Annotated in this window: 60 protein-coding genes, 1 tRNA gene and 1 riboswitch (2 of these 62 running past the window's edge); of the genes, 28 read left to right on the top strand and 33 right to left on the bottom strand. The window is 70.5% G+C overall.

The features are described from left to right. On the top strand, positions 1 to 192 hold the final stretch of the coding sequence (locus Q0Z83_RS14135) for an MFS transporter (protein ID WP_317794357.1). The gene continues 1,017 nt to the left of window position 1, outside the view; only the last 192 of its 1,209 coding nucleotides appear in the window; its start codon lies off the left edge, out of view; it ends in the stop codon at positions 190 to 192. Between the two features lie 20 nt (positions 193 to 212). On the opposite strand, the gene Q0Z83_RS14130 is transcribed toward Q0Z83_RS14135, so the two are convergent. Next, complete coding sequence (locus Q0Z83_RS14130) at positions 213 to 977, bottom strand: hypothetical protein (RefSeq protein ID WP_317794355.1); 765 nt, start codon at positions 975 to 977, stop codon at positions 213 to 215. A 166-nt stretch (positions 978 to 1,143) separates the two neighbouring features. Here Q0Z83_RS14130 and Q0Z83_RS14125 point away from each other — a divergent pair, with 166 nt between their 5' ends. Beyond that, positions 1,144 to 2,088 (top strand): DUF2332 domain-containing protein, encoded by a 945-nt coding sequence (locus tag Q0Z83_RS14125; protein ID WP_317797076.1) that lies wholly within the window; start codon positions 1,144 to 1,146, stop codon positions 2,086 to 2,088. Here Q0Z83_RS14125 and Q0Z83_RS14120 read toward each other — a convergent pair. Further along, on the bottom strand, positions 2,061 to 2,642 hold the full coding sequence (locus Q0Z83_RS14120) for a hypothetical protein (RefSeq protein WP_317794354.1): 582 nt from the start codon (positions 2,640 to 2,642) through the stop codon (positions 2,061 to 2,063). The genes Q0Z83_RS14125 and Q0Z83_RS14120 overlap by 28 nt on opposite strands. Positions 2,643 to 2,695: 53 nt before the next feature. Between Q0Z83_RS14120 and Q0Z83_RS14115 the strand changes: the two genes are divergently transcribed. The 3 genes from Q0Z83_RS14115 to Q0Z83_RS14105 all read left to right on the top strand — a co-directional run bounded on the left by Q0Z83_RS14115 (position 2,696) and on the right by Q0Z83_RS14105 (position 4,427). Next, positions 2,696 to 3,178, top strand: coding sequence for an NUDIX hydrolase (locus Q0Z83_RS14115; protein ID WP_317794353.1), 483 nt, complete (start codon positions 2,696 to 2,698; stop codon positions 3,176 to 3,178). After that, complete coding sequence (locus tag Q0Z83_RS14110) at positions 3,175 to 3,366, top strand: hypothetical protein (RefSeq protein WP_317794352.1); 192 nt, start codon at positions 3,175 to 3,177, stop codon at positions 3,364 to 3,366. The genes Q0Z83_RS14115 and Q0Z83_RS14110 overlap by 4 nt, the downstream gene beginning before the upstream one ends. A gap of 94 nt (positions 3,367 to 3,460) precedes the next feature. After that, a riboswitch (ZMP/ZTP riboswitch) is annotated at positions 3,461 to 3,537 on the top strand. A 23-nt stretch (positions 3,538 to 3,560) separates the two neighbouring features. Next, entirely contained in the window at positions 3,561 to 4,427 is an 867-nt protein-coding gene (locus Q0Z83_RS14105; protein ID WP_317794351.1) for a metallophosphoesterase family protein, read from the top strand. A gap of 57 nt (positions 4,428 to 4,484) precedes the next feature. Here Q0Z83_RS14105 and Q0Z83_RS14100 read toward each other — a convergent pair whose 3' ends face one another. Continuing rightward, positions 4,485 to 5,912, bottom strand: coding sequence for an MFS transporter (locus Q0Z83_RS14100; RefSeq protein ID WP_317794350.1), 1,428 nt, complete (start codon positions 5,910 to 5,912; stop codon positions 4,485 to 4,487). Positions 5,913 to 5,996: 84 nt separating this feature from the next. Here Q0Z83_RS14100 and Q0Z83_RS14095 point away from each other — a divergent pair, with 84 nt between their 5' ends. Then, on the top strand, positions 5,997 to 6,653 hold the full coding sequence (locus Q0Z83_RS14095) for a TetR family transcriptional regulator (protein WP_317794349.1): 657 nt from the start codon (positions 5,997 to 5,999) through the stop codon (positions 6,651 to 6,653). Continuing rightward, positions 6,650 to 7,459, top strand: a complete 810-nt coding sequence (locus Q0Z83_RS14090; protein WP_317794348.1) for a phosphotransferase enzyme family protein — start codon at positions 6,650 to 6,652, stop codon at positions 7,457 to 7,459. The genes Q0Z83_RS14095 and Q0Z83_RS14090 overlap by 4 nt, the downstream gene beginning before the upstream one ends. On the opposite strand, the gene Q0Z83_RS14085 is transcribed toward Q0Z83_RS14090, so the two are convergent. Further along, complete coding sequence (locus Q0Z83_RS14085) at positions 7,454 to 8,014, bottom strand: suppressor of fused domain protein (protein WP_317794347.1); 561 nt, start codon at positions 8,012 to 8,014, stop codon at positions 7,454 to 7,456. The genes Q0Z83_RS14090 and Q0Z83_RS14085 overlap by 6 nt on opposite strands. A gap of 115 nt (positions 8,015 to 8,129) precedes the next feature. Here Q0Z83_RS14085 and Q0Z83_RS14080 point away from each other — a divergent pair, with 115 nt between their 5' ends. Beyond that, complete coding sequence (locus Q0Z83_RS14080) at positions 8,130 to 9,290, top strand: M50 family metallopeptidase (RefSeq protein ID WP_317797075.1); 1,161 nt, start codon at positions 8,130 to 8,132, stop codon at positions 9,288 to 9,290. Here Q0Z83_RS14080 and yidC read toward each other — a convergent pair. The 3 genes from yidC to Q0Z83_RS14065 form a co-directional block, all read right to left on the bottom strand. Next, positions 9,274 to 10,056, bottom strand: coding sequence for a membrane protein insertase YidC (yidC, locus tag Q0Z83_RS14075; RefSeq protein WP_317794346.1), 783 nt, complete (start codon positions 10,054 to 10,056; stop codon positions 9,274 to 9,276). The genes Q0Z83_RS14080 and yidC overlap by 17 nt on opposite strands. Positions 10,057 to 10,126: 70 nt before the next feature. Continuing rightward, positions 10,127 to 10,408: a DUF6412 domain-containing protein gene (locus Q0Z83_RS14070; RefSeq protein ID WP_317794345.1), complete on the bottom strand. Its 282-nt coding sequence runs from the start codon at positions 10,406 to 10,408 to the stop codon at positions 10,127 to 10,129. A gap of 9 nt (positions 10,409 to 10,417) precedes the next feature. Continuing rightward, complete coding sequence (locus Q0Z83_RS14065; protein ID WP_317794344.1) at positions 10,418 to 10,726, bottom strand: TM2 domain-containing protein; 309 nt, start codon at positions 10,724 to 10,726, stop codon at positions 10,418 to 10,420. Positions 10,727 to 10,861: 135 nt separating this feature from the next. On the opposite strand from Q0Z83_RS14065, the gene Q0Z83_RS14060 reads away from it, so the two are divergent. Continuing rightward, entirely contained in the window at positions 10,862 to 11,947 is a 1,086-nt protein-coding gene (locus tag Q0Z83_RS14060) for a glycoside hydrolase family 19 protein (protein WP_317794343.1), read from the top strand. 143 nt (positions 11,948 to 12,090) lie between these two features. Here the strand turns inward: Q0Z83_RS14060 and Q0Z83_RS14055 are convergent, their stop codons facing one another. Next, positions 12,091 to 12,759, bottom strand: coding sequence for a GntR family transcriptional regulator (locus Q0Z83_RS14055; RefSeq protein WP_317794342.1), 669 nt, complete (start codon positions 12,757 to 12,759; stop codon positions 12,091 to 12,093). 83 nt (positions 12,760 to 12,842) lie between these two features. On the opposite strand from Q0Z83_RS14055, the gene Q0Z83_RS14050 reads away from it, so the two are divergent. The 5 genes from Q0Z83_RS14050 to Q0Z83_RS14030 are packed head-to-tail and all read left to right on the top strand — an operon-like array spanning position 12,843 to position 17,500. Then, positions 12,843 to 13,802 (top strand): aldo/keto reductase, encoded by a 960-nt coding sequence (locus Q0Z83_RS14050; protein WP_317794341.1) that lies wholly within the window; start codon positions 12,843 to 12,845, stop codon positions 13,800 to 13,802. Beyond that, positions 13,799 to 14,626, top strand: coding sequence for an amidohydrolase family protein (locus Q0Z83_RS14045; RefSeq protein WP_317794340.1), 828 nt, complete (start codon positions 13,799 to 13,801; stop codon positions 14,624 to 14,626). The genes Q0Z83_RS14050 and Q0Z83_RS14045 overlap by 4 nt, the downstream gene beginning before the upstream one ends. Then, on the top strand, positions 14,623 to 15,456 hold the full coding sequence (locus Q0Z83_RS14040) for a fumarylacetoacetate hydrolase family protein (protein WP_317794339.1): 834 nt from the start codon (positions 14,623 to 14,625) through the stop codon (positions 15,454 to 15,456). The genes Q0Z83_RS14045 and Q0Z83_RS14040 overlap by 4 nt, the downstream gene beginning before the upstream one ends. Further along, entirely contained in the window at positions 15,453 to 16,748 is a 1,296-nt protein-coding gene (locus tag Q0Z83_RS14035; protein WP_317794338.1) for an enolase C-terminal domain-like protein, read from the top strand. The genes Q0Z83_RS14040 and Q0Z83_RS14035 overlap by 4 nt, the downstream gene beginning before the upstream one ends. 2 nt (positions 16,749 to 16,750) lie before the next feature. After that, a complete protein-coding gene (locus Q0Z83_RS14030; protein ID WP_317794337.1) occupies positions 16,751 to 17,500 on the top strand; it encodes an SDR family NAD(P)-dependent oxidoreductase in 750 nt (249 codons plus the stop codon). On the opposite strand, the gene Q0Z83_RS14025 is transcribed toward Q0Z83_RS14030, so the two are convergent. The 3 genes from Q0Z83_RS14025 to Q0Z83_RS14015 form a co-directional block, all read right to left on the bottom strand. Beyond that, positions 17,497 to 18,489, bottom strand: a complete 993-nt coding sequence (locus tag Q0Z83_RS14025; RefSeq protein ID WP_317794336.1) for a glycerophosphodiester phosphodiesterase family protein — start codon at positions 18,487 to 18,489, stop codon at positions 17,497 to 17,499. The two genes, Q0Z83_RS14030 and Q0Z83_RS14025, sit on opposite strands and share 4 nt — an antisense overlap. 22 nt (positions 18,490 to 18,511) lie before the next feature. Further along, positions 18,512 to 20,989: a rifamycin-inactivating phosphotransferase gene (gene rph / locus Q0Z83_RS14020; RefSeq protein ID WP_317794335.1), complete on the bottom strand. Its 2,478-nt coding sequence runs from the start codon at positions 20,987 to 20,989 to the stop codon at positions 18,512 to 18,514. A 110-nt stretch (positions 20,990 to 21,099) separates the two neighbouring features. Beyond that, on the bottom strand, positions 21,100 to 21,711 hold the full coding sequence (locus tag Q0Z83_RS14015) for a PilZ domain-containing protein (RefSeq protein ID WP_317794334.1): 612 nt from the start codon (positions 21,709 to 21,711) through the stop codon (positions 21,100 to 21,102). A gap of 126 nt (positions 21,712 to 21,837) precedes the next feature. On the opposite strand from Q0Z83_RS14015, the gene Q0Z83_RS14010 reads away from it, so the two are divergent. Together Q0Z83_RS14010 and Q0Z83_RS14005 are read left to right on the top strand one after the other, a co-directional pair. Beyond that, positions 21,838 to 22,284 (top strand): AAA family ATPase, encoded by a 447-nt coding sequence (locus Q0Z83_RS14010; RefSeq protein WP_317794333.1) that lies wholly within the window; start codon positions 21,838 to 21,840, stop codon positions 22,282 to 22,284. An 8-nt stretch (positions 22,285 to 22,292) separates the two neighbouring features. Next, entirely contained in the window at positions 22,293 to 22,517 is a 225-nt protein-coding gene (locus Q0Z83_RS14005) for a hypothetical protein (RefSeq protein ID WP_317794332.1), read from the top strand. Here the strand turns inward: Q0Z83_RS14005 and Q0Z83_RS14000 are convergent. Next, entirely contained in the window at positions 22,489 to 24,060 is a 1,572-nt protein-coding gene (locus Q0Z83_RS14000; protein ID WP_317794331.1) for a GNAT family N-acetyltransferase, read from the bottom strand. The two genes, Q0Z83_RS14005 and Q0Z83_RS14000, sit on opposite strands and share 29 nt — an antisense overlap. 100 nt (positions 24,061 to 24,160) lie before the next feature. Between Q0Z83_RS14000 and Q0Z83_RS13995 the strand changes: the two genes are divergently transcribed. Beyond that, positions 24,161 to 24,538: a hypothetical protein gene (locus Q0Z83_RS13995; protein WP_317794330.1), complete on the top strand. Its 378-nt coding sequence runs from the start codon at positions 24,161 to 24,163 to the stop codon at positions 24,536 to 24,538. A 14-nt stretch (positions 24,539 to 24,552) separates the two neighbouring features. On the opposite strand, the gene Q0Z83_RS13990 is transcribed toward Q0Z83_RS13995, so the two are convergent. From Q0Z83_RS13990 to Q0Z83_RS13970, 5 genes are all read right to left on the bottom strand, one after another. Then, positions 24,553 to 24,969, bottom strand: coding sequence for a class I SAM-dependent methyltransferase (locus tag Q0Z83_RS13990; RefSeq protein WP_317794329.1), 417 nt, complete (start codon positions 24,967 to 24,969; stop codon positions 24,553 to 24,555). Between the two features lie 70 nt (positions 24,970 to 25,039). Further along, positions 25,040 to 25,861, bottom strand: coding sequence for a hypothetical protein (locus tag Q0Z83_RS13985; RefSeq protein ID WP_317794328.1), 822 nt, complete (start codon positions 25,859 to 25,861; stop codon positions 25,040 to 25,042). A 6-nt stretch (positions 25,862 to 25,867) separates the two neighbouring features. Further along, positions 25,868 to 26,587 carry an FKBP-type peptidyl-prolyl cis-trans isomerase gene (locus Q0Z83_RS13980; RefSeq protein ID WP_317794327.1) on the bottom strand — a complete coding sequence of 240 codons (720 nt, stop codon included), beginning with the start codon at positions 26,585 to 26,587 and terminating at the stop codon, positions 25,868 to 25,870. Between the two features lie 67 nt (positions 26,588 to 26,654). Continuing rightward, positions 26,655 to 27,272 (bottom strand): nucleotidyltransferase domain-containing protein, encoded by a 618-nt coding sequence (locus tag Q0Z83_RS13975; RefSeq protein WP_317794326.1) that lies wholly within the window; start codon positions 27,270 to 27,272, stop codon positions 26,655 to 26,657. Beyond that, positions 27,269 to 27,712: an SRPBCC family protein gene (locus Q0Z83_RS13970; RefSeq protein ID WP_317794325.1), complete on the bottom strand. Its 444-nt coding sequence runs from the start codon at positions 27,710 to 27,712 to the stop codon at positions 27,269 to 27,271. Before Q0Z83_RS13970 ends, Q0Z83_RS13975 begins: the two co-directional genes overlap by 4 nt. A gap of 179 nt (positions 27,713 to 27,891) precedes the next feature. On the opposite strand from Q0Z83_RS13970, the gene Q0Z83_RS13965 reads away from it, so the two are divergent. The 3 genes from Q0Z83_RS13965 to Q0Z83_RS13955 are packed head-to-tail and all read left to right on the top strand — an operon-like array spanning position 27,892 to position 31,449. After that, positions 27,892 to 28,077 (top strand): hypothetical protein, encoded by a 186-nt coding sequence (locus tag Q0Z83_RS13965; RefSeq protein WP_317794324.1) that lies wholly within the window; start codon positions 27,892 to 27,894, stop codon positions 28,075 to 28,077. Then, on the top strand, positions 28,044 to 30,782 hold the full coding sequence (locus tag Q0Z83_RS13960; RefSeq protein ID WP_317794323.1) for an ATP-binding protein: 2,739 nt from the start codon (positions 28,044 to 28,046) through the stop codon (positions 30,780 to 30,782). Before Q0Z83_RS13965 ends, Q0Z83_RS13960 begins: the two co-directional genes overlap by 34 nt. A 1-nt stretch (position 30,783) precedes the next feature. Next, a complete protein-coding gene (locus Q0Z83_RS13955; RefSeq protein WP_317794322.1) occupies positions 30,784 to 31,449 on the top strand; it encodes a hypothetical protein in 666 nt (221 codons plus the stop codon). Here the strand turns inward: Q0Z83_RS13955 and Q0Z83_RS13950 are convergent. The 3 genes from Q0Z83_RS13950 to Q0Z83_RS13940 form a co-directional block, all read right to left on the bottom strand. After that, positions 31,418 to 32,137, bottom strand: a complete 720-nt coding sequence (locus Q0Z83_RS13950; RefSeq protein ID WP_317794321.1) for a class I SAM-dependent methyltransferase — start codon at positions 32,135 to 32,137, stop codon at positions 31,418 to 31,420. The genes Q0Z83_RS13955 and Q0Z83_RS13950 overlap by 32 nt on opposite strands. Before the next feature lie 214 nt (positions 32,138 to 32,351). Then, positions 32,352 to 34,487, bottom strand: a complete 2,136-nt coding sequence (locus Q0Z83_RS13945) for a TerD family protein (RefSeq protein WP_317794320.1) — start codon at positions 34,485 to 34,487, stop codon at positions 32,352 to 32,354. A gap of 43 nt (positions 34,488 to 34,530) precedes the next feature. After that, positions 34,531 to 34,658: transfer RNA gene (locus tag Q0Z83_RS13940), tRNA-OTHER, on the bottom strand. 118 nt (positions 34,659 to 34,776) lie between these two features. Here Q0Z83_RS13940 and Q0Z83_RS13935 point away from each other — a divergent pair. Beyond that, complete coding sequence (locus Q0Z83_RS13935; RefSeq protein ID WP_317794319.1) at positions 34,777 to 35,376, top strand: DUF402 domain-containing protein; 600 nt, start codon at positions 34,777 to 34,779, stop codon at positions 35,374 to 35,376. A 7-nt stretch (positions 35,377 to 35,383) separates the two neighbouring features. Further along, positions 35,384 to 36,325: a hypothetical protein gene (locus Q0Z83_RS13930; RefSeq protein WP_317794318.1), complete on the top strand. Its 942-nt coding sequence runs from the start codon at positions 35,384 to 35,386 to the stop codon at positions 36,323 to 36,325. Here the strand turns inward: Q0Z83_RS13930 and Q0Z83_RS13925 are convergent. Continuing rightward, on the bottom strand, positions 36,307 to 36,834 hold the full coding sequence (locus tag Q0Z83_RS13925) for a GNAT family N-acetyltransferase (protein ID WP_317794317.1): 528 nt from the start codon (positions 36,832 to 36,834) through the stop codon (positions 36,307 to 36,309). The two genes, Q0Z83_RS13930 and Q0Z83_RS13925, sit on opposite strands and share 19 nt — an antisense overlap. Before the next feature lie 180 nt (positions 36,835 to 37,014). Here Q0Z83_RS13925 and Q0Z83_RS13920 point away from each other — a divergent pair, with 180 nt between their 5' ends. Both Q0Z83_RS13920 and Q0Z83_RS13915 read left to right on the top strand, forming a co-directional pair. Next, positions 37,015 to 37,362, top strand: a complete 348-nt coding sequence (locus Q0Z83_RS13920) for a CU044_2847 family protein (RefSeq protein WP_317794316.1) — start codon at positions 37,015 to 37,017, stop codon at positions 37,360 to 37,362. A gap of 56 nt (positions 37,363 to 37,418) precedes the next feature. Further along, a complete protein-coding gene (locus tag Q0Z83_RS13915; protein WP_317794315.1) occupies positions 37,419 to 41,492 on the top strand; it encodes an nSTAND1 domain-containing NTPase in 4,074 nt (1,357 codons plus the stop codon). A 61-nt stretch (positions 41,493 to 41,553) separates the two neighbouring features. Here Q0Z83_RS13915 and Q0Z83_RS13910 read toward each other — a convergent pair whose 3' ends face one another. The 8 genes from Q0Z83_RS13910 to Q0Z83_RS13875 are packed head-to-tail and all read right to left on the bottom strand — an operon-like array spanning position 41,554 to position 50,377. Continuing rightward, a complete protein-coding gene (locus tag Q0Z83_RS13910; RefSeq protein WP_317794314.1) occupies positions 41,554 to 42,285 on the bottom strand; it encodes a phosphotransferase enzyme family protein in 732 nt (243 codons plus the stop codon). 10 nt (positions 42,286 to 42,295) lie between these two features. After that, positions 42,296 to 43,255 (bottom strand): DUF1152 domain-containing protein, encoded by a 960-nt coding sequence (locus Q0Z83_RS13905; protein ID WP_317794313.1) that lies wholly within the window; start codon positions 43,253 to 43,255, stop codon positions 42,296 to 42,298. Beyond that, complete coding sequence (locus tag Q0Z83_RS13900) at positions 43,255 to 45,066, bottom strand: hypothetical protein (RefSeq protein ID WP_317794312.1); 1,812 nt, start codon at positions 45,064 to 45,066, stop codon at positions 43,255 to 43,257. The genes Q0Z83_RS13905 and Q0Z83_RS13900 overlap by 1 nt, the downstream gene beginning before the upstream one ends. Next, a complete protein-coding gene (locus Q0Z83_RS13895) occupies positions 45,051 to 45,806 on the bottom strand; it encodes an ABC transporter ATP-binding protein (RefSeq protein WP_317794311.1) in 756 nt (251 codons plus the stop codon). Before Q0Z83_RS13895 ends, Q0Z83_RS13900 begins: the two co-directional genes overlap by 16 nt. A 58-nt stretch (positions 45,807 to 45,864) precedes the next feature. Then, the gene (locus tag Q0Z83_RS13890) at positions 45,865 to 46,560 is read right to left on the bottom strand and encodes a VOC family protein (RefSeq protein WP_317794310.1); all 696 of its coding nucleotides are present in this window, start codon (positions 46,558 to 46,560) and stop codon (positions 45,865 to 45,867) included. A 3-nt stretch (positions 46,561 to 46,563) separates the two neighbouring features. Continuing rightward, positions 46,564 to 47,487, bottom strand: coding sequence for a phosphotransferase family protein (locus Q0Z83_RS13885; RefSeq protein ID WP_317794309.1), 924 nt, complete (start codon positions 47,485 to 47,487; stop codon positions 46,564 to 46,566). Positions 47,488 to 47,529: 42 nt separating this feature from the next. Continuing rightward, positions 47,530 to 49,566: a S9 family peptidase gene (locus Q0Z83_RS13880; RefSeq protein WP_317794308.1), complete on the bottom strand. Its 2,037-nt coding sequence runs from the start codon at positions 49,564 to 49,566 to the stop codon at positions 47,530 to 47,532. Further along, positions 49,502 to 50,377, bottom strand: coding sequence for a helix-turn-helix domain-containing protein (locus tag Q0Z83_RS13875; protein ID WP_317794307.1), 876 nt, complete (start codon positions 50,375 to 50,377; stop codon positions 49,502 to 49,504). The genes Q0Z83_RS13880 and Q0Z83_RS13875 overlap by 65 nt, the downstream gene beginning before the upstream one ends. An 88-nt stretch (positions 50,378 to 50,465) precedes the next feature. Between Q0Z83_RS13875 and Q0Z83_RS13870 the strand changes: the two genes are divergently transcribed. Beyond that, on the top strand, positions 50,466 to 51,449 hold the full coding sequence (locus Q0Z83_RS13870) for an NAD-dependent epimerase/dehydratase family protein (protein WP_317794306.1): 984 nt from the start codon (positions 50,466 to 50,468) through the stop codon (positions 51,447 to 51,449). A gap of 32 nt (positions 51,450 to 51,481) precedes the next feature. Beyond that, the gene (locus tag Q0Z83_RS13865; protein WP_317794305.1) at positions 51,482 to 51,688 is read left to right on the top strand and encodes a hypothetical protein; all 207 of its coding nucleotides are present in this window, start codon (positions 51,482 to 51,484) and stop codon (positions 51,686 to 51,688) included. On the opposite strand, the gene lepB is transcribed toward Q0Z83_RS13865, so the two are convergent. Then, positions 51,681 to 52,298 (bottom strand): signal peptidase I, encoded by a 618-nt coding sequence (gene lepB / locus Q0Z83_RS13860; protein ID WP_317797074.1) that lies wholly within the window; start codon positions 52,296 to 52,298, stop codon positions 51,681 to 51,683. The two genes, Q0Z83_RS13865 and lepB, sit on opposite strands and share 8 nt — an antisense overlap. Positions 52,299 to 52,305: 7 nt before the next feature. After that, positions 52,306 to 52,863: a hypothetical protein gene (locus Q0Z83_RS13855; RefSeq protein WP_317794304.1), complete on the bottom strand. Its 558-nt coding sequence runs from the start codon at positions 52,861 to 52,863 to the stop codon at positions 52,306 to 52,308. Positions 52,864 to 52,962: 99 nt separating this feature from the next. Between Q0Z83_RS13855 and Q0Z83_RS13850 the strand changes: the two genes are divergently transcribed. Continuing rightward, positions 52,963 to 53,316, top strand: coding sequence for a hypothetical protein (locus Q0Z83_RS13850; RefSeq protein WP_317794303.1), 354 nt, complete (start codon positions 52,963 to 52,965; stop codon positions 53,314 to 53,316). Positions 53,317 to 53,326: 10 nt separating this feature from the next. Beyond that, positions 53,327 to 53,854: a hypothetical protein gene (locus tag Q0Z83_RS13845; RefSeq protein ID WP_317794302.1), complete on the top strand. Its 528-nt coding sequence runs from the start codon at positions 53,327 to 53,329 to the stop codon at positions 53,852 to 53,854. A 59-nt stretch (positions 53,855 to 53,913) separates the two neighbouring features. Here the strand turns inward: Q0Z83_RS13845 and Q0Z83_RS13840 are convergent, their stop codons facing one another. Next, positions 53,914 to 54,516, bottom strand: a complete 603-nt coding sequence (locus Q0Z83_RS13840) for a hypothetical protein (RefSeq protein ID WP_317794301.1) — start codon at positions 54,514 to 54,516, stop codon at positions 53,914 to 53,916. Positions 54,517 to 54,543: 27 nt separating this feature from the next. Then, positions 54,544 to 54,861, bottom strand: the 3' end of a protein-coding gene (locus Q0Z83_RS13835) for an SDR family NAD(P)-dependent oxidoreductase (protein ID WP_317794300.1). 645 nt of this gene lie beyond the right edge of the window; only the last 318 of its 963 coding nucleotides appear in the window; its start codon lies beyond the right edge, outside the window — the gene reads right to left on this strand; its stop codon occupies positions 54,544 to 54,546.

Raw genomic sequence — 54,861 nt, 5'->3', positions numbered from 1 at the left:
CTGGCCGTCTACCAGTACTGTTTCGCCTTCGCGAGCATCCTGGCGCCGGCGTTCTTCACCACGCTGTACGCCCGCGGCCCGGCCGTGCCATGGCTGGCCCTGGCCGCGGTGACCGCCGTCGCGACCGTGGTCGTCCACACCCTGAACAGGCCCCTGACCGCCCGGGAGCAGATCACCCACCAGGCGGCCTAGAAGCCTCCGGCGACGAGCCGTCAGTCCTCGCGGCGGCCGAATTCGATGTTGTCGAGGTCGCCGTGGAACTGGTCGGTATCGATGTCACTCTGGGTGGCGCTGATCCGTTTTCCGCCGATCACCACGGCGCCGCTGGGCAGGATGTCCTGCAGCCTCCCGGTCCGCTGGGCGGGCGGCAGCAACTGTCGGCCGGTGACCGGATCGTGGACGCGGATCTGGAACAGCACCGGCGACAGGCGGATGCACATGACCCGGTACCAGCGGCCGACGTCGAGCTTCAGATCTGCCGGGAGCAGCACGAACTCGGAGCCGTCGGACCAGCGGCAGGACGGCGTGCCGGAGTCGACCTGCATCTTCCACTGGCTGACCCCGGCGCCGGCCGCCCCGAACTGGAAGACGTTCATGCCGGCGGCCGCCGACGGCGGTTCGGTGAGTCGGATGTCGGCGCTGATCACGAACCGGCCGTCACCCGGCGTGAGCGTCACGGTGTTCGCGGGCCGCACGATCCCCTGCGGGCACGGGACGACGACACAGCTGCCGCCGGGGAACCGCAGGAAGTGGTCGCCGTCCGGACCGGTCACCGACGAGACGGTGCCACCACCGCCGGTGAGGATGGCGCCGTGCAGACCCTTGCCGCTGCTGTCGGCCACATGCGTGGCATCGGCGAGGTCGCCCTGGTAGCGGAGTTCGATCTCACCGGGCGGCGGGACGGCCACCGCGGGCGTCGCCGCGGCGCCGACGACAACGGCCGAGACAAAACCGATGATGGTACGCGTAAACGTCATACCTGGTAGTGCAGCGGACGGTAGGGTCGTGACACCGCCGAATATGTGCGACTGCCTCCGGACGTACCCCGATCGGGCATCTCGCCGCGCGATCAATCTGTCGTCACGTTGGATGACGGGCGCGCACCACCGCCTCGGTTCCGCCGGGATCGGCTGTGCCAAGATCGTGGGAGTGACGACCGCTGAGACCTATGCCGAGTTCGCCGCCCGGGAGGCCCACGGGGTCTCCCCCATCTATGAGCGCCTGTCGCGGGCTGTCGCCGGTGACGCGACGATCCACGAGTTGCTGGAGACGGTTCCGGAGGCCAAGCGTCAGCCGAACCTGCTGTTCGGGGTGGTGCGGCTGCTCGGTGGACCGGTCGACGATCCGGCCGCCTTCCGTGACTTCACGGTGGCGCGCTGGGCGGAGATCGCACCGAACCTGCGTGGCCGGGCGACTCAGACGAACGAGCCGGGTCGATGTGCGGTGCTCCTGCCCGTACTGCTGAGGTTGCCGCAACCGCTCGCCCTGCTGGAGGTCGGCGCGTCGGCCGGGCTGGGGCTTTATCCCGATCGGTATTCCTACCGTTACGGTGACCGGCGGCTCGGGACCGGCGGTCCGGTCCTGGAGTGCGATCTGACCGGAGTCGAGGCGCCGGACCGGTTGCCGGAGGTGGTGTGGCGGGCCGGCCTGGATCTCAACCCGCTGCGGGTGACCGATTCCGATGATGTCGCGTGGCTGGACGCGTTGATCTGGCCGGAGCACGAGCATCGCCGGGCGCGATTGACGACGGCCGCTGCGATCGCCGCCGCCGATCCGCCGCACCTGATCCGTGGCGATCTGGTCGACGACCTGCCGGCCCTGGTGGCGCAGGCGCCGGCCGGGGCGACCCTGGTGATCTTCCATACGTCGGTGCTGTACCAGGTCCCGGACGATCGTCGGCAGGCGTTCGAGGAGCTGGTCCAGACACTGCCCGGGCACCGGATCTCGGTCGAGGCGCCGGGTGTGGTGCCGTTCGGGGATCTGCCGCCGGCCCCGGACGACACGCTGCACAATGTGGTCGCCCTGGACGGGGTGCCGCTGGCCTGGGCCCGCGGGCACGGTCAGGCGATGTCCTGGTTCGCGGGCTGACGGTGCCGGTCGATCCAGCGGCGCACCTCGGCGGCGGATTGCGCAACGGTTCGGCCGGTGGTGTCGATGACCGGAACCGACCAGCTGTCCGGAAGCGTCCAGCGCATCTGGTCCCATGCGCCGTTCATGATCGCTTCCGGTCGGTGCGAGGGGTCGGCGGCATGGCCGCGTTGCCATTGCGCCCAACCGATGAACCTCTCGGTGGCCCTGGCGTCCCACCGGCCGGGGTCACGTCGGGTGAGGCGCTGCCGTCGCACCTCGTCGTCGACGTCGAGCAGGCAGGCGGCGATGCCGTCCAGGGCCGGCGCGGACGGGCAGGCGAGCACCTCGCCGAGCGGCGACTGGCCGGTGAGCAGCATGTCGAGGCCGTCGTCCTGGTAGCGCAGCGCGCGCCGGATCCAAGCCTCCAGACTGCGTTGGCGCCACACGAGGTCCGCATCGGACGGCACGCCGATCTCGTCGAAGTCGTGCCACACCAGGCCGTCGATCGGTCCGCAGGCACGGACCGTGGTCGTCTTTCCCGAACAACTCGATCCGGAGATCGTCAACAGCATCGGAGACCTCCATGGAGCAGGTGAGCAGTCGCGTCGTCTATCAGAATCCGTGGATGACGGTACGGGAGGACGAGGTCCGTCGGCCGGACGGCAGTCCGGGGATCTACGGGGTGGTCGAGAAGCCGGATTTCGCGCTGGTGCTGCCCCGGTGGGAGCGCGGGTTCTGGTTGGTGGAGCAGTTCCGGTATCCGGTCGGGCGGCGGGCCTGGGAGTTTCCGCAGGGCAGTTGGGGTGCCGGGGCCGGAGGGGAGCAGGCCGCGCTGGCCCGGCGGGAACTCGCCGAGGAGACCGGGCTGCGGGCCGAGGCGATGGTCCATCTCGGACATCTCTTCGAGGCGTACGGGTACTGCACGCAGGGCTTCGACGTCTACCTGGCGACCGGGCTGGCCGAAGGGGAACCCGATCGGGAGGCGAGCGAGCAGGACATGATCCATCGGGCGTTCACCGACGACGAGGTGACCGCGATGATCCGGCGCGGGGAGATCGTCGACGCCCCCTCACTGGCCGCCCTCACCCTGTACCGTCTCGCCGGGTGAAAAAGGTAGAACGACGCGCCGACACCGCCCGCATCGCCGGCACCATGGCGATCGTCACCGGGCTGTTGATCACCCTGGTCGGCCTGGCCACCGACGCCACCCCCGCGAAGGGGTATTTCTTCGCCGGGATGCTCGTGGTGATCGGCTCCGGGTTACGGCTGGAGGCCGCGATCAGCCGCCGCCAGTGACCGGCGGCCGCAGCAGCCGGATCGCACGGCGCGCGAGCCGGTCGCGCGGGACCTCATCCGGACCGGGCGGACCAGACGGCGCGGCGGCGGTAGCCTGGTCGCACACGACTGGCGCGGGTGGGACACCACCGGGGAGTGACGTCAAGGGCATCGACCGCCTGGGTGCTCGTCCGACACCGGATGAGGAGCTGCCCATGGCCACCCACCGCATTCTGCATCTGTCCGACCCGCACGTGACCGGGTCCGGTTTCGACGAGGACGGGGTCGACGCGGCCGGGGCGCTCGACCGGATCCTGCATGACGCGCGGTTCGTGCCCGACCTCGACCTGGTGCTGGTCACCGGGGACATCGCCGACGACGGCTCGGCCGAGGGATGTGCCGCCGTGTTGCGGCGGGTCGGCGCGTTCGCCCGGGAGCGCGGGATCCCGCACGTCTACACGACGGGTAACCATGACGCCCGGGAGCCGTTCGCGAAAGTGTTCGGCAGTGCCCATCTCGGGCCGGACGGGGCGGATCTCGGGTCGCCGGGTCCGCAGCGGGCGGCCGTCAGTGCGGTGTCCGGGCTGCGGATCATCACGCTGGACAGTCTGGTCCCCGGTTCGGTGCACGGGTTCGTCGACGAGGAGCAGCTGGCCTGGCTGGGTGGGCTGTTGGAGCGACCGGCACCGGCCGGTTCGGTCGTGGCCCTGCACCATCCGCCGATCGTCACCGGCGCGTCGCCGTCGATGGCGCGGGTGAATCTGCAGAACGGCGAGCGGCTGGCCGAGGTGCTGGCCGGCAGTGATGTGCGGGCGGTGCTGTGCGGTCACTACCACTCGCAGTTGTCCGGGTTCCTGAGCGGGATCCCGGTGTGGGTGACCCCGGGTGTGGTCACCCGGATCGATCTGACCGCGCCGCCGCATCTGGTGCGCGGGGTGCTCGGCGCGGGCGCGACGGTCGTGGACCTGGGCGGGCCGTTCTCGCCGGTGTTCCACACGTTGCACGCGCGCGATCCGCGTGCGGGTGAGCAGGTCTACCTGGTCGACACCGGGTCGGGGCGGGACGTGAGCGCCGAGGAGTAGACCGCGGGCACCGCGGCGACCGCCGGTGATGGCCGGTGGTCGCCGCGGTGGCGGTGGTCAGGCGCGGGCACGGCGGGCGGCCCAGGTGACCAGGGCGGCGCAGACGGCGGTCAGGACCAGCGTCGCGGTGGTGACGGCGTTCTCGAAGGCGTGGGCGGAGGCCGTACCGCTGGTGAGGTCGGCGAGGGAGCCGGTGAGGGCGGCGGCCACGATGGTGCCGGTGACGGCCATGCCGATGCTGGCGGCGACCTCCTGGCTGGTGTCGCTGAGGGCGGCGCCGGTGGAGGTCTGGTCCTCGGGCAGGCCGCGCATGACGGTGACACCCGCGATGGTGGCGACGACGCGCATGCCGGCGGCGGTGAGCGCGAGGGCGACCGCGATCCAGGCGTAGTCGTAGCGGCCGAGGAGGGCGTAGACGAGCAGGCCGGTGATCACGGCGGCGGCGCCGATGCGGGCGGCGCGCTGGGTGCCCAGTCTGGTGACGATCTTCTCGACGAACGGGCCGATCGCGAGCATCACGATGACCTGCGGGAGGTTGCCGAGGGCGGCCTGGGCGGGGGTCCAGCCCCAGACGAGCTGCAGTTGCAGGGAGACGCTGAAGGCGATGACGGCCATGCCGAGGCCCATGGCCGCCTCGTAGGCGAGGCTGGCCGAGACGGCGGGCCGCTTGATCAGGGCGAAGTCGAACAGCGGGTGGGCGGTGCGGCGTTCGTGGACGACGAAGACGATCGCGGCGGTGAGGGCGCCGAGGCCGGCCAGCCACGGGGTGGCGTTGCTCCAGCCCTCTTCGACGGCGAGGGTGGCGGTCCACAGGGCCAGGACGATGGTGACGGTGCCGAGCAGGGCGCCGGGCAGGTCGAGCGGCGAGGTGTTGCGCTGGGCCGGGTCGTCGGCCGGGATGCCGCCGCGGATGCAGAGGATGGCGAGTACGGCGATCGGCACGTTCATGACGAGCAGCGTCTGCCAGGGCAGCACCTGCAGGACGAGACCGCCGACGGTGGGGCCGAGGGCGAGGCCGACGAGGCCGACGGTGGTGATCAGTGAGGTGGCCCGCATCAGCAGGTTCTCGGCGTCGAAGAGGCGGAAGCAGAGGGCCATGGTGCCGGGGGCGGTCATGGCGGCGGTGATGCCGATGACGGCGCGGACCGCGATCAGTTGGCCGGGCGTGTGCACGACCAGGACGGCGAGGTTGGCCAGGGCGAACAGGACGAGGCCGAGGAGCATCATCCGGCGGGTGCCGAACCGGTCGGCGATGGCGCCGAAGGCCATCATCAGGCCGCCGAACAGCAGGGAGTAGCCGGAGGTGATCCACTGCAGGTCGGTGGCGGAGGCGTGCAGTTCGCGGGCGATGGTCGGCAGGGCGACGTTGAGGACGGAGTTGTCGAGCATCTCGACGAGGAAGACGACGGACAGGCCGAGGATGGCCGGCCAGACGGCTCGCAGGGATCCGGCGGCGGCCGGCTTCTCCAGGGTGATCGCACTCATATGCGGACCTTTCTCGAATTTCACTGGAACGTCGTTCCAGAAACTAAGAGTGGAACGTCGTTCCAGGCGTGTCAAGATGGTCGTATGGCTACCAGGACCGCTCACGACGCCCTCTCCCGAGACCGCATCGTCGACACCGCGATCGAGATGCTCGACGCCGGCGGTGAGAGCGGACTGACCTTCCGTGCGCTCTCCACCAGGCTGAAGACGGGGGCGGGGGCGATCTACTGGCACGTGGCGAACAAGGACGAACTGCTCGCCGCGGCCACCGGTGCGGTCCTCGCCGACGTGCTCCGGGGTGACGAAGCCGACACCACCCCGCAGGACGCGATCCGGGCCATCGCGCTCGGCATGTTCGACGCGATCGACGGCCATCCGTGGATCGGCGGGCAGCTGGCCGGGCTGGCGTCCCGCTCGGCGTCGCTGCGGATCATCGAGCGGATCGGCCAGCAGGTGCAGGCCATGGGGATGCCCGCCGGTCAGCGGTTCTTCGCGGCGTCCGCGCTGTACAGCTTCATCCTCGGGGTGGCCGGGCAGAACGCGGCGAACGCCCGGGCCCGGGAGCACGGCACGAGCCGGGCCGAGACGCTCGGGGCCGAGGCGCAGCTGTGGGCGAACCTGGACGCGGCCGAGTTCCCGTTCCTACGCGGGGTCGCCGCCCAGCTCGGCGACCACGACGATCGTGAGCAGTTCCTGGCCGGCATCGACCTCATCCTGGCCGGCATCGGCATCGCCCGGTGACCCCGTTCGCCAGGTGGGGGCTGGTCGATCCGCGGGCGCTGACCGACCGGGTCAACGGCACCTGGGCCGCCGAACGCGACGGCCGACCGGTGATCGTCAAGTTCTTCACCGAGCAGGACTGGCGCTATCCGCTCCGGGTGGCCGCCGCGCTGCGGGCGCTGGGCTGGCCCACCCCCGAGCCGATCGAGGCGCCTCTGGTCGTACCGGAGGGGGCATGGGTGATGTTCGAAAGGCTGCCCGGGGTGCCGAGGGATCGGGGGCCGGACGAGCAGCGGGCCCGGGGGCGGTTGCTGGCCGAGCTCCATGCGGCCGCCGCGGAAACCGGCATCACCGATCAGCGCGGTGGCTTCGCGACGCCCGCCGAGGTGGTCGCGGATCCGGAGCTGGAGCACTGGCTGCGGACGTACGAGGCGGCGCGGCCCGAGGAGGGCGGCATTCTGCGGCGCTGCCGGGACGCGGCGGTGAGCTGGTTCGACGCGCATCCCGCGCCGGACGCGCCGCGCGGCGTCATCCACGGCGACTTCGCACCCTGGAACCTGCTGTACGACGACGGCCGGCTGACCGGGCTGATCGACTTCGAGGCGTCGCACCACACGTTCCAGGTGGCCGACTTCGTGCTGTCCTGGCGCGGCTACCAGGACGAGGTGCTGCGCGGCTACCAGGAGGTGCGGCCGCTGTCGGAGCTGGAGCGGGAGATGATCCGACCGGTCTACCGGGCGTGGATGTTCCTCGGTCTCAAGAAGCGGCCGGCCACCGGTCGGCCACCCGACCTGACCTGGCAGCTCACCCACATCGGGCGGTTATGACCAGAGGTCGCGCTGGGTGAGCAGGGCCTCGGCGAAGGCCAGCGGGGACATCAGGCGGCCGCGCTCGCGCTCGGCGTCGGTGATCGGGACGACGTTGAGGATGCGGACCGCTCCCTCGCTGGTGCGCACGTAGTCGAGCGCCTCCGGGGACAGCGGGCCGGACAGGAACACCGAACGGCGGCCCGGGAAGGCCGGGAACTCGTCACCCAGGCCGATCATGTGACCCCAGTCGAGCTGGTCGCCGGTGAGGAACGGGTGTACGGCGAGATTAGCCAGCCGTACCGCCACGGCATGCTCTTCGGCACGCTGCAACCGGCCGCGCCGGGCCAGGCGCAGCTCGGCCCGGCCTCCCCCACCGGGTCCCGGAGCCGACGGCATCGGCTGCGCGGCCATGCCGATGGTCGCGAAGGTGGTCAGATCCATCGACCGGTAGACGAATACGTCGAGGCGGGGCAGCGGACCATACGGGTCTTCGAAGAGGAAGCCCTCGTCCTCCTCACCGTCACGGTCACGGTAGGTGAGGAACACATCGCGGAGAATCGCGGGTGCAGGCATGTCGGTCTCCGCTCCAAGCTCAGGAACAAGTTACAGGTGGGCGGGCGCCCATGATCATCCCTTCGCTCCGGCGGGGCGATACTACGCGGCCGTTCCGGCGTACGATCGCCGCGTGCTGGCATACGTCATCGGTATCACGCTGTTCGTCGCCGGGTTGTGTCTGTCCCTCGCGCTGCACGAGGCGGGTCACCTGCTGTCGGCCCGTGCCTTCGGGATGCGGGTGCGACGGTTCTTCGTGGGCCGCGGCCCGACGGTGTTCTCGTTCCGGGTGAAACATGCGGACGGCGACACCGAGTACGGTCTGAAGGCCCTGCCGATCGGCGGATTCTGTGACATCGCGGGCATGACCACGCTCGACGATCTCACTCCGGACGAGCGCCCCCGCGCGATGTGGCGCCACCCGGCGTGGAAACGCACCGTGGTGATGGCGTCCGGCGCGTTCACCCACGTGCTGCTGGCCATGGCGATCCTCTACGGCATGGCGGTCAGCATGGGCCTGCCCAACCTGAACCCGGTCGCCGAGCCGATCGTCGCGGCCACCACCTGCCCGGCCGGCACGTGCCCGGCCGCCGACGCCGGCATCCGTCCGGGTGACCGGATCACCGCGGTCGGCGCGACCGCCACCCCACTCTGGCCGGACGTGATCACCGCCGTGCAGCGGGCGAAGGGCCCGACGGCGGTGACCGTGCTGCGCGACGGCCGGTCGCTGACGGTGACCGTGGCGGTGGCGCGGGTGACCCGGGACGGTGCCGAGGTCGGGATGATCGGGGCGACCGCGCGGACGCCCGCCGCCTACCTGACCTACGGCCCGGTGGACGCGGCCGGCGCCACCCTGGCGTTCACCGGTGACCTGTTCGGCCGTACCTTCGATCAGCTCGCGGCCTTCCCGCAGCGCCTGCCCGCGGTGGTCGCCGCGATCGGTGGCGCCGAGCGCAGCGCCGACACCCCGATCAGCATGGTCGGCGCGAGCCGGCTCGGCGGCGAGGCGGTAGAGCGCGGGCTGTGGGAGGTGTTCCTGCTGCTGCTGGCCAGCCTGAATCTGTTCATGGCGGTGTTCAACCTGCTGCCCCTGCTGCCACTGGACGGTGGGCACATCCTGGTGATCTGGTTCGAGCGGAGCCGGGACGCCGTGCGCCGGTGGCGGGGCCTGCCGGCGGCCGGGCCGATCGACTTCACCAGGCTCTACCCGGTCACGATGGCGCTGGTCCTGATCGGCGGTGCGGTCATGTTGCTGACCATCACCGCCGACGTGGTGAACCCTATCCGGCTGTCGTGACCACGGCCGCGGCCGCCGGATACCTCCGGTTGAGCCAGATCTGCTGGCCGAGGGCGAACAGGTTCTGCGTGGTCCAGTAGAGGATGACGCCGACCGGGAAGATCAGGCCGGAGACGAGCAGCGACAGCGGGATGCCGTAGAGCATGACCCGCTGGACGGTGCGCTGCTGCGGGTTCTCCGACCAGCCGGTCTTGAGGATCGACATCCGGCTGGTCAGGAACGTGGTGGTGACCATCAGCAGGATCAGGACTCCGGCGACGATCTGGACGGCGCCGCCGGACTGGAAGGTCGAGGCGATCGGCGCGCCGAACAGGTGGGCGCCCGAGGCGTCCAGGAACTGCGTCTCCGACCAGCCGTAGAGGGTGCGGGTGGCGACGTCCTCGATGGCCGGGTTGAGGTGGCGCAGCACGTGCAGCAGGCCGATGAAGATCGGGATCTGGATCAGCATGGGCAGGAACGCGCCGAACGGGCTGACCTTCTCCCGCTGATACAACTCGGTCAGCTCACGCTGCAGCGACTGCGGGTCGCCCTTGTGCTTGGCCTGCAGCTCCCGGAACCTCGGCTGCAGCCGCTGCAGGGCCTGCTGGGAGCGGACCTGGCGCAGGAACAGCGGGAACAGCGCGACCCGGACGGTCAGCACCAGGAAGACGATGCCGAGCACCCAGGCCCAGTCGGTGCTCAGGCCGTGCGGGTCGCCGAGCAGGGCGTCCCAGGTGGAATGCCAGAACAGCAGGACGGCGGAGATCATGGAATAGATGACGGACATGGTGGAACCCCCAGGGGCGGCTGTCGACAGGATGATCGGCAGCGGCCACCCGACGCGGGCAGCAGCGAGGTCAGGCGGCCGCGGGGGCCGCGGTCGGTCCTCGGGGGCGGGTGCGCCCGGATGCGTCCGGATCACGGTGGCGGGGCACGCCGGTGCGCACGGCGCGGGTGCGTAGAGCGCCCGCGGTGGCGTGGCCGTCGGCGGAGGGGGTGCGGCGGACCAGCAGGACCCGGGCCAGGACGGCGATCAGGACCACGCCGACCAGGGCGCTCGCGCCACTGGCCAGATCGGACGTGCCGGTGGCCTCGGCCAGCATGCCGACCAGGCGCCAGAGCGCGTCCCACCATTTCACCGGCACAACCTAACACCCGTTGTCGAGGATCCCGTATCTCGCCATGATCATCGCCCGGCGCTGACGGTTGACGGCGCGCACACGCCTACCCACGAAGAATACGTCGGCCAGCGTCCACACGCCGAGGCCGCCGAGTGTGAACAGCATCGCGACCGAGCGCCAGGTGTCGCCGAGATAGAAGCGGTGGCCGCCGATCAAACCGGTCAACCCCCAGAGGAGGTACGCCACCCGCGTCTCCTTACGGACCGAGGCGAACTCGTGCTCGGCCCGCAGCACACGCAGGCGCTCCCATTCCGGTAGCGGTGCGGCGACGGTCATCGGCGGATCTTAGCCCGTCATAATTTCTGAACTTTCTTAACAGATATCTTGACGGCGGGTCTCGGTATCTAGTCGAATCGATATACCTCTCATCCCTCTCGCACCATGCGTCCCCCGGCGCACGGAAGGTGAAGCATGCCCAGAAAACGGGTGTTATCCATCCTGGCCACGATCGGTGTCGCGGTGGCCGGTGCCGCCGCGGCGATCCTGCCGATGACCGCGTCCAACGCCGCCGAGGCCTGCGTCGCGGCGTACAACAACTCGGCCGTCTACACCGGCGGGCAACGGGCCTCCTACAACGCGCGCAACTGGACCGCCAAGTGGTGGACCCAGGGCGAGGCGCCCAGCACCGGCGGCTCCGGAGTGTGGGCCGACAACGGCGCCTGCGGTGGCGGCACCACCAACCCGCCCACCACCTGCAACTATCCCAACTGGGTGGCCGGGCAGTTCTATCCGGCCGGGTCGATCGTGCGCTACACCAACGGGCAGTACTACCGGGCCACCAACGAGAACCCGGGCTACGACCCGGTGATCAGCACCTGGTACTGGTCGCCGTACACCTGCACCGGCGGCGGCACCACGAACCCGCCGACCAACCCGGGCTCCTTCCCGGTGTCCGAGGCGCAGTTCAACCAGATGTTCCCGAACCGGATCGCGTTCTACTCGTACGCCGGCCTGATCGACGCCGTGAAGAAGTACCCGGCGTTCACCACCACCGGCAGCGACACCGTGAAGAAGCAGGAGGCGGCCGCCTTCCTCGCCAACATCAACCACGAGTCCGGCGGTCTGGTCTACGTCGAGGAGATCAACCAGGCGAACTGGCCGCTCTACTGCGACCGCAGCCAGCCCTACGGCTGCCCGGCCGGGCAGAGCGCCTACCACGGTCGCGGCCCGATCCAGCTGAGCTGGAACTTCAACTACAAGGCGGCCGGTGACGCGCTCGGCATCGACCTGCTCAACAACCCGGACCGGGTCAAGAACGAGTCGTCGGTGGCCTACCAGACGGCAGTCTGGTACTGGATGACCCAGCGCGGGCCGGGCACCATGACCCCGCACGACGCGATGGTCAACGGCCGCGGCTTCGGCGAGACGATCCGCAGCATCAACGGCTCCCTCGAATGCAACGGCGGCAACCCGGCGCAGGTGCAGAGCCGCGTCGACGCGTACAACCGCTTCACCTCGATCCTGGGCGTCGCCCCGGGCGGCAACCTGTACTGCTGATCCGATCGCACGAAGGGGCCGGCCGGATGGTCGGCCCCTTCGTCGTCACCGCCGTCCGGCACCACGATCGCGTCGTTGTCGCCGAAGGTGCGGGCGTACTCCCCGCCGATCGGTACACACTGTGCCGCGGACCGGGCGGGCGACTAGTCCTCGAAGGCGACCAGGTGGCGCTCGCGGGCCCGGGTGAGGTGCAGACGCATCGCCGCCTCGGCCCGGTCCGGGTCGGCGGCGTGGATGGCGGCGGCCAGGTCGCGGTGCTCGTCGTTGGTGATGGCGATCTGGCCGTACGGGAAGTAGCGGCGGTGCAGGTGCAGGTGGGAGTGCAGCCGGTTGATCGACTCACGCAGCAGTGGATTCGCCGCGTACCGGGCGACGAGGTCGTGCAGGCGGGCGTCGAGGGCGGTGAACGCGGCGTGCCAGTCGCCCTCCTCGCCGCCCTCGATCGTGCGGGCCGCCTCGGCCACCAGGCTCTCGCGCTCGGCGTCGGTGGCGCGCTCGGCGGCCCAGCGGGCGGCGGCGCACTCCAGCAGCAGGCGCATGTCGAACATGTCGTGGAACTCGGCGACGGTGAGCAGCGGGCTGACCGTGTAACCGGCGCGGGGCCGTTTGCGGACCAGGCCCTCGGACTCCAGGCGGGCCAGGGCCTCGCGGACCGGGGTGGGCGAGACGTCGAGCTCGCGGGCGAGCGCGTCGATGTTCACCCGGTCGCCGGGTTCGAGGATGTGCTCGAGCACCGCGGAGCGCAGGGTCTCGTAGACGTCGTCGCCGAGGGTGGGCCGGTGCAGGCGGGCCACCGCGAGGGGCCTGGTCATAACGGTGATCCCTTGACTTACGTCGATGCGGGCGAGTAGACCTCCACCAAGGATCCTATAGGATCTACGAAAGGGAGAGGGCCATGAACCCGCTGGAACGGGTCCGGCTCGGGCGTACACCGGCGCACGTCACCCGGCTCGGGCTGGGGATGGCCCCGCTCGGCGGTCTGTACTCGGCGGTCGGCACCGAGACCGCCCGGGCCACCGTGGAGCACGCCTGGCGGCTGGGGATCCGGTTCTTCGACACCGCCCCGCTGTACGGCAACGGCCTGTCCGAACGGCGGGCCGGGCCGGTGCTGGCCGGTAAACCGCGGGAGTCGTTCGCGCTGTCCACGAAGGTGGGCCGGGTGCTGCGGCCGGGCGGCTCGGACACCCAGGACATCTGGGCCGAACCGACCGGGGTCACGCCGGTCTTCGACTTCAGTGCGGCGGGGGTGCGCGGGTCGTACGCCGAAAGCCTGGATCGTCTCGGTCTCGACCGGGCCGACATCCTGCACCTGCACGATCCGGACGAGCACTACGACCAGACCGTCGGCGAGGCGCTGCCGGCTCTGGTGCGACTGCGGGAGCAGGGCCTGATCTCGGCGGTGTCGGCCGGGATGAACCAGGCCCGGATGCTCGCCGACCTGGTCCGCACCGGTCACCTGGACGCGGTGCTGCTCGCGGGCCGGTTCACCCTGCTGGACCAGTCCGGCGCCGACGAGCTGCTGCCGCTGTGCGCCGACCGCGGGGTGTCGGTGATCGCCGCGGGCGTGTTCAACTCGGGGCTGCTGGCCACACCGGGACCGGGCGCCACCTTCGACTACGCGCCCGCCGATCCGGGCCTGGTCGACCGGGCGCTGGCGATCCGCGCGGTGTGCCGGCGGCACGGTGTTCCGCTGCGCGCGGCCGCGATCCAGTTCCCGTTCACCCACCCGGCGGTGACGTGTGTGCTGGTCGGTGCGCGCAGCCCGGCCGAGGTCGAGGACGCGGTCGGGATGTCGTCGGTGGTGGTCCCGGACGAACTGTGGGCCGATCTGCGTTCGGAGGGACTGATCAGGTGATCATCGACGCGCACCAACATCTGTGGACCGCCGACTACGCGTGGTTGCGGGATCCGTCGCTGGCCCGGATCCGCCGCGACTACACGGTCGACGACCTGCGGGCGGTGATCGGCGCGGCCGGAGTGGACCGGACGGTCCTGGTCGAGGCGGGACGCTGTGCGGCGGCCGAGACCCGCGAGTTCCTGTCGACCGCGAACGACACACCGGAGATCGCCGGAGTGGTCGGCTGGGCGAGCCTGCTCGATCCCCTGCTGGCCGTGACGATCGACGCCTACCGGGCCGGTCCGGGCGGGCACCTGCTCGTCGGGATCCGCGACCAGGTCCAGGCCGAGGCCGACGACTTCCTCGACCGGCCGCGGGTCCGGGCCGGGCTGGCCGCCGTGGCCGACGCCGGGCTGGTCAACGAACTCGTGGTCCGTACCGCGCAGCTGCCGTCGGTGGCCCGGGCCGCCGCCGCGCTGCCGGAGTCCACGTTCGTCCTCGACCACCTCGGCAAACCCCCGATCGCCGCCGGTGGGCTGCACGGCTGGCGTTCGCTGCTCGTCCCGGTCGCGGCCCGGCCGAACGTGATCGCCAAACTGTCCGGCCTGGTCGCCGAGGCCGACTGGGCGACCTGGACCCCGGCCGACCTGAAGCCGTACGTCGACACCGCCGTCGACCTGTTCGGCACCGACCGCCTGATGTTCGGCTCGGACTGGCCGGTCCTCGAGGTGGCGGCCGGCTACACCGAGGTCAAGGAGGCGATGAGCGACCTGCTCGGCGGCCTCCCGGCGGACGTCTTCGGCGGCACCGCCAAAAGCACCTACCACTTGGAGCTCATGTGAGATACCTGCGAGTCGGACCCGCCGGCAGCGAACGGCCGGTCGCCGAGTCGGGCGGCCGGTACTTCGACCTGACCCCGGTGACCGCCGACATCACCGGCGCGTTCCTGGCCGCCGGTGGCGTCCGGTCCACGGCCGGCCTCCCCGAGACCGACATCGCCGGTGAGCGTCTCGGCCCGCCGATCGCCCGACCCGGTGTGGTGCTGTGCATCGGGCAGAACTACGCGGCGCATGCGGCCGAGTCCGGTGCCGCGCCACCGGCGCAGCCGATCATGTTCTACAAGGCGCCCGGCACGATCGTCGGCCCGCACGACGACGTGCTGATCCCGCGCCGGGCGGTCCGGGTGGACTGGGAGGTCGAGCTCGGTGTGGTGATCGGGCGGACCGCCCGCTATCTGGAGTCGCCGGCCGACGCGGCCGCGCACATCGCCGGGTACGTGGTGTCCAACGACCTGTCCGAGCGGGAGTTCCAGCTCGACCACTCCGGTGGGCAGTGGTCCAAGGGCAAGTCGTGTGAGACGTTCAACCCGCTCGGGCCGTGGCTGGTCACCCCGGACGAGGTCGGTGACCCGGGCCGACTGCGGCTGCGTAGCCGGGTCAACGGCGAACCGCGGCAGGACTCGACGACCGCCGACATGATCTTCGACGTCGCCTACCTGGTCTGGCACCTGTCGCAGTACACCGTCCTGGAGCCGGGCGACCTGATCAACACCGGCACGCCGGAGGGGGTGGCACTGTCCGGGCGGTTCCCCTACCTGGTCGCCGGTGACGTGGTCGAGGTGGAGATCGACGGGCTGGGCGGCCAGCGCAACACGGTCCGGGACGCGACGTGAAGATCATTTCCTTGGACACGTTCGACGTACGCTTCCCGACCTCGCTGGAACTCGACGGCTCGGACGCGATGAACCCGGACCCGGACTACTCGGCCGCGTACGTCGTGCTGCACACCGACTCCGGCCTCGAGGGGCACGGTTTCACGTTCACCATCGGCCGTGGCAACGAGGTCTGCCGGGCCGCCATCGAAGCGCTTGCGCCCCTGGTCGTGGGCCGGCCGGTGGACGACCTCGGCGAGTTCGCGCGGCGTCTCACCCACGACTCGCAGATCCGCTGGCTCGGCCCGGAGAAAGGGGTGGTGCACCTGGCCGCGGCCGCGCTGATCAACGCCGCCTGGGATCTGGCCGCCACGACCGCCGGCAAACCGGTCTGGCGCTACCTGGCCGACCTCGCCCCGGAGCAGATCGTCGACCTGGTCGACTGGCGGTACCTCACCGACGCGTTGGAACCGGCCGAGGCACTCGACCTGCTGCACGCGGCCCGGCCCGGCCGCGAGGAGCGGATCGCGCTGCTGACCGAACGGGGGTATCCGGCGTACACCACGTCACCGGGGTGGCTCGGCTACGCCGACGAGAAACTCGTCCGGCTGGCCCGGGAGGCGGTGGCCGCCGGGTACCGGCAGATCAAGCTCAAGGTGGGTCACGACCTGGACGACGACGTACGGCGGATGGCGCTGGCCAGGCGCACGGTCGGCGACGACATCCGGATCGCGGTCGACGCCAACCAACGGTGGGACGTGCCGGTCGCGGTGCGGTGGATGACCGCGCTGGCGCCCTACGACCCGTGGTGGATCGAGGAGCCGACCAGCCCGGACGACATCCTCGGGCACGCCGCCGTCCGTACCGCGCTGCGTCCGGCCGGGATCCGGGTGGCGACCGGCGAGCACGTCCAGAACCGGGTGATCTTCAAGCAGCTGCTGCAGGCCGACGCGGTCGACATCGTGCAGATCGACGCGTGCCGGGTGGCGGGGGTCAACGAGAACCTGGCGATCCTGCTGCTGGCCGCGAAGTTCGGTCGGCCGGTCTGCCCGCACGCCGGTGGGGTCGGACTGTGTGAGCTGGTCCAGCATCTGTCGATGTTCGACTTCGTGGCGGTGTCCGGCAGTCTGCAGGACCGGGTCATCGAATACGTCGACCACCTGCACGAGCACTTCGTCGACCCGGTCGTCGTCCGCGACGGCGCCTACCGACTGCCGTCGGCGCCGGGCTTCTCGGCGCGGATGCGGCCGGAGACCCTGCACCGGTTCTCGTTTCCGGACGGACCGGTCTGGTCGTCCACCACGGAAGGTTGAAGATGACGTCTTTCAGTTCTCTGGTAGCGGTCGTCACCGGCGGGGGTTCCGGCATCGGGGCCGCGGTCACCGCCGGGTTCCGGGCCCGGGGCGCCCGGGTCGGTGTGCTCGACCTGCAGCCCGGCGAGGCGGCCGACGGGCTGCTGCCGGTGGTCGCCGACGTCGGTGACCGCGGTTCGCTGGAGGCCGCGATGGCGGCCGTGGCCGGGACCTTCGGCGGTATCGACATCCTGGTCAACAGTGCCGGGATCAGCTCGGTCGGGTCGGTCGAGGGCAACGACGACGCCGAGTGGGCGCGGGTCCTCGACATCAACGTGACCGGGATCGCCCGGGCCTCGGCGGCCGCGCTGCCCTACCTGCGCCGGAGCGGGCACGGTGCCATCGTGAACCTGTCGTCGATCGCGGCGACCGCCGGTCTGGTGCAGCGGGCGCTCTACTCGGCGTCGAAGGGCGCGGTGCACGGGCTGACCCTGGCGATGGCCGCCGACCTGGTCGGCGAGGGCATCCGGGTGAACTGTGTCGCTCCGGGCACCGTCGACACGCCGTGGGTGGCGCGGCTACTGGCCCGCACCGCCGACCCCGAGGGCGAACGGGCGCGACTGGCGGCCCGGCAGCCGACCGGGCGGCTGGTGTCGGCCGAGGAGGTGGCGGGTGCGATCGCCTACCTGGCGTCGCCCGAGTCCGGGGCCACCACCGGGATGTCACTCGCGGTCGACGGCGGCATGTCGGGGCTGCGGCTGCCCGCCCGTTAACGATCGGTGAGCGGGGCGATCACGTCGACCCGGTTGGTCCACAGCCAGCCGGACCAGCCGGGGGGTACGGCGTCCAGGTCCTCCGGCTGGTCGAAGCCCTCCGACCAGTCGCCCTCGCCGCCGACCAGGATCACCCGGGTGTCGGCGTCGCGCATCCGGTCGGCGAACAGGTGGGGCCAGCCCCACAGATATCGGCCGTAGCGCTGCGGCAGGTGCAGCTCGGTGTGGTGGCAGTCGTCCGGCACGTGGCCGGTCCAGCCGGTCGCCAGGTAGTCGATCAGGCAGTCCTTCATGATCGCCTTCGACGTGGTCCGGATCTGCGGCAGCCGGTCCCGGACGGCTTGGACCGAGTGGTCGCCGCCGTACACGCTGATCGTCTTCAGCCGCTCGGCGGGCAGGGTGGCCAGGTACGCGGCGAGTGCCGTGCCGTCGGCCGGGTCGTCGTCCTTCAGGTCGACGAGCAGTTCCCGGTCGGGGAACGCGGCCACCACCTCGGGCGCGGTCGGGAGCAGGCCCACCGCTTTGCCGCGCAGTGGCCAGGTGGCGCCGTTGTCGGCGGTGTAGCCGTAGCCGAGGTCGAGTTCGCGCAGCTCGGCGAGGGTGTGGTCGGCGACCCGGCCGGTGCCGTCGGTACGGCATTCGAGCGTCGGGTCGTGGAACACCGCCAGCTGCCCGTCCGCGGTGAGCTGCACGTCGAACTCCAGCATGTCGGCGCCCGCATCGAACGCGGCCCGCATCGACGCGAGGGTGTTCTCGACGTAGCCGTGTTCGGGCGGATGGATCCGGGTCGCGGTGCAGGTGTCGTTCTGCACCCCGTCGAGCGGGAACGTCTGGGCGATCCCCCGGTGCGCGAGCAGCTCCGGACGGCCCTCCCCGGTGCCCCACAGCACCGAGGAGTTGCCCGTCCACAGACCCGCGGCCACCAGCACGATCACGGCCGGGGCGATCCACAGTCGACGACGGCGGCGGCGTGGTTCGGGCTCAGACATCCGGACAGCATGCCATTGCCGGTCAAATCAACTCGACGAAGCCGTTCGTCCCGTGCACCCGGATCTGCTGTCCGTCTTCGATCAGCGTGGTGGCGTTCTCGACGCCGACCACGGCGGGCAGGCCGTACTCGCGGGCGATCACCGCGCCGTGGGTCATCTGGCCGCCGACCTCGGTGACCAGGCCGGCGATCGTCACGAACGCGGGCGTCCAACTCGGATCGGTGTAGGCGGTGACCAGGATGTCGCCCGGTTCCAGGTCGGCGTCGGCGACGTCCAGGACGACCCGGGCCCGGCCCTGCACGGTACCGGCCGAGACCGGCAGACCGGCCAGCGCGCCGTCCGGGAGATCACCGCGGCGGTACGCCCCGTGCACCGCCTCACCGTCGGAGGTCAGCACCCGCGGCGCGGTCAGCGTCTCATGGAACGCGAACGCCTCCCGCCGCTCCCGGATCAGCCGCTCGTCGGCCCGCCGAGTGTGCACCACGTCCCGGAACTCCTCCAGGGTGAGGAAGAAGACGTCCTCCGGGTCGCCGATCACCCCGGCGGCGGCCAGCCGGCCCGCCTCGGCCAGCAACGCCCGCTTGTAGATGAGGTAGCGGCTGACCAGGTAGTACTTCGGGTATTCGCGGTAGCCGATGAAGGTCCGCAGCCGATCGATCTGCTGTTTCGTCTCGGTCGCCTTCGCCTCGCCGTCCGGCAGCTCCCGCAGCCGGGCCAGCACCTCCGCCTCCTTCTGCTCGGCCTCGCGGCGGCCCTGCTCGAAACGGCGGGCGGCGGCACCCGGCTCGGCGTTGCGAATGTTGCTGAGCAGCATCGGCACGATCGCCGACGGCTGCTCGCCCCACCGCGGGCGGGTGATGTCGATCTCGCCGACGCACCGCATCCCGTACACCTCGAGGAACCCGTCGATCGCCGCCCGAGCCTCCCGGCCTCCGATCACCTCCGGCAGGCGGTCCAAGCCGCCGTCTTCGGAGAGCAGATCAACGACTCGGGGGTACGGCCGGAGCACGTCCGCCACGTCCAGCAGCGCCATCCCCATCTCGGAGGTGACGTTGTCCGGTGCCGAGCGGGTCAGTACGTCGGCGACGTTCTTCTCGCCCAGCCACTGTTCCAGGTGCTCGTTGAGCCACCAGGTGGCCTGCATGCCCGCCATGATCGCCGGCATGTTGCGCGGGTCGAACAGCATCTGCCGGATCTCCTGGACGTCGGCCAGCACGAAGTCCAGCAACTCCGGGCCGGTCTTCGTGGCGATGTCCCGGCGGACCTCCTCGATCATGCGTTTGCGGTCGTCGATCAGCCCGGCCACGATCGCCGGGTCGGTGTCGATCGGCTGCGAGGTGGGCGGGCCGGGGACCGGCGGGTGACCGGTGTCCTCGGCGAGCGCGATGAAACCGCTGTCCACCACGCTGTGCAGGGCGTCGCCCATCAGCGGGTCGGACTGGGACATCATCGCCAGCAGGCTTGGGGTGACCCGGCCGGTGACATCGACGAACAGGCGGCCGCCGGCGTCGCGCATCTGACCCGGGGACGTCAGTTTCCACACCGACAGGCCCAGCGGTTTCATCGCCTCGGTCATCATCTGCTGGTGGCCCACCGAAACGTACGCGCGTGGGGTGTCGTCGGTGCTTTCCGGAACGGGGAAGAGCGTGGTGATCGGACGGCTCTGGACGATCGCGAAACCGTCGTCGTCCAGGCACCATTCGATATCCTGCGGACGGCCGAAATGTGCCTCTATCTGACGCCCGAGCCGGGACAGCCGTACAATCTCCGGGTCTTGGAGAACCGGGACGTCCTGCTGTCCTTCGCTGATCGTCTGCCGTTCGGTCCCGCCGGCCTCCGAGGGTTTGATCTGGAGCCGCTTCGCGGCGATCGTCCGTTCGACGACCGCATCGTCACGGACCTTGTAGACGTCCGCGTTGACCAGGCCGGAGACCAGTGCCTCGCCGAGACCGAAACCCGCGTCGATCGAGGTGACCCGACGGTTTCCGGTGACCGGATCGGCGGTGAACATGATTCCCGACGCCTTCGGGAAGACCATTCGCTGCACGACGACGGCCATCCGCACGGACCGGTGGTCGATGCCGTTATGCAGCCGGTAGGCGACCGCCCGGTCGGAGAAGAGCGAGGCCCAACAGCGCCGCACGTGGCCGAGGACCTCGTCGCGGGGCACGTTGAGGTAGGTGTCGTGCTGGCCGGCGAACGAGGTCGCCGCCGAATCCTCCGCGGTCGCGCTCGACCGCACCGCATACCGGGCGTCCTCCAGTGCAGCGGTGATCGCCGCCGCCAGATCCTCCGGAATGGGCATCGTCTCGATGATTTCCCGAGCGGTTTCCGGGTCCTTCTCGAATGCCGGCGCGACCCGGTCGAATGCCGCGGTCGTCACCACGAATCCCGGCGGCACCCGGAGGCCGTCGATGGCGGAGAGCTGCCCCAGATGTGCGCCTTTACCGCCGACCAGTTCCCGGTCGGTCTCGTTCAGATTCACGACGTAGCGGAACACCGCTGACCGTCCTCTCACCTTGCGGGCAGAAACGACCCGATTCTGCGCGCACCCCGGGGTCTTGCGGCAAGAGCCCACCTCCGATATAGCTTAGAAGTGGAAGGGGCCGGTCACGGCCCGTCCAGGAAGGCGTTGAGCTGCGCCCGTGTCTGAGGTTTCACCTCCACGAAGAGCAGCCGCACGTCACCCAACTCGTCACCGCCACCACCGACCTGGCACGTCACGTCGACCGACCCGGCCGGCAGCAGGACCTCCAGGTGGACCTGCGCGCCGCGGGTCAGGTCCTCGGACAGCCGGATCAGCGCGTCGTCGCCGACGTCGTCCAGATCGACGACCACGTGGGCCCCACCGACCGACAGGTTCATCGTGCGGCCCGGGAACAGGTGCCCCGACGGCAGCACGACCACGACCGGCACCTCGACCGGGATCCGCTCGTTGCGGCGCCGCTCGATGCCGCTGGTGATCTCGTCGACCCGCAGGTACACACCGGGCATGCTGTTCGCGGGCGGCGCCACCACCGTCCCGGTGATGCTGAACCCTTTGCCGTTCTGCGTCCACAGCACGTTGACGTCGACGCCGACCATCGCGAACACGGTGAGCCCCAGCCGCAGCGTGCCGTCGACTTCCCGGTTGACCCGGCAGGTGCGCGCCTCCCCACCACCGATCGACACGGTGACGCTCGGGACAGCCCACGGCTGCGGAATCTCGGTAGTGCTGCCCATGTTCGTCGGCTCTCTCGTGCTGGACGGCCGGTTCCTCCCACCGGGAACGGTAACGGCACAGCGGGGTCACGCACTCCGGATCACCGACGGCAGCCGCTTCAGTGTCGCCTTTCATAGGATGCGGCGATGGCGCGAATCCTGGTGACGGGCATGTCCGGGGCGGGCAAGACGACGGTCCTCGACGAATTGCGGCGTCGGGGCCACCTGACCGTGGACACCGACTACGACGGCTGGGAGTCACCCGACGGCACGTGGGACGAGCCCCGGATGACCGCCCTGCTGACCACCCACGAAACCGTGATCGTCTCCGGCACCGTGGCGAACCAGGGCCGGTTCTATCACCGCTTCCACCACGTCGTGCTGCTGAGCGCCCCGCTGGAGGTCCTGCTGCGCCGGGTCGTCGACAGGCCGAACCCCTACGGCCGGACACCCGACCAGCGGGCCGAGATCGCCGAGAACCTGCGCACCGTCGAGCCCCTGCTGCGGCGGGGCGCCACGCTGGAGTTGGACGGGCGCCGCCCGGTCACCGACCTGGCCGACACCATCGCGGCCCTCGCCGTCGGCGTGGTGTGATTCCGGTCATGATCCGTTCGTCCCTTGCCGGTCTCTTCGCGGTCGCACAGCGGCGGGCGGCCGTCACGGCGCTCAGCCTCGTCTTCCTGGGCACCACGCTCGCCGCGCTGACCGGCTTGGCGATCGAGCAGACGAGCAGCGTGGATCCGTCGCCGTTCGTCGTCGTCATCGGGGCCGCCACCGGCGTGGGCACCGTGATGTTTCTCAGGAGAGCCGCTCACCAGGGACGATGACCGGTCCGGATCCGGTGGTGAGATAGGCCCGGAGACGGTCACGCCCGTGCGGCAGCCCGTAGTCGGAGATGAGCAGCCTCACGTTGGTGAAGTCCACGCCGTCGTAGAGCCAGGCGCCGGGTGTGTCCACCAGCGCCCGGACCACCCGCCGCCGGCGCTCGGTGAGTTCGGGGAAGGCGGTTCCGGCCGCGATCGGCCCGCCCGGAAACGCCTGCCGCAGCAGCACCCCGATGGTGGTCAGCGCCGGCTCGGCACTGACGTGCGCGAGGCGGACCAAGGCCGGTTCGAGTACGTCCTCGACGATCGATTCCAGGGACAGCAACGCCAGCCCCGCGACGTCGCCGTTCAGGTAGCCGATGGTCGGTTCGGTCGGATGGTCTCCGGTCGCCCAGCGCAGCAGTTCCGCCCGGCCGCCGTCATCGTGCAGGTGGGCCAGGGCGACCGCCGCCGCCCAGCGCATCAGGGGCCGCTCGTCGGTCAGCGCCCGCTCGGCGATCGGCACGCCCTCCGCAAGACCGAGCAGTCCCAGCGCGACGAGAGCGGTCGGGGTGTTCAGCCGGGCCAGAACGGGCACCGACTCCGGCCGCCCCGGATACCAGCCGAGCAGATAGGCGGCGGAGTCCGCGAGTTCCGGTTCGGCGGTCAACGTGTCGAGCAACGGCAGCCCGCTCGCCACCGCGTGGTAGGCACCGGCCTCATCGGGGCCGAGCTCATCACGCCGCACACCGCCGGGCAGCCACGCCGCGTCGGCACCCACCGCGATCAGCCCGAGCAGATACAGGAGCAGATCCCGATCCGGTACGGCCGGATCGGCGACCAGTTCCAGCAAGGCCGGCACGGCGGCAGCACTGGCCGAGTATCGGTTCCCCTGATGGGTGATGCTCGCGTACAACTCCCCGAACGCCACCCGCCGTTCCTCCTCATCGGCCGACCGCAACGCCGTCAGATGCCCGGGGGTGTCCTCGGCCGACCCGTACGCATGTCGCAACGTCGCCCAGTCGACCATCGGGCCATCATGCCGGAGCCGGCCGGCCCGGGGTCGCCCCGGTGTCGTCAGCGCAATGCTCATGTCGAAATTCCGCAGCCGCTGCCCACGGACCTCGACCACCCGGGCGGCGTCGACGACGAACCCGAAGCGCTCGAAAGCGGGCCGGGCGGTCAGGCTGGCGTGCACCCGCAGCCGCCGGTGCCCGGCCGCGGTCGCCTCCCGCAGAACACGGTCGACCAGCGCGCGAGCCACCCCACGGCCACCGGCGTCGGGGTGGACGAAGAGCATGTCCAACAGCCCGTCATCGGTGAAGTCGCTGAATCCCACGACGACCCCGTCAAGACAGGCGACATAGGTGTACGAGGCCGCGCGCCGCCCCCGCCACCGAACCTCGTCGAAGTCGGCCGGGGCCCAGGCCTGAACCTGCTCGGGTGTGTAATCCCGGCTGGCCGTGCCATGAACGGCCGCATGAAACACCCGCCGCGTCGCCCCGGCGTCAGCCTGCTCGTAGCGGCGGATCACCAACTCCCCGAACGGCGGAACATCGCTGGACATGACCAGATTCTGAACCATCGCAGCTGTTGAACCATCGCAGCGCATACGCCGGCGCGGAACCGCGGCCGGGCGGCAGCGCGTGGGTCGTACTGTGCGGCCTGTGATTTCGGAGGAGATATTCTCGCGTCTGGTCGAGGCGCAGGCCGCTTCGGACGATCCGGGAGCGGCGCAGGCCCGGACGCTCGGGCTGCTCGCCGTCTTCAATTCGCTGTGGGAGTTCTACCTGCTGGCTCCGAACGGGGACGTCTTCGTCGACCGGGACGACGGTGCTCCCCTGGCCGCCACCTCGGCCGAGCGCGACCTCGCGTACGTCCAAGCCGCTCGTCGTTTCCCGGAGCTGCGTCATCTGATGCCGGAGCGTCGGCCGGGCACCCGCACCTGCCCGCAGTGTGGTGGTTCCGGAGTGGTCGTCCTGGCCGACGGTCGCACCGTGTTCTGCGGCCCGCCCTGCAACTCCCGAGGCTGGACAGACCGGTAGGAGCCCGGACGCCGCTATCGGCGATGGGCCAGCAGCTGCACCGCGGTGGCCCGGCTGCCGTTCATCGTCGGCACCTCGAGTCGGCGTTCGGCTGTCAGGTCGAAGTCGGCCAGCAGACCGCGGAGGTGCTCGCGGTCGTGGTGTCGGCAGACGGCGCCGTCCGTGGTGGTGAAGACGCCGTACGGCGTACCGGCCGGGGATCGGTGGTATCGGTCTTTGTGGTGGTCGTCGGTTTGCAGCATCAGGTCGCTGACGTAGAGGACACCGCCGGGGGCCAGGAGTCGATGCAGTTCGGCGGTCAGTTCGCGTTGGGCCGTGTCGGACGGGACGCAGGTGAGCACGGCGAAGAGCATGATCAGCTCGAAACTCGCCGGCGGGTGGTTCAGCGCGGGTGGTGCGTGAAGGTCTTCGACGCTCCGGTGGTCTCCCAATAGCGGTCCATGCGCGTGCACTCTAACGAGCAGGTAAAAGGGGCCGACGCCGCTCGATCTTCGAGCGACCTCACCGATCTGACCAGGCCAGCTCGCGGGCGTACTCGTCGGCCGGGGCGATGTCCTCGACCGCGCTGCGGGCGGACTGGTGCTCCCCTCGGGACCGGAGGAGCCGGATCAGCTGGTAGAGGGCGGTCGCATCGCTGGCGGCGGCGCGGGTTCGCAGGTCGTCGGCGCGGCCCAGGTCGTGTAGGTGACGGTCGAGACGGCGGCGGGCCCGGTGGTCGGTCTCGGCGATCTCGGCGAGTTCCTCGAATCGTCCGGCCTTGGCCAGTGCGTCCCAGCCGCCGAGCCGGGCGGTGTACACCGCGTCCGGTGGCTGGTCGGCGCCGATGGACGTGAACAGGTCGTAGGCGGTGGTGTAGTCACCGCGGTCCATCGCCCGCTCGGCGGCTCCCAGCGTGGAGTACGGCGGTTCGCGCCGGAAATGCGATTCGTAGGTCTCGGTCATGACGAGGACCGCGGCCCGGCCGGTCCCGGCGGTGGGGGCCTGATCGACGAGCGCCTGCACACCGTCGGCGGCGACGAGTTCGAACAGGTCGTGCCAGGTCAGGTGGCCGACGGCATCGGCTGATTCCCTGGTCATCAGCAGCACCGCGTCCACGTCGGCGAGTGGCCAGGTATGCACACCGGCCGGTGCCCGCTGTTCCAGGCCGTCGCGCGTGTAGACGATCGCGGTGCCGTCGCCGGAGTCTCGTACCTCGACGATGTCGTCGGTCCAGCGGCAGGTCAGCAGGGCCGCCGAGGACGCGTCGTCGAGGATGGTCGCGGACTTGTCGAGCAGGGCGATGCGATCCGGGTCTCCGGACCGCATCGCCGTGGTGACCCGCACCGGCGGTCAGGCCGCCGACAGGACGTCGACGATGAAGCGCAGGGCGCCACCCGGGCGGCCTTCACCGGGATTCTCGCCATACGCCTGGTCGGCCGGGATGTCGAGCTGGACCCGACTGCCGACCTTGACGCCGACCAGGCCCTTGTCCCAGCCCTGGATGACGTTGCCGGCGCCGAGCTGGAAGCTGAACGCCTCCTTGCGCTCCCAGGAGGCGTCGAACTCCTTGCCGTCGGCGAAGGTGACGCCGACGTAGTTGACCTGGATGGTCTGGCCCGCCTGGGCGGCGGCGCCGGTGCCCTCGATCAGGGTGGTCGTCTTGAGCTCCTTGACCGTGCCGGTGCCGGCCTTCGCCTCGGGTTTCCGGCTCAGGGCCGGGTCGGCGCCCGCGGGGACCGGCGGGAACGCGACGGCCGTCGGGGTGGCGGCGGCGCCCGGGTCGAGGGCGGCGGCGCTGGTGGACTCGGTGGTCGGGGTGGTGCCGGTGGGCGTGTTGCCGATCCACAGGGCGAACCCGACGACGACGGCGATCACGGCCAGCGCGGCACCGACGACCGACAGGGTCTGTCGGCGCTTCTGCATCGCCCGGGCGCGTGCCTTGTTGGCCTTGGCCTCGGCGCGTTTCTCCGCCTTGGTCTTGAGCGGCGGTCCGGCGGCGCCACGTCGGGACGGAGCGGCAACGGCACGTTTGGCGGCCGCGCTGTCGCGGCTCACTGCGGATTCGGGCACGCGCCGACGATACGACACTCAGCTGAGAGTTGTTCACAGCCGGTACCCGAGTTCCCACGGAAAGATGTCACAGGTGGGCGAGCCAGCGGTGGCCCGGATGGACTCGGGAGATGAGTCCGGCCAGGGTGGCACGCTGCTGCGGGGTCATGAGCGGGACGGTTCCGTCAAAGTCGGCCTGGTCCTTCGGGCGCGGGTTCTTGGCCTTGAAGAGCAGGACCAGCTCCGGTACGAGGTACGGCAGCCCGTCCTCGGTGTGGCGGATGATCTGGTCGTACCGCGATCGGATGGTCTCGTCTCGTCGGCAGATCCAGGTGTCGCCCTGGTGTGGCTCGCGGAACACGTCGAGGAGGTAGTCGCCGGTGGCCGGGTCGCGTAGCCAGGTCTGGTGGGTGGCCGCGATCTGCTCGGGTGTGGCGTTCTCGCCGACGCATCCGCTGCCGACCGCGTCGAAGACGTATCCCGGGAAACGGTCGCGGATCTCCGGGAAGCGTGCGGCGGGGATGCCGATCTCGATGTCGCCGTGCGGGCGGGTCTGTTCGCCGCGGAACAGGTCCAGCGCCCAACCGGCCGCCACATACCAGGGTGTCGTCACCCCGGCCAGGCGCTCGGCGACCTGGTGAGGGCTCCAGCAGGACGCCCATCGGGCGCCGAGGCCGTCGAGCTCGGCCGGTGACAGCTTCTTCACTCGAGGAACCTCGCGCAACCGTTCAGGGCGTCGACCCACGTGCGGGCGATCAGCCGGGGCATCGGGCCGTGGTGGATCAGGAACAGCAGGGGTCGCTGCAGGGGGCGGGCTCCGGTCGTCGTCCACTCGGCGTGCACGTGGCTGCCGCCGTCGCCGGCCGGGGTGATGCGGACCAGGCCGGTTCCGCCGCCGCCGTAGCTGCTCTGCTCGACCGTCCAGCGGATCTCGGTCGGGTCGGACCAGTCGTAGCGGGCGACGACCCAGAACGGGGAGCCGGACGTGCTCTCGCGGGCGACCGCCCAGGTGTCGCCGAGTTCGCGTAGTTCGTACCGCCGCGGGTCGAGGGTCTTGTGCCAGATCAGGGTGCGCCGGCCGGTGAAGTCGGTGAACGCCTGCCGGGCCTGCTCGGGTGTGGCTGTCGTGTCGATGTCGAAGCGCACCGTCTTATCCGAGCACAGGCCCGCCGGGGTGTCCAGGTAAGTACCACCTAGGTATGCCTAGGCGGCTTGGACGCCCTCTCTAAACCCTTCTGAGCTGGGAAGATAGGTAACGCCGCCGCATGTGCCGGACCTCCTTACCGACGACGATTGATGCATCGACGGAGAACGAGGAGATGGCGATGTTCGCGAACCCGGAACTCATGCTCAACCTGGCGCACGACCGCAACCGCGAGATGATCGCGGAGGCCGATCGGGAGCGGCTGCTGTCCAGTGCCCGGCTGCTGCGCCGTGGGCGTAAGGCACGCGGTCGGCTCGCCGGTACGCTGTCGCCGTGCGAACCAACCGCGGTGGTGCCAGCCCGGTGATGATCGGGCGGGCCAGCGAGCTGCGTCGGCTGACGCAGCTCGCGAAATCCCGGGAGCCGGCGGTGGCGATCATCGCCGGTGAGCCGGGGATCGGGAAGACCCGGCTGGTGCAGGAGCTGCTGGATGTCGTCGCGGCGGAGACGATCGTGCTGGTCGGGCAGGCCGAGCCGGGGTCACTGGCCCGGCCCTACGAGGTGTTGCTCGACGCGATCGACGGTCGCCCGGCGGTTGACGACGCTCGGCTGGCGGCGCTGTCCGACGCGGAGCGCAGTCCGGTGGAGAGGCTGCATACGGGGCTGGCGATCCTGTCCGACCTGATCGGAGACTCCCCCGCCGTGATCGTGTTCGAGGATCTGCACTGGGCCGACTCGGAGAGCGCCGCGCTGTTCGAGCGGATCGCCGACCAGCACGGGCCACGACTACTGATCGGGACGTATCGGCCGGACGAGGTGACTCGCCGGCAGCCGGTGGCGGGGCTGCTGGCCCAGCTCGAGCGACGGCATGCCGTCACCCACGTCCGGCTGGATCGGTTGTCGCGGGCTCAGACGGCGGCGCTGCTGGCGGCGGCCACCGGGAGTCCCGCGCCGGTTCGTGCCGCGACGGCGCTGCACCAGCGCACCGGCGGTAATCCGTTCTTCCTCGAGGAGCTGCTGCGGGCCCTGCCGGGGCACGACCTGGAGGCGCTCGTCGATCAGCCGCTGCCGTGGAGTCTCGCCGATGTGCTGCGGCGTCAGGTGGAGGATCTGGATCCGGTCAGCCACCGGATCGTGGAGGCGGCCACGGTGCTCGGTCACCGGATCCTGTTCGATCTGCTCGCCGACGTGACCGGCACGGGTGAGGACGAGCTGATCACCGTGCTGCGCAACCTGGTGACGCGGGGTGTGCTGGTGGAGTCGGGTGAGGACGAGTTCGCGTTCCGGCACGCGCTGGTGCGGGAGGCGATCGCCGGGCAGATGCTGGGCCGGCAGCGGCGGCGGCTGCACGAGGCGGCGCTCGACGTCCTGCTGCGGGGTGGCGGTTCGGATCCGGCGATGGTGGCGCACCACGCGCGCGGTGCGGGCCGGTATGAGGACATGATCGCGGCGGCGCGGCACGGCGCCGGGCTGTACCTGTCGATCGGCTCGGCGTATCAGGCGTTGCAACTGGCCGAGATGGGTCTGGACGAGGTGCCCGACGACCCGGAGTTGCTCGGTGCGGCGGCGCGGGCGGCGTGGCTGGCGGGTCTGCTCGACGACGCGTTGCGGCACGGGCGTCGTTGGCGGGAGCAGGCGCACGATCCGTCGGATCAGGCGGAGGCGCTGTATCTGCTGGTCCGGCTGGCGTGGGAGTCGCGGGAGGCGGCCGAGGTGCGGGCGTTGACCGCCGACATCGAAAACCTGATCGCGCAGTTGCCGCCGGGTGCCGGGCAGGCGCGGGCGATGACGGCGATCGCCCAGTCGGCGTATCTGTATGACGAGACCGAGACGGCGTTGCTGTGGGCGGACCGGGCGCTGGCGCTGGCCGACGAGTTCGACCTGCCGAGTGTGCGGCTGACCGCTCTGCTGGAGAAGGGTTCGGCGATGTCGGAATGGCCGCAGACGGCCGCCGACGGCAGCAAGATCCTGTCCACGCTGGTGCACGAGGCGGAGCAGGCCGGTGAGTGGGTGATCGCCGCGCGGGCGCTGAACGTGCTGGTCCAGGGTGAGCCGCCGACGTCGTCGACGGAGCATGCCGAGATCCTGGAGCGGATGCGGGTCAACGCGGAGCGGGCCGGGTTCGAGTCGCTGTCGGTCGCTGCCTACTTCCAGGGGCGGGCCCGGTTGGCGCTGCGGGCCGGTGACCTCGGTGCGGCGATCGCGGCGTTGCAGGAGGGCCGGGCCCAGGACCGTAGCCTGCGTCGTCGTGGCCGGTGGGCCGACTTCCACGGGGTGTTCCTGGCCGGGTTGTCGCTGGAGTCCGGCGACCTGGATCTGGTGGAGGAGTTGATCGCCGATCTGGCCGCGTTGCCGAACAATCCGCCGACCGTGATTCCGGGCCTGACGTTTCATCTGGCGTGTCGCCGGCATGACCGGCCAGGGGCCGAGGCCGCGCTCGCCGAGCTGGTCACCGCGTTGGAGGGGCAGGTGTGGCGCAGCGGCGAGCAGGCGCACGACCTGATCTCGGCGGCGCTGGAGCTGGGGCTGCCCGCCGACGATCTGGACCGGATGGCGGCGACCCTGCTGGATTCGGAAGTGTGGGACGCGCACCGGATGCTGGTGGAAGCGCAGGTCACCGAGGCACACGGGTGGCACGCCCAGGCGCTGGCCGGTTATCTGTCGATCACCGAGGCGAACCCGTTGGGGCCGGCGGTCCGTGGGACGGTGCGGGTGAGCGCCGCCCGGTGTCTGCTCGCGGCGGACAAGCGGGCCGAGGCGCAGGAGCAGGTCGAGGCGGCGGTTCCGTTGCTGGCGGGGTGGGGTGGCTGGCGGGTCGCGCAACTCGAACGGGTTCGGGCTCAGCTCGGCATGGCTCCGGCCGACGCACCAGCGGCGGTCACCGGTCCGGCCGCGCTCACGCCCCGGGAGCGGGAGGTGGCGGTGCTGATCAGTGACGGGTTGACCAACACCGAGCTGGCGCAGCGGCTGTACATCTCCCCCAAGACGGCGGCGGTACATGTGTCGAACATTCTTCGCAAGCTGGGGGTGTCCTCGCGTACCGAGGTGGGCGAGTTGGTGGGGCGGCGCTGAGATGGCATGGGATCAGGACCTGGCGGCGGCGTTCACGATCATGCTGGGGCGGCCGGTCGACGACTTCGACGCCGGCCGTGAGTACGTGCTGTATTACCTGAACAGTCTCTCGCCCGATCTCGCGCTCAGCCCGGACTGGGAGTTCGACCAGGACCGGTCGGTGTTCGAGATCGAGTTCCTGGAGGAGTCGGCGCTGGCCGAGGCGCTCGGGGCGCGGCCCGACTCCAACAAGGTCGCTGATGCGGTCCGGACCGTCTCCGGGCGGGAGTTGGCCGGGCACGGGTTCACCCGGGCCGCCCTGGCCGGCGACGACGTGTCGGTGACCGTCGCCCACCGGGTCGTCACCGGTGGCAGCCTGCACGACGCGTTGCTCACCGCGATCCGCGGCCGTCGTGGGCCGGACGGGCTGCGACCCGCCCCGGCCGAGCGGCTGGAGGCGATCTTCCCCGTTCCGGAGAGTCCACCGCCGGCCGAGTTCGACACGATCGAGGATCCGCGGCTGCGCGAGCACCTCTGGTCGCCCTACTTGGACCGGCCGTGGGATCCGGGTGGCAAGCCGCTGAGCCGCGACTTCCTGCCCGGTGAGCCGGTCGGGGTGTGGGACCTCGCCTACTTCGGGGAGATCTCGCTGGTCGTCACCGCAGTCGAGCCCGGGTGCAGCGGGTGACGTAGGGGAGGTCGAACTCGTCGCCGAGGCCGTGGCTGTCGGCCAGGGCGAGGACCCCGTCCAGCAGCGCCTGACGATCGGTTTCCGACAGCAGGATGACGTAGCTGCGGGAGGTGACCATGTCGAGCAGTTCGGTCCGGTTCAGGGTGTGCCGCCAGCGGAATTCGGTGTGTTCGGGTTCGCTGAACGGGCCGCCGATCGGCGGGGCGGTGTCGATCTCCTGCCGGGTGTGCCGGTGCAGGACGTCGTCGAGGGCGGCCACCCACGGTTCGGTGTGGTCGCGGATGTTCCAGATCAGCGCCAGTGTGCCGCCCGGTCGGAGCACCCGGGCCATCTCCGGGACGGCCCGTGCCGGGTCGACCCAGTGCCAGGCCTGTGCACACACGACGGCGTCGACGGACGCGTCGGGAAGCGGGACGTTCTCCCCCGTACCCTCGAAGATCGAAGCCTGACCGGCGGAGACCGCGAGTTGATCACGCATTTCCGGCGACGGCTCGACGGCGTCGACGTGGAACCCGGCGGCCAGCAGGGCGCGGGTCAGTTTTCCGGTGCCGGCACCGAGGTCCAGCACCCGGCGGGCCTGCGACGGCACCGCCCACGCGACCGCTTCGGCCGGGTAGGGCGGGCGCCCGCGCTCGTAGGCCGCGGCCGCGCTGCCGAACGACGCCGCATGCAGATCAGAAGACATGAAAATCCCCCATTCGGTACACCGTGGACCGCCCTGCAACCTACACGTGCGGCGGAGGGACACGAACAGGGTCGTGGCCGGCGGCTCGCAGGAGCCGCCGGCCACGGGCCGAGGAGAGCGCGGGCACTGTGCGCCAGAGCCTCCGCAGAGCGGAGGTTCCCGAATTGAACGGAAATAGAAGGAAGCGCCCGCATGACCTCGGTGGTCGATTACCTCATCCGGGGATCAGCTCACCGAGCCGGTCCAGCGTGTAGATCTCCGATCCGTCCGGCAGCCCGTCCGGCGCCTCGATGCCGAGGTAGGTGACCGGCTCGTCCGGGAGCACCCCGTCCCAGAGGGTGACCCCGGCCGGCGTCGGCCACCTGTCGACCAGGTAGGACACCGTCAGGTACTGCCGTTCCAGCAGGGCGCGGACCCGGTGCGCGGTGGTGAAGGCGTTGCCCTCGACCCGGTTGAACGCCGGGTGGCCCTGCAGGTAGAGGTGCAGCCACACCGCCTGCCAGCCGGTCTCGCCACGGGCGAACACCATCGGCAGCGCGACCCGGCCCCGGCCACGCATCTGCGAGCGGGCCCGAACCGTCCGTGGATCGAACGGCGCGCCCTTCTGCTTCCTGGTTCGCGTCTGGTAGCCGAACATCGACTCGGCGACCTTCTCGAACGACTCGCCGGAGAAGATGTTGACCTGCGGCACCACGTACGGGGCGTCGACGGTCAGTGGAACGTCGATGAACTCGGTCGCACCGTCCTTCGCACTGGTGATGTCACCGGAGTGGACCATGCCGTTGCCCCGCAGGTTCGTCCACGACACCTGGCCGGCGCTGTGGAACTCGTCGTCGAGCAGGAGCATCGACAGGTCGTAGTCGGTGTGCCGTTCGGTCTGTCGCCAGTACATGAAGAACCGCAGCAGTTCACCGGAGACCGGCGCCCGCGAGCCGCGTGGCAGCACCGCGAAGCCGTCCTCGGACGCCTTGCCGGACAGCGGCAGGGCGACGTCGAGCACGTCCGGGTCGATGAGCAGTGGACGGTCCCACACCGGCAGCCGGCTGCTGATCGCGTCGTCGAGCAGCGCCGACAGCTCGCCGACCAGGTCGGCCGGCAGAGGTGCACGGGTGTCCGGGCCGACCCAGGCACGCTGGGACCGGTTCACGTACATCCGGGCGATGTCCGGGGTCAGCCGGTTGGCGACGTGCTCGCGCAGCGACAGCAGGACCCGTCCCGACGCCGAGCCGAGCGCGCCGGTGACCAGGTCGACGATGGTCGACTGTTCGGGCGCTGATGCCGTGCGCAGCAGCCGGTCGGCCGAGCGCAGCAGCAGTCCCGGAGCGGCGGACAGGACGCGGGCCGCCTTCGCGACGTCGCCGGCGTGGATCGCCGTCTCGGCCCGGCCGGCCAGGGTCGGCACTTTCCGCTCGCCGCGGGCGACCGTGAACACCTGCTGGGCCTGCGGCCACTGGGCGTACTCGTGGGGGTGCAGCCGTTCGCCGAGCCGCTTCCATCGTTCCGCATAGCGGGCGACGTCGGCGAGCTTGGCCGGGTTGGCGCTGATGACCGTGTCGAGGGCGGCGAGCAGCACCCGCCGTTCCGGGCGTCGGAACGCACGGAACCGGGTCGGCTCGGCGAGCGACACGTCGCCGCCGGAGACCTGGCAGGCCAGGCGCAGCACGTCGGTGACGGTGTCGACAGCGACCAGCGGTCGACCGAGGACGATCCGGATGCCGTTGAGGACGGCCCGGTTCTCCCGCACCGGGATGATGTCCGGCTGCGGGCCGTCGGCGCAGGTGAGGGCGAGTTCGCTGAGGATCGCGAGGTCGGCCGCACCGAGCGGCGTGACGCTGCCGGCCATCTGCAGGTAGAGCCGCTGCGCCTCGCGTTCGGCGGTGTCGCCCAGGTGCAGCACGGTCAGCCGGTCACCGGCCGACGCGATCAGTTCGTCGTGGACGGCCAGCATGTCGGCGTAGGTGTGCTGGTAGGAGCCGTACCCCGGAAGGTCGAGGAGGTTGACCCATTCGGGCCGGACGGTGTCGCCGCCGCCGATCAGGGCGGCGGCCTGCATCCGCTCCAACCAGAACGCGATGGTGTCCGGTACGCCGTCCGGGAACGCGATGAAGTAGGTGTTGTGCCGAACGTGGTCGCCGACCAGTTCCCGAACCGCGGACACGACGGTCGCGGCGAGGTCCATGGCCGGTGCCGGTGCGAGCCCGCCGATGTGGTCGAGCAGCGCCCGGGAGGCCGCGAACCCGACGTCGAGCAGGGCGGCGTCGAGCTGCCGCGCCACGGCCGTACCGTCGCCGCCGTCCCCGTTGCTCGCGGGCACGCGCAGCGTCTTCTGAATGATCGTCTTCTCGTGCACGTGAGTCCTCCGTCCCCCGCCGGCGGTGTTTTCCGCTTCGAAGTGGGCCGCCGGGGACTCGAACCCCGAACCCTTCGATTCCATTGGAGAAGGAAGCACACCCATGCCCGCGTGAGGCGGAGGGCGGACGTGCTACCAGCCGAATGCTCTAGCCAGTTGAGCTAGCGACCCGCCGCGAATCTTGCCAGGCCTCCGCGCGGCGGGCCATCGAGTTATGGACGATCCGCCGGAGCCGGACACCGACCGCGGCCGTCCCGCCGGGCTGGCGTGTCCGGGATACGGTGCCCGAATGCGATACGTTCCGGGACAGACCATCACTCGCCGTTACCTTCGCGGCGAGTGGCTGATGTGGGCGCAGGCCATGCGGGTGATCCGCGACGACGAGGACGGGCTGCTGCTGTGGCAGCCCGTCGGCGGTGACTTCGCCAAACTCGTCGACGCCGACGGCACCACCGCCCACGAGGTGTCGCCGGACGCGATGGCCGCGCCGGAGTTGGTCGACGTCGGCTGGCTGTACTACGACGTGCTGATCCTGATGCCGCCGGGTGCCGCCCACTCGGTGTGGTGGTTCTTTCAGGACGGCGTGTTCCACGGTTGGTATGTGAACCTGGAGTCGCCGTATGTGCGAGACGGCGACGCCGTCGAGACCACCGATCACGTGCTCGACGTGGTGGCCGACGCGCAGCGGGAGTGGCGGTGGAAGGACGAGGACGAGTTCGCGGGCCGGATCGGTCACCCGCTCTACTTCGACGCCGACGAGGCCGTGACGATCCGCACCGAGGGCGAACGCCTGATCAAGCTGATCGAGGCGGCCGAGTTCCCGTTCGACGACACCTACACCGGGTTCCGCGCCGATCCCTCGTGGCCGGTTCCCCGATTCCCGAAGTGAGATGCTCATGGAGCAGACCCTCGGTGTCCTCGCCCACCGCGGTGGGCTGATCGCGGAGCATCCGCAGCTCACGGTCGGGGTGCTGCGGGCGGTCTCCCGGCCCGGCGGTCTGGAACTCGAACTGATGGCCCGGCGGCCGCTGGACCGGCGTGGCCCGACCGAACGGCAGGCCGACATCCGGGCGGGACGGACCGGTCCGGCACCCGCGCCACGAAACCTGCTTCCACCGTACGACGAAGGCCTTGATCTGCGGGTCGGCCGGCTCGACGAGGCCGGTCACGCCCATTGGGTGTACCCGCGTAGTACGTCGTCGTTCAGCGGTGACCATGCCGGCGGCACGCACGGCCCGACCCTGCAGACGTTGATCCTGCTGCCGCCGGTGTTCGACAGGTTGTCGCTGGTGCTGGCGTGGCCGGAGATCGGTTTCCCGGAGACCGTGGTCGACCTGCCGCTGCCGTCCCGGGCGACGGTGCACCGGGACACCGTCTCGATCTGGGACGCGCCGGTGCACACCAGCCGCCCGCCGGAGACGCTGCGTCACCGGGCCGGAGTTCTCCCGGCCACCGAGCCGGAGGCGGAGACCGGCCGGATCATCGCCGGGCCCCGGGTGCTGGCGCGCTGCGAGGACGCCGTCGTCGTGCTGAACCGGCTCACCGAGACCGGCGACATGCTGTCGTTCGAGCTGGGCTGCCTCGCCACCGTCGGTATCCCGCACGACATGAGCACCATCGGCGGGGCCGCGGTGGCGGTCGTCCGGGACGACGAGGCGGTGTGGGCCGAGCCGCACACGGCGAGCGCCGGCGGCGGCGACGATTCCTTCGTGTCGGCGGCCGAGTACGCGGTGGCCCGCCCGACCGGCGACGTCCTGCACCTGCTGATCTCCTGGCCGGCCGCGGGCCTGCCGGACGCCGTCGCGGCCGTGCCGTTGAGCTACAACGCGATCCAGTAGCGGCGGCGAGGACCGGCCGGGGTGTCGCGGACGTCCTCCAACACGCCACCACACTTCTCGATCACCCGGGCCGACGCGGTGTTGTCCACATCGCAGGTGATGAGGACGGACTCCAGCTCCCGTTTCCGGGCGGCGACCAGGATCTCACCGAGCGCCCAGCCCGCGATGCCTCGCCCGCGCGCCGACGGGCGCACGCTGTAGCCGATGTGCCCGGCCGCGAGCAGCAGGAAGTCGGTGAGCGCATATCTCAGCGAGATGCTCCCGAGAACCGTGCCGTCCTGATCGACGACCCATCGGTAGGCGGCGTGCACGAGCCCGGGCAGCGGTGGCAGGCTCTCGTCACCCTCGCGGTGCAGCCGGCTCACCCAGGTGGCGAAGCCCTCCGCGGAGTCGACGTCGTCACCGCCGCGCAGTCCACTGCCGGGCTGGTGCACCCCGCGGCCCCACTCGTCACGGGACGCGAGCCACTGCGCATGCAGGTCGGTGGTCGGTTCGATCAACGTGAGCACGCCCAAGGATCCCGGCTCCGACGGGATCCCTGCAACCTCGAGTGACATCACGGCGCCGCCGACGGCTACCCAAGGTCGATCGTTTCGTAACCGGACTCGGAATCACTCGTTATGGCGTGCGCGTGATTGTCGGCTCGATGTCGCCAGTCTCCGGGCATGGGGATACGAAATGGAGTTCTGATGGCCGCTCTGGTGAAGGTCGGTTTGGGTGACGGCGGTCAGCTTCTGCTGGAGGCGGCCGACAGCGGTTCCGGTCCGGTGAAAGTGGGGCGAGCCGCGGATGCGATCGAGGAACTGAAAGAGAGCCTGCGGACGGTCTTGCAACCGGTTGCTCAGGCGTCCAGGGATGTCCTGGCGGAGATGCGTGCCGCCGGGCCCGATGAAGTGAAGGTCGAATTCGCGGTGAAGTTGACGGTCGGGGCAGGCGCGATCGTCGCCAAGAGTGAGGCGGGGTGCCACTTCAAGGTCACTCTGGGTTGGGCGCGAGGTGGCATCTGCTCGCCGGACGCGGGCGGTGACATGCCTTGATCCTGGCCGGTGGACTTGCTCACGAGCCTGGGGTGGACGAGCGTGGCCGTGGGATCGTGGCACTGCTCGACGCTGCCGGAACTACCTGTGGCGTGGGGTTTCTCGTCGCGAACGGCGTTGCCGTCACGTGCGCTCATGTCGTGGCGGCGGCCGGCGCCGAACCGGGCGGTCAGGTGTGCCTGGCGTTTCCTCGGCTGCCGGGATCTCCCCGAACGGTCGCCTGGATCGACCCGGGCGCGTGGCGGCGGGAGGAGGACGTCGCGCTCCTCCGGCTGTCCGATGTACCCGCGGGTGTCACCTCGCTTTCGCTGGGATCGGCATCGGAGTCTCGTGGGCATCGAGTGTCGGCGTTCGGGGTGCCGGACGGCGGGCTACGTGGTCGTTTCGGCTACGCACGGGCCGGTGATGTGCTGATCGACGCGGACCTCGGGCCCTTGCTTCAGCTTGCCGAGGCCAACGATGTGACCGCGGGATTCAGTGGTTCGCCGGTCATCGACGAGGTGACCGGTCTGGTCGTCGGCATGGTCACCGAGATCGATCGGGCTGATCAGTATCAGCGTGGAACGGGCGTGGCTTACGCGACGGCGGCCGAGACTCTGCGACAGCTCGACGAGGCACTGGAACTGCGGGCGGTGTGCCCGTATCGGGGTCTGGCCCCGTTCGGAATCGAGCACAAGGCATGGTTTCACGGCCGTGATACCGCTGTGCAGCGGGTCGTCAGCTCCCTCACCCAACGCGCGGTGTTGCTACTCGGGCCCTCGGGCTCCGGTAAGTCCTCCCTCGTCAATGCCGGAGTGCTGGCCGAGGTTTCCGCCGGACGGGCGGCCGCCGGTTCGGACGCCTGGTCGGTGATCTCCGTACGCCCGGGTCAAGGATTGCTCGGCGAACTCGACCAGGCCGGGCTGCCCGGTGCGTCGACCCTCGGCCTCGCGGGCGCGATACGTACTTGCGTCGCTTCTCTGCCCTCGGGGTCACGGCTGCTTCTGATCATCGATCAGTTCGAGGAGATCTTCACGCACCAGGATTCGTCCGGATCAGCGGTCCCCGGCGGCTCCGACGCGCGAGGACTGCTGCGGCAACTCGACGATTCGATTCGGATGCCCGGTGCGCTGACCGTCGTGTTGGTGATGCGCGACGACTTCTACGCTCAGCTGGCTTCGGCATCACCGGAACTCCTGCAGTCGGTGTCCGCCGGGATGGTGAACGTGCCGGCATCGCTGACACGTTCCGAAGCGAAAGACATCGTCGCTTCTCCGGCCGCCCGAGTGGGCCTCGGGTTCGAGGCCGGACTCGTCGCTCAGATGGTCGCCGACCTCGAATCCCTCGCCGGCGATCAGGACGATCGGCAGATTCCCATCACCGTTCTGCCGCTGCTTGAACTTGCTCTGCTGCAATTGTGGGAGCATCGCGCCGGGGGCATGCTGACCCATGAGGGTTACCAGCGAATCGGCAGGCTGTCGGGCAGCTTGACCAGCCGCTGCGACCAGAGCGTCGCCGCACTCGACATCGCGCACCGGCCGATCGCGCGGCGATTGCTGACCGCCCTCGTGCGGCCGGCCGATCCCGAACGGAACATTCCCCCAGTACGCCGGCAGGTTCCCCTCGACGAACTGAGAGACCTGGCCGCGGATCGTGAACAGCACGACCAGTCGGCCGTCGATGCGGTCCTGCACGCACTGACCACGACCACTCCGCTCATCGTCACGCGTGGACAGCCGGGCCGGCCCAGCGCGCCGCCCGTGGCGGAACTGATCCACGACTCACTCATCCGCGACTGGGCGACTCTGCGTGAGTGGATCGATCAGGACTCACGCTTCCTCGAATGGCTACGCCGTGCAGACGACCAATGCCGCCGCTGGTCGTCGACCACGAACAAGGCGGATCTTCTCCGTGGGTCCGACCTCACCGAAGGGTTGGACTGGTCCAGCAGACGCCGGCTGCCCAGCACGACGGCGGCCTTTCTGGATGCCAGCGACCGCGCCGCCGATGTACGGCTGCGGCGGACCAGGCTCACGATAGGCACGATGGCCATCCTCCTCGTCGTCTCGGCCACCGCCGCGGCCGTCGCAGTCCGGCAACGGCAGCAGGCCGTCGTTGCACAGCAGATCTCACTCTCACGGCAACTCGCCGCCCAGTCCCGGACTCTCGCGTCAGCCAACCCGGAGCTGAGCGGACTGCTCGCCGCCTATGCCTACCGCGCCAACCCGACCAATGACGCACTCAGTGCGCTGACCAGCTCCTATGAATCGGTTCGCCCGCTCCGCCGGACCCTCACCGGTCACACCGACACGATCTACTCGGCCGCGTTCAGCCCCGACGGAAAGACCCTGGCCACCGGAAGCGTCGACCAGACCGTCCGGCTCTGGGATGTCGCCACCGGCACCAATCTGGAAACCCTCACCGGACACACCGGCCCGATCTGGTCGGTGGCGTTCAGCCCCGACGGAAAGACCCTGGCCACCGGAAGCGTCGACCAGAGCGTCCGGCTCTGGGATGTCGCCACCGGCACCCATCTGCGAACCCTGACCGGCCACACCCACGCGATCTGGTCGGTGGCGTTCAGCCCCGACGGAAAGACCCTGGCCACCGGCGGCCACGACGCGACGGTTCGGCTGTGGGAGGTCGCCACCGGTGCCGGCCGCCGGATCCTCCGTGGCCATACGGACGCGGTCTGGTCCTTGGCGTTCAGCCCGGACGGGCGGACTTTGGCCTCCGGCGGCTGGGACCACATGGTGCGGCTGTGGGATGTGGCCACCGGCGCCGGCCGCCGAATCCTCGCCGGGCACACCGATACGGTCTTCGCGATGCGGTTCAGTCCGAACGGCAGCAGACTGGCCACCGGAAGTCGGGACAACTCGGTGCGATTGTGGAATGTGGCCACCGGCACCAGCAGCCGGATCCGTACCGACCAAACCGGCACGCTCTACACGATGGCCTTCAGTCCCAGCGGCAGAACGTTGGCCACGAGCGGCCAGGACAATGCCGTGCGGCTGTGGGATGTCGCCACCGGTGCCGGCCTCCGATCCCTCAGCGGACACACGAATGTGATCTTCTCAATGGCGTTCAGTCGGGACGGCACCACCCTCGCCACCGGAAGCCAGGACAATACGGTGCGAATGTGGGACGTCGCCACGAGTACCGACGATCGAACCCTCACCGGGCATACCGATTCCGTCCTCGCTCTGGCGTTCAGCCCGAGCGGCGCATCGCTGGCCACCGGTAGCGCCGACGATTCGGTGCGATTGTGGGACGTGGCCGATGGCACCAGCCGCCGGACCCTCACCGGACACACCGACGTGGTCTACTCGCTGGCGTTCAGCCCGGACGGCAGGACCCTGGCCACCGGCAGCCAGGACAAGACGGTGCGATTGTGGGACGTCGCCACCGGCACCGGCCGCCGAACGCTCACTCACCCGAACACGGTCTGGTCAGTGCGGTTCAGCCCGGATGGTACGACTCTCGCCACCGGCAGCACCGACACCTCAGTGCGGCTGTGGGACGTGGCCACCGGCGCCGGCCGTCGAACCCTCGCCGGCCACACCGACTCGGTCATCGCGGTGGCGTTCAGCCCGGACGGCAAGACCCTCGCCACCGGCAGCGCCGACAACACCGTACGGCTGTGGGACGTGGCCACCGGCGCCGGCCGTCGAACCCTCACCGGCCACACCAACACGGTCTACTCGGTGGCGTTCAGCCCCGACGGCAGGACCCTGGCCACCGGCGGCCTCGACAACACAGTGCGGTTGTGGGACGTAGCCACCGGGACCGACCGGCAGCCACTCACCGGCCACACCGACACCGTCTACTCCGTGGCGTTCAGCCCGGACGGCAAGACCCTGGCCACCGGAAGCGCCGACCAAACGGTGCGGCTGTGGGACGTGGCCGGCGGCACCAGTCGTCGAACCCTCAGCGGCCACCCCAGCGCGGTCTGGTCGGTGGCGTTCAGCCCGGACGGCAGGACTCTGGCCACGGGCAGTGCCGACAACACGGTCGCGTTGTGGAATACCAGCGTCCCGGACGCGACAACGATGATTCAACAGATCTGCGCCGCGGTCGGCCACGACCTCAGCGCCGACGATCTGGAGGCATATCTGCTCGACTGGGACTCCGGTATGGCGTGCGCGCATTAAAAGCGGGTCGGCCCGGAGCATCGGATCGGGGCACCGTTCCGGTTCCGGGTCCATCAGCCGATCAAACCGGCCGCACCTCCGCGAGACGCCTTCTCGAGTAGTCGTCGTCCCAGCAGACGGCGGCCTGCCAGGCGGCGGAGGCCTGGGCCGCGATGTCGTAGGCGTCGGCGTCGAAGCCCGCCGCGTTGCCGGGCAGGGCCAGGTCGAGTTCGGGGACGTCGACGTGGGACTCGTCCCAGTCGATCAGCGCGACCCGGGCGCCGGTCATCCGGATGTTGCGCGGATTGAGGTCGCCGTGCACGACACACGTCGGACGGCCGGCGAGCCGCGCCCACGCCGCCCGGCATCGGGCCACGCCCTCCGCGGGCATCGCGTCCAGGTCGATCCTGGTCCCCGAGGAGGCGCGCAGCAGGTCCAGCGACGACCGCCAGCCCGGGCGCTGCGGCCAGCCGTGCGTGACCCGATGCAGCTCACGCACGGTGTCGGCGACCCGCCGCCAGTCGGCCGGGGTGGAGGGCGGCCCGCCCTCCACGTAGGTCATCACCACCAGACCGTCGACGAACAGCCGGCCGTCCGTCGTGGCGAGCGGCACCGGCACGGTCAACCCCGCGCGGTCGAGATGCTGCAGCAGCGACGTCTCCCAGGCGAGGTCGGCGTCGCCGCGGCCGCCGAGTCGAGCGACCGCCGGCCGCCCGTCGATCCGCACACTCCACACGTCGTTGGCGACGCCGCCGGTGAGTGGTTCGATCCGGGTGACGTCGTCACCCCACCGCCCGAGCGCCTCCCACCCCATCGGACGTACCTTAATGCGGGTAGGCGCGCGGAATCCGCGTGCTGGGGATCTCGTTGCGGAACGTCTGGATGCGGGTGATCACCTGGTTGCGACCGACGGTGTTCTCGATCCGGTCGAGGTAGAGGCACCGAGCGGCGAGTTTGTCCAGGTCGACGGTGAAGTAGATGGCCATCAGCGGGTTGACGAACAGCGTGCTGCCGCTGGTCCGCCGGGTGAACTGGACGTCGCCGAAGGCGCCGGCGACCGCGGCCGCGATCTGCCCGTTGACGATGCTGGGCCGTTCGGGCGTGGCGGCCTGCGCGTCAGCGACCGCCTCCCGGTAGAGGACGGCCTCCCGGCTGTCTCCGGGGATGGACAGCGCACCCAGGTAGCCGCCGTCCCGGTCGAGGGCGGCGATGTTCTCCAGCACCTGCACGTGGTTGACGCCGTGGTAGGCGTCGATGCCGAAGCCGAGGCAGGTGACCAGCTTGATCGGCACGTCGAGGGCGGTCACCGCGGCGATGCTGGTGATGTCCTCGACCGGGGTGCCCAGGGCGTCCTCGTCACCCCGCATCAGGATGTCGGTGCCACCGTCGACCAGCACCACGGCGTCGATCTCCAGACGATCGACGAGATGGCGGTACGCCTCCCGTAGCGTCTGCACTCCGAGGGGTGGGAACGCGTACACCGTCGAGGGCATGTCCCGCGCGGCGAGCCAGCGGGCCAATGTCCGTTCCGGGAAGAACCAGTCCGGACTGGCGGTGTCCGGGGTGATCGCGGCGACGTTGCGTTCCGCCCAGGACTGCTGGTCGATGAGTTCCAGCTGGGAGAACGACAGGCTGGCCAGGTGCACCTCGGCGCCGGTCGCGCGCAGCGCCAGGGCCAGCGGCAGTCCGGCGTACACGTCGAAGCCGCCGCCGGCACCGGCGATCAGGATCCGTCGGGCCGGTGCCAGTGCCGCGAACAGCGGTGGTGTGAGCAGGGAGGACATCAGCGACGACCGTACCGCAGCGGGATGACCGTGCCGACCGCGAGCATGGCCAGGCCGAGCAGCGCGAACGCCACCGCGACCGGGATCCGCCACGGATCGGACAGGTACAGGGCGAGGAACCAGAGCCGGTTCTCGGACCCGGACAGGATCATCCACAGCGGGACGAGACCCTGCGGGAACAGCGGGATCCAGCAGGCGATCCACAGGGTGGTGACCAGCGCCGACAGCCGAGGCGGCAGTTCGACCGCCGTCTTCCGGGCGGCGGTGAGGGAGACGGTGCCGCCGGAGCGCATCGTCGCCAGCATCTCCGGGCCGGTGGCGGCCAGTCGACGCGCGGCGAGCCGGCCGCCCCACCAGGTGAGCAGTCCGCCGGTGAGCAGGGCGACCGGTACGGCGGCCCAGGTGAGCGGCGGATCGGCGGCCCACGCCACCGCCGCGGCGGGGACGGTGGTCAGGCAGACCAGTAGCAGAACGCCGATCACCTGGCCGAAGATCGGGCCGGCCTCGAGGGGGTTGCCGGTGCGGCGTCTCGGTTCCAGGACCGGGACCAGCGCGTACACCGAGACGAGCACGATCAGGCCGGCGCCACCGCCGAGGGCCGCGAACAGCAGGGCCAGCGCCCACGCCCAGGTCCGCGCGTCACCACCGGCGACGACGGTACCGACGACGGTGATCAGGAGGGTGACCGGCGCGACCTGCAGCAGCCAGGCGAGCTGGCGGCCACGGATCTCGGCCCGTTCGCCGCCGGGGTTCAGCAGGCCGAGCCACAGTGCGGTGCCGTCGAGACCGAACAGGTTGGCGGAGGTGGCGGCGGCCATCGCCACGATGATCACACCGGTCCACGGCAGCATCCCCCGCCAGCCGATGATCAGCGGTACGAGCGTGTACAGCGTCCCGAAGAACAGCGAGTACCAGAAGAAGTGCGTCCGCATCAGGTCACGCGACCAGGTGCGGAGTTCCTTTACGGCGACCGTTTGGGTCGTACCCCCGTCGGCGAACCGGTCGAGAAGCGAACCGCGACCGGCCGACACACCGCCCCGAGTGGTGGTCCGGCGCACCAGCAACCGGGCCCAGACCGCCAGCGCCGCGCCGATGAGGACGCCGAGGCCGCCGACGGCGGCCGTCGCGAGAGCCCAGTGACCGTGCGCGGCCGCGTCGACCGCGACCATCCCCCACGACGACGGCAGCCAGTGCAGCACCGCCGAGAACCCGGGCGGGAAGCCGTAGGTGAACAACTCGGACTCGACGGCCGCCCAGATCAGCACCCACGACTGGTTGAGCAGGACGGCCATCCCGGCGTTGACGAGCGCGGCCAGGATCGCACCGACCCGGGACCGGACGGCGACCGCCAGCACGCCGACGACCAGCCGCGACAGCATCAGCACCAGGACCAGTTGGAGGGCGACCGCGACGATCGACACGACGATCGCGGCGATGCCCTGCGCGTAGGCGATCAGCGAGGTGAACGCGATCAGGCTGACCGCCGGTGCGATGCCCACGAATCCGGCCGTGAGCAGCCCGAACGCCAGCGGCAGCGGGCGCAGCGGCAGGAGCGCGAACTGTTCCGGGCGCAGGCTGTCGTCACCGCCGCCGGTGTAGACCGGGCCGAGGACCCAGCCGAACATCCAGCACGCCAGCACGATCGCGAGCAGATCCGTACGGACGTGCACCGGTGCCGTCTCGGCCAGCGCGATGGTGGCCGCGGCCAGCAGCAGCCCCGCGACCCCGCCACTGATCATGCTCGCGGCGCGGGAGCCGGTGAGCGTGTGCGCGAGCACCCGCAGCCGCATCGCGATCAGGACGCCAGCCACGACGGCGCCTTCCTGGTCGCGGCACCGGCGCCGACGAGCTCGACGAACCGGCCCTCCAGACTGGCGCCGGAGCGGACCTCCTCGAGGGTGCCGGCGGCGACGACCCGCCCGGCGTCGATCACCGCGACGTGGTCGCAGACCTGCTCGACCAGGGCCATCACGTGACTGGACAGCACCACCGAACCGCCACCGGCGACGAACGTCTGCAGGATTCCGCGGATGGTCAGCGCGGACACCGGGTCGACCGCTTCGAAGGGTTCGTCCAGCACCAGCAGGCGCGGCCCGTGCAGCAGAGCGGTGGCCAGGCCGATCTTCTTGCGCATGCCCGTCGAGTAGTCGTTGACCAGGGTGCGTTCGGCGTCGAGCAGATCGAGGACGTCGAGCAGTTCCTCGGCCCGGCTCGTCGAGGTGGCCTTGTCGAACCCGCGCAGCCGGGCCTGGAAGACCAGCAGCTCACGGCCGGTGAGGCGTTCCGGCAGGGCCAGGCCGTCGGGGAGCACGCCGACCTGGGCGCGGGCCTTGACCGGGTCGGCCCACACGTCGGCGCCGAAGATCCGGGCCGTTCCGGCGTCCGGGCGCAGCAGGCCGACGGCCATCGACAGCGAGGTGGTCTTCCCGGCGCCGTTCGGGCCGACCAGGCCGTAGAACGAGCCGGCCGGCACCGTCAGCGTCACATCGTGGACCGCGGTCTTGGGACCGAAGTGTTTGGCCAGCCCGGCCAGCTCCAATGCGGAATTCAAGAAAGACGCCCCCGTCCGATGCAACCGATCGAACGCGAATCCTAAACGGATTCGATCTTCAGTGCGGACCCGCCAGGAGCCGGAACGGGTTACCGTCCGGGTCGGTCAGCCGGACCCAGCCGGGGCCGTCCTCCAGGTGGGTGGCGCCGAGGGCGATCAGGCGGCGGGTCTCCGGCTCGTCAAGACCACTGATGTCGTACGAGATTCGCGGCTTGCCGTCACGCGGATCCAGCGGCGGACCGCCCCAGGTGATCTTCGTGCCACCTGACGGGGACTGGATCGCGGTCTCCTCGTTCTCGTCCCAGACCAGCGGCCAGCCCAGTGCCTGAGCCCAGAAGTAGCCGACCGCCTGACTGCCGTCACTGGCCAGCGCCCCGATGAACCCGCACCCGGCGAGAAAGCCGTTACCGGGCTCGATCACGTCGAACTCGTTGCCCTCCGGATCACCGAGCACCACGTGGTCGACGTCGCCCTGCCCGATGTCGAGGTGCCGCCCGCCGAGCGCCAGCGCTTTCGCGACGGTCTGTTCCTGGTCCTGGATCGAGGTGCTGGTCAGGTCGAAGTGCATCAGGTTCGCCGCCGTCTTCGGCGCCTGCTCGGCCTGGAACCGTAACCGGAACCCGTGGTCACCGCCGATCAGCACTCCCCCGTACGGGTCGTCGACCGCCTGATAGCCGAGCATCGCCGCCCAGAACCCGGCGAGCCGTTCGGGTTGACGCGCGTCGACGCAGAGGGCGTACAGGTCCAGGGTCATGGGTCACGTCCGATCGGTGAGCAGGTCGGGGCGGCGCGTTGCCAGCCAGGCCAGCAGCGCGGTCGCCTGCGCCCGCTGGAAGTCGCGGACCGCGGGCGCCGCCGGGGGCGGAGGCAGCAGGGATCGGGTGACAAAGTACCCGGCCGCTGCGATCAGCACGGTGTCCAGGTCGTCGTGGTCGACCGTACCGGTCAGCGGGTGTTCGCTGATCAGCGTCTGCACGTCGACGCCGTGCATGGCCAGACTCGGGGTCATCAGCAGCAGGTCGAACCAGCCGGCACCGATGCACGCGTTGGGCCAGTCGACGATCCGGACGCCCGCATCGGTGTGGATCATGTTGTCCAGCCGCAGGTCGCCGTGGACGAGCGCGGTCCCGTCGGCGACCTGCGACCAGCGTTTCTCCCGGGCGGCCAGCGCGTCGAGCGAGGCGGCGGCGAGCTCCGGGTAGGCGTCGACGACCGCGGGCCAGTCGTCGACGCCTCGCCAGCCGGCGAAGTCCTCGTCATATTCGTCGACGAGCCGGGGCAGGCCCGCCGGGCCCGGGGTCTCGCCCAGCGCGGCCACGGCCACCAGCACCGGTTCGAGGCCGGCGATCTGCGGGGTACGGCCGTCGACGTGCTCGAACAGCATCACGATCCACACGCCGTCGTCGTGCCACCAGAGCAGCCGTGGGCTGGGCACCTGCGGCGGCAACGCCGCGGCGACCAGCGCCTCGCGCAGGTAGGAGCCGGCCACCTCCGACGTGTGCCGGGCGATGGCCTTCACGAAGAACGACTCCCCCGACTGCCCGGCGAGCGCCGAGGCCACGCCGGGGGTGAACCCGCCGGGTGCGCTGCCGACCTCCCGCAGCGGGGTCGCCACGGCGGCCTCGGCACGGGCCCGGAGGGAGTCCGGAATGTCGGACCAGCGCAGCCGTGTCACGTTCATGACCCGGCACGGTACCGCCGTCCTCCCCCTCGGGCACCGCATTTACGACAGGTTCAGCGACTGCCTGAGGAACGCCAGTTCGTACTCCCACAGGCCGTCGACGGCGCCCATGTGCGAGGCGCCGGGCAGCGGCAGGACGGTGTGCGGGCGGCCCGCCGCGAGCAGGGCGGCGGACAGTTTCATGGTGTGCACCGGCAGGACGTTGTCGTCGACCAGGCCGTGGATCAGCAGCAGCGGGACGCGCAGGTTCGGGGCGTCGTCGATCAGCGACGACTGGGCGTACATCCGCGGGTTCTCGGCCGGCAGGCCCAGGGTCTTCTCCTGCCAGTGCGAGCTGTAGAGCAGCATGTCGGTGACCGGCGCCCCGGCGATGCCGGCGTGGAAGACGTCCGGGCGGCGCAGTACGGCCAGCGCGGCCAGGTAGCCGCCGGCCGACCAGCCGCGGATGCCGACCTTCGACAGGTCCAGGTCGTAGTGCTCGGCGGCTGCCTGGAGGGCGTCGACCTGGTCCTGCAGGCGCGGCGCCGGGTGGTCGTCGCCGCGGGACCGGTCCCAAGTCGGGCCACGACCGGGCGTGCCCCGGCCGTCCGCGATGACCACGGCGAAGCCCTGGTCGGCGAACCACTGCGACGCCCAGTAACGGGACCGGGCGGCGACGGCCCGCTGCGCGGCCCGGCCGCCATAGGGGTCCATCAGCACCGGCAGCGGGCCGCCGGTGTAGCCGGTCGGCAGCAGCACCGCGGTACGGATCCGGCGCTCACCGAGCCAGTGCAGCCGCGGACGCGGAATGATCGACGGGGTCGCCGCGAACCCGGCCAGCGGGCGGCCGTTGACCGTCACGGTCTCGCCGGTCGGGGTGCGCGCGTCGACGACCGTCGTCCCACCGGCGAGCCGGCCGTCGTGCAGACCGTCCTCGGTGGTCACCTGCCGCAACGCCGTCGGCGACCAGGTCCACAGGTGCCGGACCGCCGGGTCCTCGAAGGCGGTGAACAGCACCGAGTCGCCGTCGATCGACAGCACCCGGTCGATCTGCAGGCCGGGCGGGGTCACCGGGACGCCGTCGACCGTCAGGCGGCGGGTGTCGCCCTCCTCGACGGTCCACAGCAGGGCGCCCGACGCGGTGTGGGCGGGTACACCGGAGACGATCGTGGTCCAGTCCGCGGCGGTGTCCTCGCGCAGCACCGTGGTGCGGCCGGTGGCCGGGTCGGCGGACAGGATCCGCATCGCGGTCTGCGGGCGGTTCTGGACCGTCACCAGCAGGGCGGTCCGGTCCCAGGTCACCCGGGTGACGTATTCGAACGCCTTACGGTCCCAGTCGATCTCGGTACGGCCACCGTCCAGGCCGAGCACGTGCAGGCTGACGTCGGCGTTCGGGGTGCCGGCGGCCGGGTATCGCAGGGCGGTCGGCGGGCGCTCCGGGTGGGCCGGGTCACTGATGTACCACACCTGGACGGGGCTGTTGTCGACCCGGGCGGCGACCAGCGAACGGCCGTCGGGCGCCCACCAGTAGCCCTGGAACCGGTCCATCGACTCGGACGCCTCGTGCTCCGGCAGACCCCAGGTGACCTCGGGGCCGTCCGGTTCGGCCAGGGCCCGGTCGTCCTTGCCGTCGCGGCTGATCACCCGCAGTTCGTCGTCGTGGACGTAGGCGATCCAGTTACCGGTCGGGTCGATGCGTGCCTCGGCGACCGGCTCCCGCGCGCCGACCTCGGTGACCCGACCGGCGGACACGTCGGCCACGAACAACCTCATGTCGAGGGTGAACACGATCGTCCGTACCTCCGCGTCGGTGTGGAAGACGCTGATCCCCGCGGACCTGTCGCGGGCCCGCTCACGCCGCGCCCGTTCCCGCTCGGACATCGGTCCGGCGTCGGTGGCGCCCAGCGCCGCCGCGTCGGCGAGCAGCTTCTCCTCGCCGGTCGCGACGTCGTGGAGCCACAGGCCGGCGACCGGATCCTCGCCGCCGGGCGTGCGCAGGAAGACCACGCGGGAGCCGTCCGGCGAGATCACGAGGTTACGGGCCAGACCGAGTGTGAACCCCTGGGTGCGGGCGACTTGCCCGGGAAAGGTCGACGTCATCCGAATACTGTGCCGCAAGTGAGGCCAGCAGTGTGAGCTTGTCGGCGGCTTCACTTCCGGCGTCCGGGTGGTAAACCACGAGCATGATTCCGTCGGTGCCGCTGACCAGCAGTTTCTCCCGGTTGAGGGTGAGTTCGCCGACCTGTGGATGATGGAATGAGAGGACCGCTCCGGCCCGTGGGCGCACGTCGTGGCGGGCCCACAGTCTCCGGAAGAGCGGGCTGGCGAGGGAGAGTTCGCCGACGAGTTCGATGAAGCGCGGATCGTCGGTGTCGGTGCCGACCGCCTCGCGGAATCCGGCGACCAGGTAGGCGCAGGCCGTCTCCCAGTTCGGGAAGAGCGCCCGTTCGGCCTCGTCGAGGAAGACGTCCCGCAGCCGGTTACCGCCGGGGACGAGTCGTGGTGACAGGGCCGTCGCGAGCGGGTTGGCGGCGAGGACGTCGAGGCAGCGGCCCTCGACGAACGCCGGCAGCGGCAGGGTGGCGACGAGTTTCGCGGTGCCCGGCGGCAGGGTCTCCCGGTGGGTGCGCCGTCGGCGCGGTTTCGGTCCGGCCAGGCCGATCAGGTAGGCGCGGGTGTCGTCGTCGAGGCGCAGCACCCGGGCCAGGGCCTCCAGGACCTGCAACGACGGGTTGAGGTCGCGGCCGCGTTCCAGTCGCAGGTAGTAGTCGGCGCTGATGCCGGCGAGCATGGCGACCTCCTCGCGGCGCAGACCGGCGACCCGGCGCACGCCGGTGACCGGGATCCCGGCCTCCTCGGGGGTGACCAGTTCGCGGCGGGCCTGCAGGAAGGCGCCCAGTTCGGATGGCATGCCACCACGGTAGGTCGCGACGGCCCGGACAGAGGGGGTCCTGTCAGGGCTCTGGCTGTGTCGTCGCGGCCGCCGGATCGTGATCGCCATGACACAGCGTGTTCTCGTCACCGGTGGTTCAGGTTTCATCGCCGGTCACTGCATCCGGGTTCTTCAAGATCAAGGCTTTGCGGTACGGGCGACCGCCCGCTCCCCTCGGCCGGGTTTCGTGCACGCCGACCTGCTGTCCGACGACGGTTGGAAGGCCGCCGCGGCGGGCTGCGACTACGTGCTGCACGTGGCGTCGCCGGTGCGGCCCGGGCACGTCGCGAACGAGGACGACCTGATCGTCCCGGCCCGGGAGGGCACGCTGCGGGTACTGCGGGCGGCGGCCGACGCCGGGGTGAAGCGGGTGGTGCTGACGTCGGCGTTCCATGCGGTCGGGTTCGGTCATCCGCACACCTCGCACGTGTTCACCGAGGACGACTGGTCGGTGATGAACGGGCCGGGGATGGACGCCTACGGCCGTAGCAAGGTTCTGGCCGAGCGGGCGGCCTGGGAGTTCGCCGCCCGGGAGGGCCTGGAGCTGACCACGATGCTGCCGGTCGCGGTGATGGGCCCGGTGTCCGGCGGTTCGGTGTCGGGTGCCAACCACATCGTGCAGCGGATGCTCGCCGGTGAGATGCCCGGTTTCCCGGACCTGCACATCCCGATCGTCGACGTGCGGGACGTGGCGAGCGCCCACGTGGCGGCGATGACCGCCGCCGGTGCCGCCGGCGAGCGGTTCCTGCTGGCCAGTGGCCCGGTGACGCCGATGCGGGAGATCGGTGCGGTGCTGCGCTCGCACCTGGGCGCGGCGGCGTCGAAGGTACCGACCCGCGATCTGCCGAACATGGTCGTCCGCCTGGGTGCGGTGTTCAATCCGCAGTTGCGGGCGTTCGCGGGCGAACTCGGCTACGCCAAGCAGATCTCCAACGCCAAGGCGCGACGGATCCTCGGCTGGACACCGAGGCCTTCCACCGAAGCGATCATCGCCGCCGGCGAAAGCCTCGCGGTACGGCCGACCGCCCCGTCCGCGCGAAAAACGCGGTGATGCCGTCCCGCCTCTCTTCTACCGTGAGCCGGATGGCCATCGAACTGATAACCCGTTTCACGGTCGACGACCGTCAGCTGAGCGCATTGCACTCCCGGGCGTTCGGCGCGGATCCGGCGGTCGTGCAGCCCTGGTCGCAGCGGTGGCTGCACGTCGACTTCGAACCCCACCTGGCGAGGTTCTACCTCGAGGGCTGCGGTTTCCAGCCGACCCGGGCCGGCCTCGTCCGGCTCACCTGAGGGGAGCCGGGACGTCGGCGAACGTCGCGGGCACCGACAGGGTCCGGGCTCTCGCCGCCGGCCAGAAGAGGACGAACGCCCGGCCCACGAGGCGGTCCTCCGGGACGGTGCCGTCGGCGGCGTCGAGGTGTTCCCGCGAGTCGCCGGAGGCGCTGCGATGGTCGCCGAGGACGAAGACGCGGCCCGCACCGACGGTCACGTCGAAGGTCTTGTCGGACGGGGCGTCCCCCGGGTACAGGTAGTCCTCGTCGAGAGCCTGCCCGTTCACGGTGATCCGCCGGTCCTTGTCGCAGCAGACGACACGGTCGCCGGCCACACCGATGACGCGCTTGATGTAGTCCTGCCCGGGGACGGCCGACCACTCCGACGGCGGCACGAAGACCACGACCTCACCACGGCCGGGTGGCTGGAACCAGTAGGCCGTCTTGTTGACCAGGACCTTGTCGTCGAGAAGCAGCGTCCGCTCCATGGACGACGACGGGATGTAGAACGTCTGGAGGAGAAACGTCCGAACCGTGGTCGCGACCACCACGGCCACGACGATCAGGACTAGGTACTCGATCCAGCGCGCCCGGCTGGTCTTGGGGGCATCGGTGCTTGTGGACACCAGCGGCACACTACAACGTGGAGTCCATCTCGAAATCGTCGAGGAAACGCCATCCGGGATGGTCGCGATGCAGAAGCTCGAGGTGTCCGTTCCAGTCGGCGGAGGTCAGGCGCTGCGCCGGTTCGACGGTCGTCACGCCGTCCGTCCGGCTGAACCCCCAGCTGAACCCGGTGATGGCGGAGACCACCCGCGTCTCGCCTTCGAAATCCTTGATGTAGCTCAGGAAGCTGTGGCAGAGCCAATCGAGATCTTCGTTGGTACGGCGGCCGGGCGCGTCGAACAGAGTCGGTGTGATGCCGAAGAAGCCGAACGGATGGGCCACCGCGCCGACGAACATGAGGGGGTCCATCTCGAACGCTTTCCCGTGGCTGTCGTTGTCGGTCGAACGAACCATCTGGATCCAGCCCAGGAGGCCGTGGTAGCCGCGGCCCGGAAACTCGACGGCGGCCCGGCAGTGCGGCAGGCCGACCGCGCCCGGCGAGGCACCCAGCTCGGTCGGGTCGCGGGTGACCTCGACGGTGACCTCGATGACACCCGGCAGGCCACGCAGCGAGAACGGTAAATGCATGAGGGGACCCTATCGCGGCGCGTCGACGTGCCGATTTGGCGCACGCGTCCACCCACGAGCATGATCTTGGCAAATCGGGGTGCACGGGGAGGCAGTGGGTTGGCGACACGGAAGACTTCGGTCACCGAGGTGCCGTACGACGAACGCGGGAATCTGCTGTTCTACGTCGAACGTGACGGCGGCTACTCCTACCTGGAAGACAATCGGTACCGGCAGGTGCCGTACACCATGCGGCCCAACGTCACCTTCGAGGCGACCCTGACCATCGACTCGATGCGCACCGGGCAGTCCGCGAAGTATCTGATCTGGCGTGACACCGACGGCCATCACTACCCGATGTTCATCACCGACCTGACGGCCATGCTGCCGCTGGTGGACATACGTCGCGGGGTCGTCTCCGGCACGTGGATCGTGCGCAAGAAGGGTCAGAACTACGGCATCGCTCTGGCTTAGGAGATCGACTGTGCCCTCTCTCGCCGACATCCGCGCCGCGCTGCGCGCCAAGACGGCCGTCGAACCGCCCGCGCCGTGGCGCGACCGGCCCATGCGGACCGGCGGGATCACCGCGGTCGGTTTCGCACCCGGCTCCGATCTGCTGGTCGTGCTCTCGCACAACGGTGTCGGCGTGATCGACCCGTTCACCGCGCGGACGATCGCCCGCAGCGACGAGGACGACACCTATGGCGACCACTATCCGGTCGCGGTGGCCGGGATCGGGCCGGTCGCCGGTATGCGGATCCCCCTCGCCGGGCTCTGGGGCGGCGGGCTGCGGACCTTCACTCCGGACAGGTGGCGGGTCGCGGTGATCGCCCCCGACTGGCCCGGCGAGAAGGTCGCCCTGATCCCACCGGGCGCCGCCGACCCGGCCGACGACCCGGAGTCCGCCCTGATCATCCACGACGACGATCCGATCCGGGCGGCCGGCTTCTCCGACTCGGGCCGCGTCCTGGTGGTGGCCACGTCCAGACTCTCGCTATGGACCCGGGACTAGAACCTCGACGTCGCCACCCTGCACCGGCTGGTCGGTGGATGGCAGGTCCGCGAGACCGGTCAGTCCCAGAAACATTCGAGCTCGTCGGTGGTTTCGAGGGCTTCGGTGCCGACGCAGAATGCGAGCGCGTCGGCGCGGAGCGCGTCGTCGATCTCCGGCGCCCAGATGGTCTCCAGGGAGATCCGGTAGTCCTCCCGGTCGGGGCTGATCGCGTATCCCTGGGCGTGGGTGCCCGGGTGGTCGCAGACGAACTGGAAGATGTCCCAGGCGGATGGTGCGAGGTTCTGCCGGTCGTCCGGGTCGAGCCACTCTCCGTCGAGTAGTTCGGCCAGCCCGGCGGCGTCCATCGGGCCGAAGAATCCGGCACCGCCGGTGAAGGTCTCGCCGTTGCCCAGCAGATCGAGGAAGGGCAGCAGGCGATCGCGGGCGGCGGCGTCGCGATTGTACGGGAACGGGTCCCGGGCGACCGGCCGCTCGGCGTCGCACAGGGCCGGCCGGGCCGGGGCGCTGGTGTGGACGGTCGTGCCCGCGGGGTCAGCGGCCACCACCGCCGGGCCGGCTGCGGGCACGGCCGGGCCCATCGCGTTGGAGACGGCGACGGCGGCCAGCCCGCAGGCGATCGCGACGACGACGGAGACGGCGAGGTGGGTGGAGCGGCGCACCGGACGAGTATGCCGGTCGATGATCAACTACCGCGACCCCGGGAGATCGGCGCCGAACGGTTGATCGACGGCCGGGACCGCCGGGGCCGGGACGACGGGGAACGTCACGCCGGTGAGGCTCTCCGAGACGGTCCACAGACGCTGCTGGACGGCCACCTCGTACGAATCCGGGCTGGAGGTGACCAGCCGGGGGTGTCCCTTGATCTGGTTGCGTCCGCCGGGACCGTAGTACTGACCGCCGAGCGCGGCGGGGTCGGTGGCGGCGCGCAGGGTCGGTAGTGCACCCATGGCCGGAGTCTGGGTGATCAGCGGTGCGAGCCATCCGATCGGGAGGCGGAGGGCGGT

Source organism: Actinoplanes sichuanensis (assembly GCF_033097365.1).
Lineage (GTDB): Bacteria > Actinomycetota > Actinomycetes > Mycobacteriales > Micromonosporaceae > Actinoplanes > Actinoplanes sichuanensis.
Note: the sequence above shows the minus strand (reverse complement) of the source record. Positions and strands in the feature narration are given on the sequence as shown.

Coding starts and splice junctions, on each gene's coding strand:
- Q0Z83_RS14130 (WP_317794355.1), bottom strand. CDS start 977: ATGACGTTTACGCGTACCATCATCGGTTTTGTCTCGGCCGTTGTCGTC.
- Q0Z83_RS14120 (WP_317794354.1), bottom strand. CDS start 2,642: ATGCTGTTGACGATCTCCGGATCGAGTTGTTCGGGAAAGACGACCACG.
- Q0Z83_RS14115 (WP_317794353.1), top strand. CDS start 2,696: ATGACGGTACGGGAGGACGAGGTCCGTCGGCCGGACGGCAGTCCGGGG.
- Q0Z83_RS14105 (WP_317794351.1), top strand. CDS start 3,561: ATGGCCACCCACCGCATTCTGCATCTGTCCGACCCGCACGTGACCGGG.
- Q0Z83_RS14100 (WP_317794350.1), bottom strand. CDS start 5,912: ATGAGTGCGATCACCCTGGAGAAGCCGGCCGCCGCCGGATCCCTGCGA.
- Q0Z83_RS14095 (WP_317794349.1), top strand. CDS start 5,997: ATGGCTACCAGGACCGCTCACGACGCCCTCTCCCGAGACCGCATCGTC.
- Q0Z83_RS14085 (WP_317794347.1), bottom strand. CDS start 8,014: ATGCCTGCACCCGCGATTCTCCGCGATGTGTTCCTCACCTACCGTGAC.
- yidC (WP_317794346.1), bottom strand. CDS start 10,056: ATGTCCGTCATCTATTCCATGATCTCCGCCGTCCTGCTGTTCTGGCAT.
- Q0Z83_RS14065 (WP_317794344.1), bottom strand. CDS start 10,726: ATGACCGTCGCCGCACCGCTACCGGAATGGGAGCGCCTGCGTGTGCTG.
- Q0Z83_RS14060 (WP_317794343.1), top strand. CDS start 10,862: ATGCCCAGAAAACGGGTGTTATCCATCCTGGCCACGATCGGTGTCGCG.
- Q0Z83_RS14055 (WP_317794342.1), bottom strand. CDS start 12,759: ATGACCAGGCCCCTCGCGGTGGCCCGCCTGCACCGGCCCACCCTCGGC.
- Q0Z83_RS14050 (WP_317794341.1), top strand. CDS start 12,843: ATGAACCCGCTGGAACGGGTCCGGCTCGGGCGTACACCGGCGCACGTC.
- Q0Z83_RS14030 (WP_317794337.1), top strand. CDS start 16,751: ATGACGTCTTTCAGTTCTCTGGTAGCGGTCGTCACCGGCGGGGGTTCC.
- Q0Z83_RS14025 (WP_317794336.1), bottom strand. CDS start 18,489: ATGTCTGAGCCCGAACCACGCCGCCGCCGTCGTCGACTGTGGATCGCC.
- Q0Z83_RS14015 (WP_317794334.1), bottom strand. CDS start 21,711: ATGGGCAGCACTACCGAGATTCCGCAGCCGTGGGCTGTCCCGAGCGTC.
- Q0Z83_RS14010 (WP_317794333.1), top strand. CDS start 21,838: ATGGCGCGAATCCTGGTGACGGGCATGTCCGGGGCGGGCAAGACGACG.
- Q0Z83_RS14005 (WP_317794332.1), top strand. CDS start 22,293: ATGATCCGTTCGTCCCTTGCCGGTCTCTTCGCGGTCGCACAGCGGCGG.
- Q0Z83_RS14000 (WP_317794331.1), bottom strand. CDS start 24,060: ATGTCCAGCGATGTTCCGCCGTTCGGGGAGTTGGTGATCCGCCGCTAC.
- Q0Z83_RS13965 (WP_317794324.1), top strand. CDS start 27,892: ATGTTCGCGAACCCGGAACTCATGCTCAACCTGGCGCACGACCGCAAC.
- Q0Z83_RS13955 (WP_317794322.1), top strand. CDS start 30,784: ATGGCATGGGATCAGGACCTGGCGGCGGCGTTCACGATCATGCTGGGG.
- Q0Z83_RS13950 (WP_317794321.1), bottom strand. CDS start 32,137: ATGTCTTCTGATCTGCATGCGGCGTCGTTCGGCAGCGCGGCCGCGGCC.
- Q0Z83_RS13935 (WP_317794319.1), top strand. CDS start 34,777: ATGCGATACGTTCCGGGACAGACCATCACTCGCCGTTACCTTCGCGGC.
- Q0Z83_RS13930 (WP_317794318.1), top strand. CDS start 35,384: ATGGAGCAGACCCTCGGTGTCCTCGCCCACCGCGGTGGGCTGATCGCG.
- Q0Z83_RS13920 (WP_317794316.1), top strand. CDS start 37,015: ATGGCCGCTCTGGTGAAGGTCGGTTTGGGTGACGGCGGTCAGCTTCTG.
- Q0Z83_RS13910 (WP_317794314.1), bottom strand. CDS start 42,285: ATGGGGTGGGAGGCGCTCGGGCGGTGGGGTGACGACGTCACCCGGATC.
- Q0Z83_RS13905 (WP_317794313.1), bottom strand. CDS start 43,255: ATGTCCTCCCTGCTCACACCACCGCTGTTCGCGGCACTGGCACCGGCC.
- Q0Z83_RS13890 (WP_317794310.1), bottom strand. CDS start 46,560: ATGACCCTGGACCTGTACGCCCTCTGCGTCGACGCGCGTCAACCCGAA.
- Q0Z83_RS13885 (WP_317794309.1), bottom strand. CDS start 47,487: ATGAACGTGACACGGCTGCGCTGGTCCGACATTCCGGACTCCCTCCGG.
- Q0Z83_RS13880 (WP_317794308.1), bottom strand. CDS start 49,566: ATGACGTCGACCTTTCCCGGGCAAGTCGCCCGCACCCAGGGGTTCACA.
- Q0Z83_RS13875 (WP_317794307.1), bottom strand. CDS start 50,377: ATGCCATCCGAACTGGGCGCCTTCCTGCAGGCCCGCCGCGAACTGGTC.
- Q0Z83_RS13870 (WP_317794306.1), top strand. CDS start 50,466: ATGACACAGCGTGTTCTCGTCACCGGTGGTTCAGGTTTCATCGCCGGT.
- Q0Z83_RS13865 (WP_317794305.1), top strand. CDS start 51,482: ATGGCCATCGAACTGATAACCCGTTTCACGGTCGACGACCGTCAGCTG.
- Q0Z83_RS13855 (WP_317794304.1), bottom strand. CDS start 52,863: ATGCATTTACCGTTCTCGCTGCGTGGCCTGCCGGGTGTCATCGAGGTC.